The organism is Streptomyces sp. CB02400 (genome assembly GCF_001905725.1).
In the GTDB taxonomy this organism is placed as follows: Bacteria; Actinomycetota; Actinomycetes; order Streptomycetales; family Streptomycetaceae; genus Streptomyces; species Streptomyces atrovirens.
Window position 1 is genome coordinate 1 of sequence record NZ_LIWB01000018.1, and the last position, 57,671, is coordinate 57,671.

At 70.9% G+C, this 57,671-nt stretch carries 45 protein-coding genes, 1 tRNA gene and 2 pseudogenes; 27 read left to right on the forward strand and 21 right to left on the reverse strand.

The features are described from left to right. The first annotated feature begins 364 nt into the window (after positions 1–364). The 7 genes and pseudogenes from AMK33_RS31885 to glpK all read left to right on the forward strand — a co-directional run bounded on the left by AMK33_RS31885 (position 365) and on the right by glpK (position 7,360). Complete coding sequence (locus AMK33_RS31885; protein ID WP_073936478.1) at positions 365–754, forward strand: hypothetical protein; 390 nt, start codon at positions 365–367, stop codon at positions 752–754. Positions 755–1,216: 462 nt separating this feature from the next. Beyond that, positions 1,217–1,370, forward strand: a pseudogene (locus AMK33_RS45310) (glycoside hydrolase family 43 protein); the annotation flags it as partial. Positions 1,371–1,840: 470 nt separating this feature from the next. Continuing rightward, positions 1,841–2,203: a hypothetical protein gene (locus tag AMK33_RS31900; protein ID WP_143203883.1), complete on the forward strand. Its 363-nt coding sequence runs from the start codon at positions 1,841–1,843 to the stop codon at positions 2,201–2,203. A 96-nt stretch (positions 2,204–2,299) separates the two neighbouring features. Then, positions 2,300–2,761 (forward strand): hypothetical protein, encoded by a 462-nt coding sequence (locus tag AMK33_RS31905; protein ID WP_073936481.1) that lies wholly within the window; start codon positions 2,300–2,302, stop codon positions 2,759–2,761. 5 nt (positions 2,762–2,766) lie between these two features. Then, positions 2,767–3,948, forward strand: a complete 1,182-nt coding sequence (locus AMK33_RS31910) for a hypothetical protein (protein ID WP_143203884.1) — start codon at positions 2,767–2,769, stop codon at positions 3,946–3,948. Between the two features lie 883 nt (positions 3,949–4,831). Beyond that, complete coding sequence (locus AMK33_RS31920) at positions 4,832–5,743, forward strand: MIP/aquaporin family protein (RefSeq protein WP_073936484.1); 912 nt, start codon at positions 4,832–4,834, stop codon at positions 5,741–5,743. Positions 5,744–5,836: 93 nt separating this feature from the next. Then, complete coding sequence (glpK, locus tag AMK33_RS31925) at positions 5,837–7,360, forward strand: glycerol kinase GlpK (protein WP_073936485.1); 1,524 nt, start codon at positions 5,837–5,839, stop codon at positions 7,358–7,360. Positions 7,361–7,475: 115 nt separating this feature from the next. On the opposite strand, the gene AMK33_RS31930 is transcribed toward glpK, so the two are convergent. Further along, positions 7,476–7,667 carry a hypothetical protein gene (locus AMK33_RS31930; protein ID WP_030858776.1) on the reverse strand — a complete coding sequence of 64 codons (192 nt, stop codon included), beginning with the start codon at positions 7,665–7,667 and terminating at the stop codon, positions 7,476–7,478. Positions 7,668–7,849: 182 nt separating this feature from the next. Here AMK33_RS31930 and AMK33_RS31935 point away from each other — a divergent pair, with 182 nt between their 5' ends. Both AMK33_RS31935 and AMK33_RS45315 read left to right on the forward strand, forming a co-directional pair. Continuing rightward, positions 7,850–8,983, forward strand: a complete 1,134-nt coding sequence (locus AMK33_RS31935) for a glutathione-independent formaldehyde dehydrogenase (protein WP_073936486.1) — start codon at positions 7,850–7,852, stop codon at positions 8,981–8,983. Between the two features lie 55 nt (positions 8,984–9,038). After that, positions 9,039–9,164: pseudogene (locus AMK33_RS45315) on the forward strand (hypothetical protein); the annotation flags it as partial. Positions 9,165–9,431: 267 nt separating this feature from the next. Here AMK33_RS45315 and AMK33_RS31945 read toward each other — a convergent pair. Next, positions 9,432–10,154, reverse strand: coding sequence for a uracil-DNA glycosylase (locus AMK33_RS31945; RefSeq protein ID WP_073936487.1), 723 nt, complete (start codon positions 10,152–10,154; stop codon positions 9,432–9,434). Positions 10,155–10,228: 74 nt separating this feature from the next. On the opposite strand from AMK33_RS31945, the gene AMK33_RS31950 reads away from it, so the two are divergent. Further along, the gene (locus tag AMK33_RS31950; protein ID WP_073936488.1) at positions 10,229–10,837 is read left to right on the forward strand and encodes an RNA-binding S4 domain-containing protein; all 609 of its coding nucleotides are present in this window, start codon (positions 10,229–10,231) and stop codon (positions 10,835–10,837) included. A gap of 15 nt (positions 10,838–10,852) precedes the next feature. Here AMK33_RS31950 and AMK33_RS31955 read toward each other — a convergent pair whose 3' ends face one another. Beyond that, positions 10,853–11,539 carry a class I SAM-dependent methyltransferase gene (locus AMK33_RS31955; protein ID WP_235618261.1) on the reverse strand — a complete coding sequence of 229 codons (687 nt, stop codon included), beginning with the start codon at positions 11,537–11,539 and terminating at the stop codon, positions 10,853–10,855. Positions 11,540–11,695: 156 nt separating this feature from the next. Here AMK33_RS31955 and AMK33_RS31960 point away from each other — a divergent pair, with 156 nt between their 5' ends. After that, complete coding sequence (locus AMK33_RS31960; protein ID WP_201263115.1) at positions 11,696–11,959, forward strand: DUF6343 family protein; 264 nt, start codon at positions 11,696–11,698, stop codon at positions 11,957–11,959. A 13-nt stretch (positions 11,960–11,972) separates the two neighbouring features. Here AMK33_RS31960 and AMK33_RS31965 read toward each other — a convergent pair whose 3' ends face one another. From AMK33_RS31965 to rpsA, 4 genes are all read right to left on the reverse strand, one after another. After that, a complete protein-coding gene (locus tag AMK33_RS31965) occupies positions 11,973–12,353 on the reverse strand; it encodes a tetratricopeptide repeat protein (RefSeq protein ID WP_030858785.1) in 381 nt (126 codons plus the stop codon). A 50-nt stretch (positions 12,354–12,403) separates the two neighbouring features. Then, positions 12,404–13,015 carry a dephospho-CoA kinase gene (coaE, locus tag AMK33_RS31970; protein WP_073936491.1) on the reverse strand — a complete coding sequence of 204 codons (612 nt, stop codon included), beginning with the start codon at positions 13,013–13,015 and terminating at the stop codon, positions 12,404–12,406. Positions 13,016–13,033: 18 nt separating this feature from the next. Continuing rightward, a complete protein-coding gene (locus AMK33_RS31975; protein ID WP_073936492.1) occupies positions 13,034–13,972 on the reverse strand; it encodes a PAC2 family protein in 939 nt (312 codons plus the stop codon). Positions 13,973–14,347: 375 nt separating this feature from the next. Beyond that, positions 14,348–15,841 (reverse strand): 30S ribosomal protein S1, encoded by a 1,494-nt coding sequence (gene rpsA, locus AMK33_RS31980; protein ID WP_073936493.1) that lies wholly within the window; start codon positions 15,839–15,841, stop codon positions 14,348–14,350. Positions 15,842–16,145: 304 nt separating this feature from the next. Here rpsA and AMK33_RS31985 point away from each other — a divergent pair, with 304 nt between their 5' ends. Both AMK33_RS31985 and AMK33_RS31990 read left to right on the forward strand, forming a co-directional pair. Beyond that, positions 16,146–17,024, forward strand: coding sequence for a class I SAM-dependent methyltransferase (locus tag AMK33_RS31985; RefSeq protein ID WP_235618262.1), 879 nt, complete (start codon positions 16,146–16,148; stop codon positions 17,022–17,024). 4 nt (positions 17,025–17,028) lie between these two features. Next, complete coding sequence (locus AMK33_RS31990; protein ID WP_073936494.1) at positions 17,029–19,782, forward strand: ATP-dependent RNA helicase; 2,754 nt, start codon at positions 17,029–17,031, stop codon at positions 19,780–19,782. A gap of 24 nt (positions 19,783–19,806) precedes the next feature. On the opposite strand, the gene AMK33_RS31995 is transcribed toward AMK33_RS31990, so the two are convergent. Next, a complete protein-coding gene (locus AMK33_RS31995; RefSeq protein ID WP_073936495.1) occupies positions 19,807–21,588 on the reverse strand; it encodes a lytic transglycosylase domain-containing protein in 1,782 nt (593 codons plus the stop codon). Positions 21,589–21,874: 286 nt separating this feature from the next. On the opposite strand from AMK33_RS31995, the gene AMK33_RS32000 reads away from it, so the two are divergent. Beyond that, on the forward strand, positions 21,875–22,729 hold the full coding sequence (locus AMK33_RS32000; RefSeq protein ID WP_073936496.1) for a DUF4184 family protein: 855 nt from the start codon (positions 21,875–21,877) through the stop codon (positions 22,727–22,729). Here AMK33_RS32000 and AMK33_RS32005 read toward each other — a convergent pair. Together AMK33_RS32005 and polA are read right to left on the reverse strand one after the other, a co-directional pair. Then, entirely contained in the window at positions 22,653–23,087 is a 435-nt protein-coding gene (locus AMK33_RS32005) for a hypothetical protein (RefSeq protein WP_073936497.1), read from the reverse strand. The two genes, AMK33_RS32000 and AMK33_RS32005, sit on opposite strands and share 77 nt — an antisense overlap. Before the next feature lie 345 nt (positions 23,088–23,432). After that, positions 23,433–26,159 (reverse strand): DNA polymerase I, encoded by a 2,727-nt coding sequence (gene polA / locus AMK33_RS32010; RefSeq protein WP_073936498.1) that lies wholly within the window; start codon positions 26,157–26,159, stop codon positions 23,433–23,435. A gap of 273 nt (positions 26,160–26,432) precedes the next feature. On the opposite strand from polA, the gene AMK33_RS32020 reads away from it, so the two are divergent. The 8 genes from AMK33_RS32020 to AMK33_RS32055 all read left to right on the forward strand — a co-directional run bounded on the left by AMK33_RS32020 (position 26,433) and on the right by AMK33_RS32055 (position 36,063). Beyond that, positions 26,433–28,712, forward strand: coding sequence for an FdhF/YdeP family oxidoreductase (locus tag AMK33_RS32020; protein ID WP_073936638.1), 2,280 nt, complete (start codon positions 26,433–26,435; stop codon positions 28,710–28,712). A 51-nt stretch (positions 28,713–28,763) separates the two neighbouring features. Next, positions 28,764–29,246 (forward strand): PaaI family thioesterase, encoded by a 483-nt coding sequence (locus AMK33_RS32025; RefSeq protein WP_073936500.1) that lies wholly within the window; start codon positions 28,764–28,766, stop codon positions 29,244–29,246. A gap of 76 nt (positions 29,247–29,322) precedes the next feature. Further along, positions 29,323–29,745 (forward strand): hypothetical protein, encoded by a 423-nt coding sequence (locus AMK33_RS32030; protein WP_073936501.1) that lies wholly within the window; start codon positions 29,323–29,325, stop codon positions 29,743–29,745. 627 nt (positions 29,746–30,372) lie between these two features. Next, positions 30,373–31,608 (forward strand): branched-chain amino acid ABC transporter substrate-binding protein, encoded by a 1,236-nt coding sequence (locus tag AMK33_RS32035; RefSeq protein WP_073936502.1) that lies wholly within the window; start codon positions 30,373–30,375, stop codon positions 31,606–31,608. A gap of 117 nt (positions 31,609–31,725) precedes the next feature. Continuing rightward, positions 31,726–32,655, forward strand: coding sequence for a branched-chain amino acid ABC transporter permease (locus AMK33_RS32040; RefSeq protein WP_073936503.1), 930 nt, complete (start codon positions 31,726–31,728; stop codon positions 32,653–32,655). Positions 32,656–32,660: 5 nt separating this feature from the next. Beyond that, positions 32,661–34,484, forward strand: coding sequence for a branched-chain amino acid ABC transporter permease (locus AMK33_RS32045; RefSeq protein ID WP_079195051.1), 1,824 nt, complete (start codon positions 32,661–32,663; stop codon positions 34,482–34,484). 5 nt (positions 34,485–34,489) lie between these two features. After that, positions 34,490–35,350, forward strand: coding sequence for an ABC transporter ATP-binding protein (locus AMK33_RS32050; protein ID WP_201263116.1), 861 nt, complete (start codon positions 34,490–34,492; stop codon positions 35,348–35,350). After that, positions 35,347–36,063, forward strand: a complete 717-nt coding sequence (locus AMK33_RS32055) for an ABC transporter ATP-binding protein (protein ID WP_073936505.1) — start codon at positions 35,347–35,349, stop codon at positions 36,061–36,063. Before AMK33_RS32050 ends, AMK33_RS32055 begins: the two co-directional genes overlap by 4 nt. Positions 36,064–36,131: 68 nt before the next feature. On the opposite strand, the gene AMK33_RS32060 is transcribed toward AMK33_RS32055, so the two are convergent. Continuing rightward, positions 36,132–36,788, reverse strand: coding sequence for an ANTAR domain-containing response regulator (locus tag AMK33_RS32060; RefSeq protein WP_073936506.1), 657 nt, complete (start codon positions 36,786–36,788; stop codon positions 36,132–36,134). A gap of 105 nt (positions 36,789–36,893) precedes the next feature. Here AMK33_RS32060 and AMK33_RS32065 point away from each other — a divergent pair. Further along, positions 36,894–36,966, forward strand: a tRNA-Leu gene (locus AMK33_RS32065). A 104-nt stretch (positions 36,967–37,070) separates the two neighbouring features. Here the strand turns inward: AMK33_RS32065 and pyk are convergent. Together pyk and AMK33_RS32075 are read right to left on the reverse strand one after the other, a co-directional pair. Beyond that, positions 37,071–38,507 carry a pyruvate kinase gene (gene pyk, locus AMK33_RS32070; RefSeq protein WP_073936507.1) on the reverse strand — a complete coding sequence of 479 codons (1,437 nt, stop codon included), beginning with the start codon at positions 38,505–38,507 and terminating at the stop codon, positions 37,071–37,073. 148 nt (positions 38,508–38,655) lie between these two features. Beyond that, positions 38,656–39,333 (reverse strand): SIMPL domain-containing protein, encoded by a 678-nt coding sequence (locus AMK33_RS32075; protein WP_073936508.1) that lies wholly within the window; start codon positions 39,331–39,333, stop codon positions 38,656–38,658. A gap of 153 nt (positions 39,334–39,486) precedes the next feature. Between AMK33_RS32075 and AMK33_RS32080 the strand changes: the two genes are divergently transcribed. Next, positions 39,487–41,292, forward strand: a complete 1,806-nt coding sequence (locus AMK33_RS32080) for a 5'-nucleotidase C-terminal domain-containing protein (RefSeq protein ID WP_073936509.1) — start codon at positions 39,487–39,489, stop codon at positions 41,290–41,292. Between the two features lie 26 nt (positions 41,293–41,318). Here the strand turns inward: AMK33_RS32080 and AMK33_RS32085 are convergent, their stop codons facing one another. The 4 genes from AMK33_RS32085 to AMK33_RS32100 form a co-directional block, all read right to left on the reverse strand. Further along, positions 41,319–42,710 (reverse strand): lysine N(6)-hydroxylase/L-ornithine N(5)-oxygenase family protein, encoded by a 1,392-nt coding sequence (locus AMK33_RS32085; protein WP_073936510.1) that lies wholly within the window; start codon positions 42,708–42,710, stop codon positions 41,319–41,321. Between the two features lie 132 nt (positions 42,711–42,842). Next, complete coding sequence (gene pepN / locus AMK33_RS32090; RefSeq protein ID WP_073936511.1) at positions 42,843–45,428, reverse strand: aminopeptidase N; 2,586 nt, start codon at positions 45,426–45,428, stop codon at positions 42,843–42,845. Positions 45,429–45,476: 48 nt separating this feature from the next. After that, entirely contained in the window at positions 45,477–46,019 is a 543-nt protein-coding gene (locus tag AMK33_RS32095) for a response regulator (RefSeq protein WP_073936512.1), read from the reverse strand. A gap of 111 nt (positions 46,020–46,130) precedes the next feature. Next, positions 46,131–46,508, reverse strand: a complete 378-nt coding sequence (locus tag AMK33_RS32100; RefSeq protein WP_073936513.1) for a chorismate mutase — start codon at positions 46,506–46,508, stop codon at positions 46,131–46,133. An 81-nt stretch (positions 46,509–46,589) separates the two neighbouring features. Here AMK33_RS32100 and AMK33_RS32105 point away from each other — a divergent pair, with 81 nt between their 5' ends. Beyond that, entirely contained in the window at positions 46,590–47,486 is an 897-nt protein-coding gene (locus AMK33_RS32105; RefSeq protein ID WP_073936514.1) for a hypothetical protein, read from the forward strand. Positions 47,487–47,561: 75 nt separating this feature from the next. Here the strand turns inward: AMK33_RS32105 and AMK33_RS32110 are convergent, their stop codons facing one another. Beyond that, complete coding sequence (locus AMK33_RS32110; RefSeq protein WP_073936515.1) at positions 47,562–48,287, reverse strand: vWA domain-containing protein; 726 nt, start codon at positions 48,285–48,287, stop codon at positions 47,562–47,564. A 145-nt stretch (positions 48,288–48,432) separates the two neighbouring features. Here AMK33_RS32110 and AMK33_RS32115 point away from each other — a divergent pair, with 145 nt between their 5' ends. Together AMK33_RS32115 and AMK33_RS32120 are read left to right on the forward strand one after the other, a co-directional pair. After that, positions 48,433–49,359, forward strand: coding sequence for a rhomboid family intramembrane serine protease (locus AMK33_RS32115; RefSeq protein WP_073936516.1), 927 nt, complete (start codon positions 48,433–48,435; stop codon positions 49,357–49,359). Then, on the forward strand, positions 49,356–50,273 hold the full coding sequence (locus AMK33_RS32120) for a chitosanase (protein WP_073936517.1): 918 nt from the start codon (positions 49,356–49,358) through the stop codon (positions 50,271–50,273). The genes AMK33_RS32115 and AMK33_RS32120 overlap by 4 nt, the downstream gene beginning before the upstream one ends. A 121-nt stretch (positions 50,274–50,394) precedes the next feature. Here AMK33_RS32120 and AMK33_RS32125 read toward each other — a convergent pair whose 3' ends face one another. From AMK33_RS32125 to AMK33_RS32135, 3 genes are all read right to left on the reverse strand, one after another. Continuing rightward, complete coding sequence (locus AMK33_RS32125; RefSeq protein ID WP_073936518.1) at positions 50,395–51,858, reverse strand: glutamate synthase subunit beta; 1,464 nt, start codon at positions 51,856–51,858, stop codon at positions 50,395–50,397. Beyond that, on the reverse strand, positions 51,851–56,452 hold the full coding sequence (gene gltB, locus AMK33_RS32130) for a glutamate synthase large subunit (protein ID WP_073936519.1): 4,602 nt from the start codon (positions 56,450–56,452) through the stop codon (positions 51,851–51,853). Before gltB ends, AMK33_RS32125 begins: the two co-directional genes overlap by 8 nt. A 372-nt stretch (positions 56,453–56,824) precedes the next feature. Then, on the reverse strand, positions 56,825–57,556 hold the full coding sequence (locus AMK33_RS32135) for a VIT1/CCC1 transporter family protein (RefSeq protein WP_073936520.1): 732 nt from the start codon (positions 57,554–57,556) through the stop codon (positions 56,825–56,827). Positions 57,557–57,671: the final 115 nt, after the last annotated feature.

Below are 57,671 nucleotides of genomic sequence, written 5' to 3' on the forward strand. Positions count from 1 at the left end.
ACCACTCCAGCGGACGTGACCCGCAGGTGCCGAGCCCGTTCCGAGCCGTGGGCCACCGACCCGGAAGCGCACCCCACGTCAGTGAGCGTTTTCCAACCCGCCGCACGGGCAGACAGTTGACTGACGGACAGACAGGTGAAGCCAACTGTCCAGCCCACGCGGCAGGTTGGAAAACGCTCCATGAGTTTCTGATCAATAGTGGCCCCCTTCGGGCTCTCTGATCCCCAGTACCAGCCGAGCGTCGCATGACCTCGATACAGGAAACCGCACCTGAGTAACGTCCAGAGCCCAGGGGGTCGTGATCCGCTCAGACCCCCTGGGCTCGCCCCTTCGCCCCATCGACGACAAATCGCGGATACAAGAAATGAACACCTCGGACAGCGAGTTCGTGCGGCACAGCATCTGGGAACATGTCCCGGAGGCTCGTCCCTTCGTGACTGGGCTCGAAGAGGAGGAATGGGAAGCCACGAACGGCGAGTGCTCCGATCCCGGCATGTATTCCATGCCGAGTTATGGATTTGTGCACCCGGTGTTCCGACCCGCGCTGGAAGAATCGGCGAGGGAGACCATCGCCCGTTCTGCCCGTCTGATAGAGGCACTCCTGGGATCGGGGCGTCCCCGGGTCATCGAACTCGTCAGCATCCGCGTCACGGATCAACTGCTGGGATTTCCCGAGCTCTGGGAGCGGTTCGCGAGCTGTGCGGGCCCCCGTATGCGGTTCGAGGCAGATCTACGGCGCGAGTACTACCGCTGACAGCCAGGCCTGTGGCTGCGAGGTCTGCTGACCGCCGGACCGTACGCCGTCGCGGTCGGCATGCCGGCCCTGAGCCTGCCCGCTGTGGGCGTCGAGAACACGCCGACGCCGGACCCCGGCACAGCGGCCGGCGCATTCTTCCGCCTCGTCCTGTCCACACTGTTTCTCGCCTCCACGGCCGGGGGTAGTCGAGGTGAAGCGGCGCTCACCCGGTCTCCACCACCGGCGGCCACCCGGCTGGGCAGAGGTGCTCCTGAACGTCGACCGGCTCCAGCCGGCGGCCCTGGGACCTCTGCTCGCTCGGGTGGAGACCGACTATCCGGTGGCGGACGGGTCCATCGCATGGGCACGTGACCACGTGGCCGCCGGACCTCGGCGGTCACTGGAGGGAGACACCAGCGCGCCCGGCAGAAGGACGTCGAGGCTGCCCCTCAGCCCCGGGCACCCCACGCGGCCGACCCCTTGATCCCCGCCTTCCACTCCGGTCCCGGCCTCTGCCGACTTCCCCGGTGTACCGCTCTTCCACAGCCGCGACCTGGTGCACCGGGCACAGATCGGCAACGTCCTGGACCGGCTGGAGCGATTGCTCCTGCCGGCCTCCATGCCGCCTTCCGGAGAGACGGCGGATCGCGACACGGGCGCGGCCAGGGTGCCGGCCGTGCACGACAAGGCAGTGCTGGACAACCTCGGTCGGCTCGATGACCGGCTGCCGCTCGCCCTGGCGGTCGCGGGCACCCTGCTCTGTCTGCGTGCGGGCCGACGACCGCGGTCGCGTGCGTGCGGGCCGGCCGCGACACGTTGACCGAGACGGCGGATTTCCGATGAACCCGTCCGGGCCGGCTGGGAACCTTACGGCTCGGTGTCTCTGCCGTATCCGAGGCGTTCGGCGCGCGATGACCTCCGCCCGGGAATCAGGGATTACAAGGGCCTGGTGGTGCTCAGCGTCACACCGCAGGAGCGGCAAGTCGATTTCGGGCCCGGATTCCGCGACGGGGTGATGTGCCATTCCGAATCGGCATGTGCCGAAGGTGTCGAATTCCGCTGGGATACCCTCGGCGGAACAGTTCTCGTCGGGGAGATCAGAGCGTGAACACAGCCACGCCGCGTGGCCCTGGAGGCTGCTCGGTCTTCGGTGTCGCGGTGACCGCAGCCGTCCTCACCACCATGTGCTGGGGACTCACCGCGCTGCTGTCCGAGAACTTCGGGAACGACTGCCTCTTCCACTTCGGTGACACCGGACCACGGGCCGAGCACTGTTACCTGGTCAACGACCGGGCGGAGGCATGGCTCCCCTGGTTGGTGTCCGCCGCGTGGACGGGTGCGGTGCTGGTGCTCTGCCTGCCGCGCCGGTTCCTTCCGGGGCGGCGCACCACCGCCGGCGTCACCGTCGCCTGCCTGATCGTCGCCGCGGCACTCGGGGGGCACGCCCTGGCTGTCTCCGGCCCATGAGGGGCCACCGGAACGATCTGGCACGGTTGCACACCGACGGCCGTACCCAGGACTTCGACGTCCGGGGCTCCTACTCGTACTCGATCGGGGGGTGAGATGAGCACCCGTGCCATCCGGCGCACGGCTGCGGGCCTGCCCCTGGGCCTGCTGCCGCTGCTGGTGGTCGCCGCCCGCGGTGGGGAACCGGAGAAGCACTTCCCCGGCGCCTTCCCGGGCACGCACACCGATGTGAGCGCGGATCAGGCGTTCCGTGACCACGATCTCCGGGTGCCGGCGTCGGCGGAGGCCGTCGGGTACTGGGCGTGGTCCGAGGACGACACCTACCCGTTGGCCGCCGTGCCGCGGAGGCCCTGTTCCGCGGTGCCCGATTTCGTCTCCGGCAGCGGGCTGCGCCCGGCCTCCCCCGACGAGGGGGGCGTCTCCGGCGTCCGGGTCTTCGCCAAAGACCACGGGTGGGCCGGCGACGAACCGGACCCGCGGTACCTGCGGGACCGGGGCCACGCGGGTGTCATCAGCCACCGGACCGGCACGGAATGCGCGGTGTATCCGCACACATGACCGGCATGCGGATACTCGTGGACGCGGTGGTGGTCGTGTCGGTCGTCTCGGCCCTCGCGATCACCCCGCGTGTCCTGGCCCGCCGCCCCGATCCGGTCCGGGCGGCGGGCCGTCGCGTCCTCTCGCCGGCCGTGTGGCTGGCGCTGGTGACCGGTCTGGTCTACGTCAACCAGGTGCTGTTCACGGTGTACGTGCTGCGTGTGCACGACGGGGACCCGTCGTTCATCGCGCGGTATCTCCCGGCCGGCTGGTTCGACCTGGCGTCGTCGAACCCCGCCCTGCGCACCTTGGCCGAGCACTTCCCGGCGCCCGGCCTCCTCGCACCGAGCCTGCTGCGGGTCCAGGCCTTCCTGGAACTTCCCTTCGTCCTGCTGGCCTTCGCAACGGTGGTGCGGTGGCTCGACACCGACCTGTACCGCCGGATCGCGCGCTCGGCCCTGCTGCCGTCGGCCTCGGTGTCGTACACGGCCGTGTTCTGCCTGGTCGAGTGGGACCTGCGCAACCCGTACACGGTCGACGATGTGCTGATCCGCGCGGTGTCGGCTGTCGTGACCCCCCTGTTCCTCGCGCGGACGGCCGCGCGCGACACGGCGACGACCCGGGTGCCGGCCTCGGTACCGGGGCTGCTGGTGTTCATCGGTTCGCTGGGGGCGCTGGGCGCTCTGGTACTGGTCGTCTATGACACGGCGCTGCTGTACAGCCTGGGCCGCCTGGACGACCGTCTGCCGCTCGCCCTGACCGCATTGGCCGCCCTGGTGGTGCTGCGCGCGGCCGCCGTCCGGGTGTCCGACCGGTCCGGCCCGACGCTGTCCTTCGTGGTGCACGCGCTGCGCCACTGGCTGCTGCTGTTCTTCGTACCGGCCCTGGCGATCCGCTACGGCCTGCTGTTCGGCACACCCCGACCGGCCCTGGCGGCAGGCGTCGTGACAGCCGCGGTGGCCTGCGTACGCGCGGCCCGCGAGGCGTCGGCCGGTGCCGGCCGACGGCCCCGTGCGGTGGCCGGTCTGACGGCCCGCGCCGGCTGCGCGGTCCTCGCGGGAACCGCCGGCGCCACCGTGGCCCTCCGGCTCACCCCAGCGTCGTACGCGGAAGTCGCCTTGCTGTCGGCCATGGGTGCCTTCCTGGTCACGGGTGTCGTGATGTGCGGCGTTCTCGACCATTTCCAGAAGGGTGCCGACAACGGCTGAACTGTGGTTTCCGGTGCTGTGGGACGACGAGCAGGCACCACGGGTCGTGACGCGCGGGACATGATGACGAACCTTCGGACAGCCCGTTCACCCCCTCGTACGAATCCGAACAAGGAGGAATACAACCCCTACCGCTACAAGGCCTTGGGCGGCCACAAGATCTGGGGCAGCGCCACAATCAAACGGAACGGCAACGAGATGAGCATGAACGTCACGGTTCACGCACTGGACCAGTACGACTTCGACGCGGGTGCGGCGGACGAAGAAGGACGGCTGCGGATCCGCCGGGCTTCCCGCCTCGCAGCAGCGGCCGTGGCCGTGCTCGTACTGGCGGGGTGCGGTCATCCGACCGGGTCGGCGGACGCTGCCGGGGCCCCGGAATCCCGGTCCGGGGGGGGATCGGTGAGCCCGGCATCCGGCAGGACGTCCGGTGGCAGACGAGTGAGGACTTCGTGACCGCCGTTACGCAAGGGCGCTGCTCCGCCACGTTCTACGCCGACTTCAAGCGGAAGTCGATCGTCTTCGACGCGGTCAACCCGGAGAAGAAGGCAGTGTAGAGCCGTCGGGACTCCTCCTGGGGTCCCCTTCCCTCCTCGGGGCGGAGGGGACCGTCCTCGTTTCCGACCGGACGGACCGCGTCAAAGACCGGTGACGGGTGGCAGCGGGAGCTTCAGTGGCGGCCGGGGTTGCCCGGACCGGGTCCGGGAAGACCGAGTCGTTCCTGGTGCCGGTCCTCGACCACTGCCGTCGGGAGAAGGCGCGCGGGCGGCGCGTTGCTCCATTGGAAGGAAACGCCCTGCTCAGGGCGCCCTCTCACGGCGATACGCATACGCTGCCGGTAAAGGGAGGGGAAGGCCTGTGCCATTCCTGCCGAGGAGAGCCGATGGCTGAACGCGTCGAGGCTGAAAGCAGTCCACGTCGTCGAGGTTATAGAGAAGGCCTCGGCGGCGAGATGCTCGCCGAATTCCTGGGGACGTTCGTCCTGCTCCTGCTGGGCGCCGGGTCGGTGGCCGTCGCCGTCGTCGGTCTGCCCGGCTCGGGGCGGCAATTCGTGGAATTCGGTCCGGCCAACTGGCTCATCATCGCGTGGGGCTGGGGCCTCGCCGTGGTGTTCGGTGTCTACGTGGCCGGCGGTGTCAGCGGCGCCCACATCAACCCCGCGGTGACGCTGGCCTTCGCCGTGCGCGGGGACCTCCCCTGGCGGAAGGTCCTGCCGTACTGGCTGGCGCAGGTGGTGGGAGCCTTCGCCGCCGCCGCGCTCGTCTACGCGTGCTACCGGTGGGCCATCGACGCGGCCGACGCCAAGGCCGGAGTCCCGCGGGACGAGTCGCTGGCGACCTACTCCATCTTCGCGACGTTCCCGGCCGAATACTTCGGGAATTCCTGGTGGGGCCCGCTGCTCGACCAGATCGTGGGAACGGGGATTCTGCTGCTGCTCGTCTGCGCCGTCATCGACACCCGCAATACGGCTCCGGCGGCGAATCTCCACCCGTTCATCATCGGTCTGGTGGTCGTCGCGATCGGCCTGACCTTCGGCACCAACGCCGGGTACGCGATCAATCCCGCGCGTGATTTCGGCCCCCGGCTGTTCACCTTCTTCGCGGGCTGGGGCGACATCGCCCTGCCCGGCACATTCGGATGGTTCAGCGGCTACTGGTGGATCCCCGTCGTCGGCCCGCTGATCGGCGGAATCGTCGGTGTCGGCGTGTACGACCTGCTCATCAAACCGGTGATCACCGCCAGGACGAGGGCGCTGGAGGAGCAGGAGAAAGGCCCGGCCACCGAGGAACCGTAGGTCCCCGGACCCTGCCGTCGGGACCCTGCCGTCGGGACTCTGCCGTCGGGACTCTGCCGTCGGGACCCTGTCGTCAACCAGGAGGTGTCAGCGATGCCCGAATTCGTCGGCGCGGTGGACCAGGGGACCACCAGCACCCGCTTCATGATCTTCGACCACGCGGGGAACGAGGTGGCCAGGCACCAGCTCGAACACCAGCAGATCCTGCCCCGGTCCGGCTGGGTCGAGCACGACCCGGTGGAGATCTGGGAACGCACCAACACGGTGATCCAGAACGCCCTGCGCGACGGCGGTCTGACCGCCACCGACCTGCGGGCCATCGGCATCACCAACCAGCGCGAGACGACCGTGGTCTGGGACCCGCGCACCGGCCGCCCGTACTACAACGCCATCGTCTGGCAGGACACCCGCACCGACCGCATCGCCGCCGCTCTCGAGCGTGACGGCCACGGCGACACCATCCGCCACAAGGCCGGTCTGCCGCCGGCCACCTACTTCTCCGGCGGCAAGATCAAGTGGCTGCTGGAGAACGTGGACGGGCTGCGCGAGGCCGCCGAGGCGGGCCACGCCCTGTTCGGCAACACCGACGCCTGGGTGCTGTGGAACCTCACCGGCGGGCCCAACGGCGGTGTGCACGCCACGGACGTGACCAACGCCAGCCGCACCATGCTGATGAACCTCGAGACCCTGGACTGGGACGACGAGCTGCTCGACATCTTCGGCGTCCCGCGCCCGATGCTGCCGGACATCCACGCCTCGTCCGACCCCGAGGCGTTCGGCCAGGCCCGCACCTCCCGGCCGCTGGGCGCCGCCGTCCCGATCACCGGTGTGCTCGGCGACCAGCACGCGGCGACCGTGGGCCAGGTCTGCTTCTCCCCCGGCGAGGCCAAGAACACCTACGGCACCGGCAACTTCCTCGTGCTCAACACGGGTACGGAGCTGGTGCGTTCGCACAGCGGGCTGCTGACGACGGTGGCGTACCGGTTCGCGGGAAGCCCCGCGGTCTACGCCCTGGAGGGCTCCATCGCCGTAACCGGCGCGGCCGTGCAGTGGCTGCGCGACCAGTTGAAGATCATCGGGAGTGCCCCGGACAGCGAGCAGCTGGCGCGTTCGGTGGAGGACAACGGCGGGATGTACTTCGTCCCGGCGTTCTCCGGTCTCTTCGCCCCCTACTGGCGCTCCGACGCACGCGGCGCCATGGTGGGGCTGGCCCGGTACAACACCGGCGGTCACATCGCGCGGGCCACGCTGGAGGCCATCTGCTACCAGAGCCGCGACGTGGTCGAGGCCATGGAGCGGGACTCCGGTGTGCGCATGGACGTGCTCAAGGTCGACGGCGGCGTCACCGCGAACGATCTGTGCATGCAGATCCAGGCCGATGTGCTGGGCGTGCCGGTCAGCCGTCCCGTGGTGGCCGAGACCACCGCGCTGGGCGCCGCCTACGCCGCCGGGCTCGCAGTGGGCTTCTGGCGCGACACCGACGAGCTGCGCACCCACTGGCAGGAGTCGAAGCGCTGGACCCCGCAGTGGAGCGAGGAGCGGCGCCAGGAGGGCTACCAGGACTGGAAGCGGGCGGTGGAGCGGACCCTGGACTGGGTCAAGGTCAGTGACGACTGACACCGGCCGGGTTCCGTACCGGCCGGTGGGTTCCGTACCGGCCGGTGCCGTACGCCTGCGGGCTCCGTACCGGCCAGCGGGTGACGTACCGGCCGGTAGGTGACGGGCGCCGCGGTCAGCGGTCGGCGATGTCCTCGCGGAGGCCGTCGGAGAACTCCCACCACGACAGCGGAAGCCAGTCGCCGTTCACGAACCCGTCGACCGTGGCGCCACGGCCACGGACCGTCACCGTCGTGCCCGGGGGATAGGTGGTGCCGGACAGCCCGGGCACCGCGACGAGCAGGGTCCCCAGCCGCTGCGCTGCCATGGCGGCCTCTTTCCGTTCTCGGTTACGGCATGCGTCGTCCGCGGATCGTCGGACGATATGCGTCCGGATATTACCGGCTTGCCCCGTCGGCCAGACCGGAGAACCATGAGAAATCGGTCACGCGGAACCATCGGGAGAGGCACGCCACCGGACCCGTACCCCACCGAGTGGAGGTCGTAGCCATGAAGGCCGTCGTGTACAAGGGACCGTTCGAGGTCGCCGTCGAAGAAGTCGACAACCCCGCCGTCCAACATCCGAACGACGTGATCGTCAAGGTCACCTCGACCGCGATCTGCGGTTCCGACCTGCACATGTACGAGGGTCGTACCGCCGCCGAGCCCGGCATCACCTTCGGTCACGAGAACATGGGCATCATCACGGAGGTCGGCCCGGGGGTCACCTCGCTCAAGGAGGGCGACCGTGTGGTCATGCCCTTCAACGTCGCCTGCGGATTCTGCCGGAACTGCGCCGAGGGATTCACCGGATACTGTCTGACCGTCAATCCCGGTTTCCCCGGCGGCGCTTACGGCTATGTCGCGATGGGACCGTGGAAGGGCGGCCAGGCGGAATACCTGCGCGTTCCCTACGCCGACTTCAACTGCCTGAAACTGCCGCCGGGAAAGGAGCACGAGAACGACTTCGTGCTGCTCGCCGACATCTTCCCCACCGGCTACCACGGCTGTGAACTCGCCCAGGTCCGCCCCGGCGAGAGCGTCACCGTGTACGGCGCCGGACCGGTCGGTCTCATGGCCGCCTACTCGGCACTGCTGCGCGGCGCGAAGAAGGTCTTCGTCGTGGACCGGGTCCCCGAGCGGCTGCAGAAGGCCGAGGAGATCGGCGCGGTCCCGATCAACTTCGCCGAGGGCGACCCGGTGGAGCAGATCCACGAGCAGACCGAGGGCATGGGCACCGACAAGGGCGTCGACGCGGTCGGCTACCAGGCCACGGCGGGCGGCACGGACCGCGAGGAACCGGCGACCGTCCTGAACTCGCTCATCCGCACGGTGCGCGCCACCGGAATGCTCGGCGTTCCCGGGCTCTACGTCCCGTCCGACCCCGGAGCCCCGGACGAGCAGTCCAAGCAGGGCATGCTCCTCGTCGCGGTCGGCAAGCTCTTCGAGAAGGGCCTGCGGCTGGGCACGGGGCAGTGCAACGTGAAGCGCTACAACCGGCAGCTGCGCGACATGATCATCGAGGGCAGGGCGAAGCCCAGTTTCGTCGTCTCCCACGAACTGCCCCTGGACCAGGCGCCGTCGGCCTACGACAAGTTCGACAAGCGCATCGAGGGCTACACGAAGGTGGTGCTGCGCCCGTAGCCCCGGCGCCGCGGGAGCAATGCGGATGCGGGGGCGGTCCGGGCGGTGGGCCGGGATGTGGTCGGCGTGCCGCTGCCGGAGGGCGGGGAGCTGGACCAGCTCCACCTCGCCCGAGTGGCGCGGGCGCGGGATCGACGACCGGTTCGTCGCCCTGGCCGAGGAGCGCGGCCCCGGAGGGCTCACGCTGTGGACCTTCCGGGTCAACACGCCCGCGCACCGCTTCTACGAGCGGCACGGCTTCACGGCCGTGGAGCGGACGGACGCATATCCGGGAACGAGGAGCGGAAGCCGGACGTGCGGTACGTGTGACGGCCGTGAGGTGTCAGGCGCGGGGCCGGGCGTACCGGCCCGTCGCCACCACCAGCGCGTCGTCGCCGGCCGTGGTCGTACGGTTCGGTCTCCGGGTACCGGCTCGTCGGAGCACCGTACCGGCGTCGGCCGGGACCGCTCATCCCCTTCCCCGCGTACTCAGTCCCGCCGCCCCGGCCGCCGTGCGCAGTACGTCGCGGAGCATCTCGGGGGTGAGGCGGCCGGTGAAGGTGTTGCGCTGGCTGACGTGGAAGCAGCCGAAGAGGTGGAGACCGGGGCCGTCGGGGGCGTCCAGGGTGACATGGGCGCCGTGCGCGAAGGCGGGCCGGGGCCGGGGCACGGTCCAGCCGGCCTCGGCGAACGCGGGCAGCGCGGCCTGCCAGCCGAAGGCCCCCAGCACGAGCGCGGCCCGTACCGTCGGCCGCAGCAGGCGCAGCTCCCGCACCAGCCAGGGCCGGCAGGTGTCCCGCTCCTCGGGGGTGGGCTTGTTGGCGGGCGGGGCGCAGTGCACGGGCGAGGTGACGCGCACGCCGTACAGCTCCAGGCCGTCCCCGGCGTGGGTGGAGCCCGGCTGCGAGGCGAGCCCCACGTCGTACAGCGCCTGGTACAGCACGTCCCCGGAACGGTCCCCGGTGAACATCCGCCCGGTGCGGTTGCCGCCGTGCGCGGCGGGCGCCAGGCCGACGATCAGCAGCCGGGCGTCCGCCGGCCCGAATCCGGGCACCGGCCTCCCCCAGTACGTCCAGTCCGCGAACGCGGCCCGCTTGGTCCGGGCGACCTCCTCCCGCCAGTCGACCAGCCGGGGGCAGGCACGGCAGCCGGCGATGCGCTGGTCGAGCCGGTCGAGGCCACGGGGGTCCATGGCTCCACCGTAGGTGTTCGGGGCGGACGAAAACCCCGCACCGCCGGCCGGGACCAAGGGTTAAGGTCGGGACCATGGCTTCTGAGAGTGCCGAGGACCCCAAGGTCGCCGCCGCCGTGGCCGCCGCCGAGGCGGCCGGCCCGCCGAGTGGTGAGTCCGTACGGATCGACAGCTGGATCTGGTCGGTGCGGCTGGTCAAGACGCGGTCCCTCGGCGCCGCCGCCTGCAAGGGCGGGCACGTCCGGGTGAACGGCGAACGCGTGAAGCCCTCCCACTCCCTCCGTGTCGGTGACGAGGTACGGCTGCGGGCCGAGACCCGGGAGCGGATCGTCGTCGTCAAGCGGCTGATCCGCAAGCGGGTGGGCGCCCCGGTGGCCGTCCAGTGCTACATCGACAACTCCCCGCCGCCCCCGCCCCGCGAGGCCGTCGCCCCCGCCGGCATCCGCGACCGCGGCACGGGCCGCCCCACCAAGCGCGACCGCCGAGAGCTGGAACGGCTACGCGGCCTGGGCGGCCCCACCCCGTTCGGCGGACACGCGGGACCGGGCGGACCGGGCAGCAGCGGTGACCCGGACGCCGCGTCCGGCGGAACCGACAGGCGGCGTGGCGGATCCGCCGGACGTGAGACGGCCGGTGGACGCAAAACCCGTGGCAAGGGGGCCGGGGGTGCGGGTCGGTCGTGAGCGTGGGGCGCGTGATCAGGTGTCGGTCATCGGCACCGTCCGCACCCACATCCTGTCCTCCGTCAGGTACCGGTCCACCTTCAGGCCCGTCTCCGCCAGTGCCTCCTCGAACTGCTCCCTCGTCAGGGGGCGGGCGCGGAATGTCTGGGTCCAGGTCGCGTCCGGGAACACGTACTCCGCGTGGACCGAGTCGACGCCGTCGCCCACCGGCTCCGCCGACACGATCCGCACGGTGAAGCCGGCCGGGTCGACCCGCTCACGCGGCACATTGGTGTGGTAGTCCTCGCCCTCCCGCTGGATCAGCACGCACCCGCCCTTCGCCAGGTGCCGCACGCAGGTGCGCAGCAGACCCCGCCGCACCTCCACGTCCCCCGCGTGCACCAGGAACGACGCGAGCAGCACCACGTCGAACGTCTCACCGAGGTCGAGCCGCTCTATGGGACCGCATATCGTCCGCGCCCCGCGCACCCGCTCCAGCATCTCCGCGGACTCGTCCACCGCCGTGACCTCGAAGCCGCGCTCCAGCAGCGCGTGGGTCATCCGCCCGACGCCGCTGCCCAGCTCCAGGATCCGCGCCCCCGCCGGCACCGCGGCGGCGATGACGTCCGGCTCGTCCCCGACGGGCAGCCGCGCGTACAGCTCCACCGCGCAGCCGTCCGGGGTGATCGCCCCGGGCCCCGTCCCCTCATGGCCCTCACGCATTTTCAGTTCCATGCCCGTCAAACGGCCGGCGTCCGCACGCCCGTTCCCCCTCCTCGCCGGTTCACCCGACCGAGTGACACGTGGTCCTGGAGGCGGTTCGGGGAACCCGGAACACGCGGGAGCGGCCCGAACGGCGCGGACGGGGTGGTGATCGGGATGCGTACGGGCAGTGAGCCGGTGACCGCCCGCAGTGCTCTGCGGATGCGGTTCTGGCTGAGCGTGTGGGGCGTGGTCTGGACGGTGTCCGGGACGGTGGCGTTCGCGCTCGCGGGGCATCCGGGCTGGTCGCTCGCCTGCGGGCTGCTGTGGCTGGTCGTCACGGTCGACCTGGTCGTCGTCCTGCGGCACATCCGCCAGGGCCCGCATTACCAGCCGGGGCGCGACGTACCCCCGTACCAGCCGCCGGGGAACCGCCCGTAGCGCCGGCCGTCACTCACTCGTCGAAGCGGGCCGCCTTCAGGTACTCCGGGTTCGGGTCCAGCGCGGCCGCCAGCCGGAAGTGGCGCTTGGCCGGGTGCGGGCGGCCCTGCCGCTGGTAGGTGCGGGCGAGCGCGAAGTGGGCGAAGGCGTTGTCCGGCTCGCGCTCCAGCACGAGGGAGAACTCCAGCTCGGCGGGGCGGAGCTGGGCCGCCGCGAAGAAGGCACGGGCGCGCAGCAGCCGCGCGGCGGTGTTCTCCGGGTGGACGTCTATGACGCCGTCGAGCAGCTTCACCGCGCCCCTCGGGTCCCGGGAGGCGAGCAGGTGCTCGGCGGCACGGAAGTCGATGACATGCGTTTCCGGCGTACGTCCGGTCGAACCGCTGGTCTCGGGCACGGCGGAATCCTTCCCTCGCTGAACGGGTTCAACGCCCCGTCCGGCACCCGCTATTCCGGGTGGGAGGTCCGCGCCCGGTGGACGAGGTCGGCCCACACGTCCTTGACGCGCCGGTGCAGTTCGTCGAGGGGGACGTCGTTGTCGATGACGATGTCGGCGATCTCCCGGCGCTGCTCGCGGGTCGCCTGGGCGGCCATCCGCGCGCGCGCGTCCTCCGCCGTCATGCCGCGCCGGCCGACGAGCCGGTCGAGCTGGGTCTCCGGACTCGCGTCGACGACGATCACGAGGTCGTAGAGGGGGGCCAGGCCGTTCTCCGTGAGGAGGGGGACGTCGTGGATCACGACGGCGTCCTCGGCGGCGGCCTCCTCCAGCTCGCGGGAGCGGGCGCCCACCAGGGGGTGGACGATCGAGTTGAGGACGGCCAGCCTCTCCGGGTCGGCGAAGACGACAGAGCCCAGCTTGGGCCGGTCGAGCCTGCCGTCCTCGGTGAGGACCTCCGTGCCGAAGGCGTCCACGACCGCCGCGAGACCGGGCGTCCCCGGTTCGACGACCTCACGCGCGATCCGGTCCGCGTCGATCAGCACGGCCCCGCACTCGACGAGCAGCCGTGACACCTCGCTCTTGCCGGCACCGATCCCGCCGGTCAGGCCCACTTTCAGCATGGGGGACAGCCTAGGGCGTCAGCCGTCGCCCTCGCGCTCCGCCAGGAAGCGTTCGAACTCGCGGCCGATCTCGTCCGCCGACGGGATGTCCACCGGCTCGGCGAGCATGTTGCCCCGGCTCTCCGCGCCCGCCGCCGCGTCGTACTGGTGCTCGAGGCCCTGGACGAGGGCGGTGAGCTCGTCGTCGCCCTCCCGGATCTGGCGTTCGATCTCCGTCTGGGTGCGGTGGGCGTCGGTGCGCAGCGCGTGCGCGACACCGGGCAGGACCAGTCCCGTCGCGGCCGTGATCGCCTCCAGGGCGGTCAATGCCGCGTCCGGGTACGGGGAACGGGCGATGTAGTGCGGCACGTGCGCGGCGACGCCCAGGACGTCGTGCCCGGCCTGCATGAGCCGGTACTCGACGAGCGCCTCGGCGCTGCCCGGCACCTGTGCCTCGTCGAAGACGCTGCCGGCCACCGGGACGAGGTCGGCGCGGTTGCCGTGCGGGGTGAGGCCGACGGGCCGGGTGTGCGGGACGCCCATGGGGATGCCGTGGAAGTTCACCGACAGGCGCACGCCGAGCCGCTCCACGATCTGCTGGACGGCGGCGGCGAAGCGCTCCCACTCCACGTCCGGCTCCGGACCGGAGAGCAGCAGGAAGGGCGCTCCCGTGGCGTCCTGGACGAGGCGCACCTCGATGGCGGGCACCTCGTAGTCGCTCCACCGGTCGCGGGTGAAGGTCAGCAGCGGGCGGCGGGCGCGGTAGTCGACGAGCCGGTCGTGGTCGAACCGGGCGACGACCTGGTGGGGCAGCGAGTCGAGCAGCCGGTCGACGATCTGGTCCCCGGTCTCCCCCGCGTCGATGTATCCGTCGAAGTGGTAGAGCATGACAAGTCCGGCCGACTCCTGGGCCAGCGCCATGTCGACGACACCGAGCCCCTTCGGCTCCCACGCGTACAAACCCTGCGGATCAAGCACAGTGACCGCTCCTCCTCATGTCCGTACACCACAACATGGCACGCACCACTGACATTCCCCGGCGGGAACAACTCCCCAGGAAGCGCGGGGACCTTCTCCTCGGGGGCGCGGACAACTCCCCCAGGGCCACAGGCGGGAATCTCGTCATCAGGGCCGCGGGCAACTCCCCAGGGGCGCGGGGCTGTATCGATATGCGGCTCCGCCGCGTGGGCGCGACAAGCCCCCACCGGCCGACAGCCGACCCACAGCCCCTCAGGGGCGCGGGGAACTGCGCGAGACCCCCCACCGGGCCGCAGCCCAAAACACAGCACTGAGGGGCCGTACCTCAAAAAAGGTACGGCCCCTCAGTCAACGGCTAAGCGTCAGTGGAGAGCGTCAGCTCTGCCCACCCGCCAGCTTCTCCCGCAGCGCGGCCAGCGCCTCGTCCGAAGCCAGCGCACCGGACTGGTCGCCACCCTCGGAGGAGTACGAACCGCCACCGGACGCGACCGGAGCGGCGGCCTCGCCACCCTCGGCAGCGGCCTTCTCGTCCGCCTCGCGGGACTTGATGACCTGCGCCTGGTGCTGCTCGAAGCGCTGCTGCGCCTCGGCGTACTGGGTCTCCCACGCCTCGCGCTGGGTCTCGTAGCCCTCGAGCCAGTCGTTGGTCTCGGGGTCGAAGCCCTCGGGGTAGATGTAGTTGCCCTGGTCGTCGTAGGACGCGGCCATGCCGTACAGGGTCGGGTCGAACTCGACCGCCGACGGGTCGGCACCGAAGGCCTCGTTGGCCTGCTTCAGCGAGAGGCTGATGCGACGGCGCTCGAGGTCGATGTCGATGACCTTGACGAAGATCTCGTCGTTGACCTGGACGACCTGCTCCGGGATCTCCACGTGGCGCTCGGCCAGCTCGGAGATGTGGACCAGACCCTCGATGCCCTCGTCCACGCGGACGAACGCGCCGAACGGAACCAGCTTCGTGACCTTGCCGGGCACGACCTGGCCGATCTGGTGGGTGCGGGCGAACTGCTGCCACGGGTCTTCCTGGGTCGCCTTCAGCGACAGGGAGACGCGCTCGCGGTCCATGTCGACGTCGAGGACCTCGACCGTGACCTCCTGGCCGACCTCGACGACCTCGGAGGGGTGGTCGATGTGCTTCCAGGACAGCTCGGAGACGTGGACCAGACCGTCGACGCCACCCAGGTCCACGAAGGCACCGAAGTTGACGATCGAGGAGACGACGCCGGAACGGACCTGACCCTTCTGGAGGGTGGTGAGGAACGTCTGGCGGACCTCGGACTGGGTCTGCTCCAGCCAGGCACGGCGGGACAGGACCACGTTGTTGCGGTTCTTGTCCAGCTCGATGATCTTCGCCTCGAGCTCCTTGCCCACGTAGGGCTGGAGGTCGCGGACGCGGCGCATCTCGACCAGGGAGGCCGGAAGGAAGCCGCGGAGGCCGATGTCGAGGATGAGACCACCCTTGACGACCTCGATGACGGTACCGGTGACGATGCCGTCCTCTTCCTTGATCTTCTCGATGGTGCCCCAGGCACGCTCGTACTGGGCGCGCTTCTTCGAGAGGATCAGGCGGCCTTCCTTGTCCTCCTTCTGGAGGACGAGGGCCTCGATCTCGTCACCGACGGCGACGACCTCGTTGGGGTCGACGTCGTGCTTGATCGAGAGCTCGCGGCTCGGGATGACACCTTCGGTCTTGTAACCGATGTCGAGCAGGACCTCGTCCCGGTCGACCTTCACGATGACGCCGTCGACGATGTCGCCGTCGTTGAAGTACTTGATCGTCTCGTCGATCGCGGCGAGGAACGCTTCCTCGTTACCGATGTCGTTGACCGCAACCTGCGGGGTGGTGGCGGTGGTCTCGGTGCTGCTCGTCATGTGGGAAAGGGCTCCGGTACGGACATTGAAGTCGTAGGTACTGCTACGCCGGAGCCCGTTTCGCTCTGCAGAAGCCGGACAGCCAAGGAAGCGCATCACCGTCTGTGCGGTGATGACACCTCGAGAACCGAGGGGACATACAACAGATGCGAGCGCAGCCTGCTACGTCTGAGGTGCGCAGGCTCGCAGCGCAACTTGTAGCATACGGGGGCTGCCGGGCATGGTCAATGCGCGAAGCCGCCCACCCGGGGCGGATCGCCGCATAACCGGCACAATTACGGTCTCCCGAGGCCACGCAGGGGTGATGAGACCCCTTCTGCGACACGCCGGGGACCGGCTGGTTGGACGGAAGAGTACGACGAGGGAGCCGATCATCCAAGAGCCCGAAGCGCCCGAACCGGAGGCGACCCGGCGGCAGGCCGGTGTCACGGAGAGCTCCCGCGCCAACCGGGGATGGTGGGACCGCAACGCGGACGAGTACCAGATCGAGCACGGCACGTTCCTCGGCGACGACCGCTTCGTGTGGGGGCCCGAGGGTCTGGACGAGGTGGAGGCGGAGCTGCTCGGCCCGCCGGAGGAGCTGAAGGGGCGGGACGTCCTGGAACTGGGCGCCGGCGCGGCGCAGTGCTCGCGCTGGCTGGCCGCGCAGGGGGCGCGGCCGGTGGCGCTGGACATCTCGCACCGGCAGTTGCAGCACGCGCTGCGGATCGGCGGGCCGGTCCCGCTGGTGTGCGCCGACGCGGGGGCGCTGCCGTTCGCGGACGGCTCCTTCGACCTGGCCTGCTCGGCGTACGGGGCACTGCCCTTCGTCGCCGATCCGCGGCTGGTGCTGCGCGAGGTGCGGCGGGTGCTGCGGCCCGGCGGCCGGCTGGTCTTCTCGGTCACGCACCCGATCCGCTGGGCGTTCCCGGACGAGCCGGGACCGGAGGGGCTGAGCGTGTCCGCGTCGTACTTCGACCGCACGCCCTACGTCGAGCAGGACGAGGGGGGCCGCGCGGTGTACGTGGAGCACCACAGGACGCTCGGGGACCGCGTCCGTGACGTCGTCGCCTCGGGGTTCCGGCTGGTGGACCTGGTGGAGCCGGAGTGGCCGGCCTGGAACACCTCCGAGTGGGGCGGCTGGTCGCCGCTGCGCGGGAACCTGATCCCGGGGACGGCGATCTTCGTGTGCGTACGGGACTGAGTGCGTGATCCGTTACGACGCCCTGGACGCCCTTCCCGTACGCGAGGCCCTGCCGGGGCTGACCGACGCGCTCGACGCGCACGGCACCGCCGTCCTGGTGGCGCCGCCCGGTACCGGTAAGACGACGCTGGTGCCGCTGGCGCTGGCGGGGCTGCTCGGGAACGGGCCCGCGCGGCGGGTGGTGGTCGCCGAGCCGCGGCGGATCGCGGCCCGCGCGGCGGCACGGCGGATGGCGTGGCTGCTGGGTGAGCGGGTCGGCGGGTCGGTCGGTTTCACCGTGCGCGGGGAGCGGGCGGTGGGGCGGCACACGCGCGTGGAGGTCGTCACGACCGGTGTGCTCCTTCAGCGCCTCCAGCGCGACCAGGAGCTGTCCGGGGTGGACGTGGTGGTGCTCGACGAGTGCCACGAGCGGCATCTGGACGCGGACACGGCGGCGGCGTTCCTGTGGGACGTGCGCGAGGCGCTGCGCCCGGAGCTGCGGCTGGTGGCCGCGTCGGCGACGACGGACGCGGAGGGCTGGGCACGACTGCTGGGGGACGCGCCGGTGGTTCAAGCGCGCGGTGCCGCGTTCCCGGTGGACGTGGTGTGGGCGCCGCCCGCGCGTGCGGTACGGCCGCCGCACGGGATGCGGGTCGATCCGGCGCTGCTGACGCATGTGGCGTCGGTGGTGCGGCGGGCGCTGGCGGAGCGGGACGGGGACGTGCTGGCGTTCCTGCCGGGGGTCGGCGAGATCGCCCGGGTGGCCGGGCAGCTCGGGGGCCTCGGGGACGTCGACGTGCTCCAGGTGCACGGGCGGGCGCCGGCCGCCGTGCAGGACGCGGTGCTGTCCGTCGGGGAACGGCGCCGGGTGGTGCTGGCGACCTCGGTCGCGGAGTCGTCGCTGACGGTTCCCGGGGTGCGGGTGGTCGTGGACTCCGGGCTGGCGCGCGAGCCGCGCGTGGACCACGCGCGGGGGCTCAGCGCGCTGACGACGGTACGGGCCTCCCGCGCGGCGGGGCTCCAGCGGGCGGGGCGGGCCGGGCGTGAGGCGCCGGGGGCGGTGTACCGGTGCTGGGCGGAGGCGGAGGACGCGCGGCTGCCGCGGTTCCCCTCCCCCGAGATCAAAGTGGCCGACCTGACGGCGTTCGCGCTCCAGGCGGCCTGCTGGGGCGACCCGGACGCCTCGGGGCTGGCACTGCTGGATCCCCCGCCGGCCGGGGCGATGGCGGCGGCCCGCTCCGTCCTGACGGCGATCGGCGCGGTGGGCCCCGACGGGCGGGCCGGCGAACGCGGGGCACGGCTGGCCCGCCTGGGCCTGCACCCGCGCCTGGGCCGCGCCCTGCTGGACGCGGCACCGGCGGTGGGCCCGGGCCTCGCGGCCGAAGTGGTCGCCCTGATCAGCGAGGAGCCGCCGCGCGAGTACGGCGACGACCTCACCGCCGCGCTGCGGACCGTCCGCCGCGGGGGTGACGCGTACGCCGCGCGGTGGCGCAAGGAGGTCAGCCGCCTCCGCGGGCTCGTGTCCGAGCCCACGCGGCCCTCCCCGCCGACACCGGCGGACCGGTCCGGCACCCGTGCCGCCACCGTCCGGCCCCCGGGGCAGGCGGCAGGGGGCGGCGCCCCGCCCACCGCGCAGACGGCCGACGGGAACGGCACTCGGGCCGTCGGCGCACCGGACACGCCCGTCTCGGGCACCCCGCGGGGGCCGGGCGGTGGGAACGCCGGGACGGTGGCGTCGCGGGCGGCTGAGAGCTCTCGGCCCTCGTGGGGGGACGGAGCCGGCTTCCGGCCTGTGGTCGGGGGCGGGGAGGACCTGCGGGTCGGGCTTGTTGTCGCGCTGGCCTTTCCCGAGCGGGTGGCCCGCACGGAGGGTGGTTCGTATCTGATGGTGGGTGGGACGCGGGCCGAGGTGGGGGCTGGGTCGCGGTTGCGGGGGGCCGAGTGGGTCGCCGTCGCCGTGGCCGATCGGCCTGTGGGGCGGGGGCACGCGCGCGTGCAGCTCGGGGGCGTTGTCGACGAGGGGGTCGCGCGGGTCGCGGCGGGGGCGTTGCTGGAGTACCGGGAAGAAGTGGGCTGGGGCGACGGGGACGTCGTCGCGCGGCGGGTCGAGCGGCTCGGGGCGGTGGAGGTGGCCGTGCGGGCGTATGCCGACGCCGACCCCTCGCTCGTACAGGACGCGCTGCTGGACGGGCTGCGGCGGGAGGGGTTCGGGCTGCTGCGGTGGCCGGCCGGGGCCGTCGTACTGCGGCAGCGGCTGGCGTTCCTGCACGGGCGGCTCGGCGCGCCGTGGCCCGATGTCTCCGACGAGGCGCTGCACGCGCGCGTGGCGGAGTGGCTGGAGCCGGAACTGAGCCGGGCCCGGCGACGGGCCGATCTCGCGCGGATCGACGCCGGGCAGGCACTCGCGCGGCTGCTGCCCTGGGCCTCCGGGGAGGCCGTGCGGCTCGACGAGCTCGCCCCCGAGCGGATCACCGTACCCAGTGGGTCCGGAATCCGGATCGACTACTCCGATCCGGAGCAGCCGGTGCTCGCGGTCAAACTCCAGGAGATGTTCGGGCTCCAGGAGTCGCCGCGGGTGGCCGGGGTGCCGCTGCTGGTGCACCTGCTGTCCCCGGCCGGGCGGCCCGCCGCCGTGACCGCCGACCTCGCCTCGTTCTGGCGGGACGGCTACAAGGGCGTACGGGCCGAACTGCGCGGGCGCTACCCCAAGCACCCCTGGCCGGAGGATCCGGCCACCGCCGAGCCGACCCGGCACACCAACGCGCGGCTCAGGCGGTGATCCGTTCGTTCCGTTCCGGTTCCGTCAGGTGGTGGGGCTCGCCGACGGGCTGTCCGACGGGGCCGGAGTCTCCGTCTCGGCCGGATTCTCCGTCTCGGCCGGGGGCTCCGTCTCGGTCGGCGGCGCCGCCACGGTCAGCTCGATCGTGACGGTCGCTCCGCCCGGGGTGGTGACGCGGAGCAGGAACGTGCCCTCGGTGTCGTCCGCGTAGAGCTGAGGCAGCTTCAGCAGGCCGTCCGCGTCCGTCGGCAGACCGCTCAGGGTGCGTACGGCCTTGCCGTCGGCGTCCTTGAAGTAGGGGCCCTTGTCGTTCTCGGTCGGGTCCTCGGCCGACTTGATGAGCGTCGCGGTGGCGGCGACCTTGTCGGCGACGGCACCCTTGTACGTGGCCTTCAGCTCGACCGCGTCCGCGAACTCGCCGCCCGGCGTGCAGGTCAGCTCCTTCGTACTGGTGCGGACGAGGGTGTCGGCGGCGCGCTCGGTGACCGTCGCCCGGTAGGCGACGCCCTTGACCGTCCGGCCGACCACGGTGGCCTGGACGATGACGGAACCGGTCTTCTCGCCCGCCTGGAGCGCGGGGGCCACGGCGACGCCCGAGCTGTCGGTGACGACGGTGGCCACGCTCTCGCCGCCGGTGAAGGTGGTGTCGGTGTCACTGATGACGGTGAAGCGGATCCGCACCTTGGCCACGGCCTTGCCGGCGTCCGTCTCCGCGCGGGCGCTCATCCGCTCGGTGAACGCGTCGCCCGCCATCGCGGTGAACTGCGCGGTACCGGCGTTCTCCAGGTGGTCCACCGTGTCGGTGGGGGTGGGCGGGGTGGTGGGTGGAGTGGTGGGCGGGGTGGTGGTGGGCGGCGGCGTGTTCGGGGTGCCGGAGTCGGCCGGCTTCTCCGGCTTCGGGCTGGGCTTCGGCGACGGCGACGTGCTCGGCGGCGTGCTCGGCGCCGTCGGGGAAGGACGCACCGTGCCGGTGCTGTCGCTGCGGTCCCTGGGCAGCGTGCCGGTGCCGTCGGGGATCTCGTGCGTGCCCCTGCGGTAGTACTCCAGCCACGACATGACGGTGTTCAGGTACTCCGTCGACTGGTTGTAGCTGAGGATCGCCCGGTCGAGGTCCCGCTGGTCGGACAGGTCCCAGCCGTTGCGGCACAGGTAGTGGCCGGCGGCGAGGGCGGCGTCGTAGATGTTGTTGGGGTCCTCACGGCCGTCGCCGTTGCCGTCGCGGCCCGCCCACTCCCAGGTGGAGGGGATGAACTGCATGGGGCCGACGGCCTGGTCGTAGGAGCTGTTGCCGTCGTAGGCACCGTTGTCGGTGTCCTTGATGAGGGCGAAGCCGTTGCCGTCGAGCTGGGGGCCGAGGATGGGCGAGAGGGTGGTGCCGTCGGCGTCGACGCGTCCGCCGCGGGCCTGACCGGACTCCACCTTGCCGATGGCGGCGAGGAGTTGCCAGGGCAGGTTGCAGCCGGGCTTCTTCTCGCGCAGTGTCGCCTCGGCCCGCTTGTAGGCGTCGAGGACCGTCGCCGGTATGCCGGCCTCGGTCACGCCGGACGTGTCCGTTCCGGTGCTCGCGGACGGGGCGGGGTTGGGGCTGTTGAGCGGCGGCAGGTCCGTGTAGTACGGCGAGTTGCCGGTCGCGCCGGCGTCGGCGGCCTCCTCGGACGAGGGCGTGGCGTCCGAGGTGGTCTGCCCTCCCTGACCGTCGGTCGTCGCGCCGGGGGCCTGGGACGCGGCCAGGGCCGCCACCGCCGCCGCGGCGACGGCGGTGGTCGTCACTCCCTTGCGCAGCCTCCTGCCGAATTGCGCCGCCATAGAGTGAGCCCCTCCCGTGAACGCCGTGACGTCCGTCAGCCTGTGTTGTGTTCGCCCTGTTGTGACGATCTACCCGCCCCGCTGGTTGCCCTCCTGTGGGCATCCGGCACGACGGCCCTCGCGACCCTACGGCAACTTCCTTTGCGCGGACACCTGTTCATGCCCGATATTCACCGGTTCACCACGTTCCCGTGGGGCGGAGGTCGGTACGGGGCGTCACGCATACTGGGGCCTGCCGATCAAGTGGGTCCGCGGGCCCGGTCAACCACTGTCACGAGGAGCCGCGTTGCCGTTCACGCTGAGCCATGCGGCGGCGGTGCTGCCCGCCGTGCGCACGGACGGGAGGGGGCGGGGCACCCTGGTTCCCGCCGTACTGGTCGCGGGCAGCTTCGCGCCCGACATGACCTATTACGCGGCGAGTGTCCTGTCCGGGGCGATGGAGTTCGGTGACGTCACCCATGCGTTCTGGGGTGTGTTCACGGTCGACGTGCTCATCGCCTGGGCGCTGGTGGGGCTGTGGCTGCTGGTGCGCGAACCGCTGGTGGCGCTGTTGCCGCGGGCCCGGCAGGGACGGGCGGCGGCGCTGCTGCGCTGCGGGGCGCCGCGTGCGCGGACACGGCCGTCGCTGGTGGCGCGCTGGTACGTCTCGGCCGTGGTGGGGGCGTCGACGCATGTGGTCTGGGACGCGTTCACGCATCTCGACCGGTGGGGGATGCGGGTGTTTCCCGTGCTCGGCGAGAAGGTGGCGGGGTCGCCGCTGTACTGGTACCTGCAGTACGGCGGTTCGGCGGTGGCCGCGGTCGTCATCGCGCTGTTCGTGGCGCGGGCGCTGCGGCGGACGGCCCCCGGGGGCGAGCCGGTGGGGGTGCCCGTGCTGTCCGCCGGGGACCGGTGGTGGGCCGTCGCGCTGCTCGGCGGGTGCGCGGTGGTGGCCGCGGTGCAGCGGGCCTCGCGGTGGTGGGCCTACTGGGGCTCGACCGCGAAGCCCTGGGAACTGATTCCGACGGCGTGCTTCGGGGCGGGCGCGGGGCTGGTCCTCGCGCTGCCGCTGTACGCGGCGGCCGTCAGGGTGTGGCGTCCGGCCACGGGGGTCCCTGCGAGCGCCGGTACGCGGCGGCCGGACCGTACGGGCGCACGCTGAGGGTGTCGCTCGCCGCGACGAACACGGTGACGGTGCGGACCGGGCGGGGGCGGGGGCGGGGCAGCAGGGTGAGCACGAGGGTGAGGTAGGCGCGGGCCAGCTCGGCCCACAGCCGCCACGGCGGCTGCTCGCCCACGAGGACCCCGGCGGTGGGGGTGCGGGCGGTTCGCCGGCGGCCGTCGGCGATACGGCGGCCGAGGTCCGCCGTGGCGCTGCGCAGCGCGGTCGCGAGGGTGGCGGGGGTGCGGGCGGTACTTGCGGAGGCCGCGAAGACCGGGACCGGCGGAGACAGCGTGTGTCCGCCGGGGCGCGGGGGTGCGTTGCCTGCCGCTGTGCGGTGAAGCATGCGTATACCCATGCATGGCATGGTGTCCGGCCCTGCGGGCGGGGGCTTTCCCGCAGGGGCCACGCGAGTGAAGGTTTCCGATCCTGGGGGCTGCGCCCCCAACCCCCCTCCGGCCCTGGACGGGCCTCGTCCTCAATCGCCGGACGGGCTGGAAACGCAGACCTCGTCCCCAGGCTCCCCGGACGGGCTGGAAACGCAGACCTCGTCCTCGAACGCCAGGCTGGAAGCTCAGGCCTCGTCCTCGAACGCCAGGCTGGAAGCTCAGGCCTCGTCCTCGAACTCCCCCGGACGGGCTGGGAAAACCAGCCCCTCCGGCGTTTGAGGAGCGGGGGTGCGGGGGCGGAGCCCCCGGAAGGGCTAATGTGCCGCCGACTCCCAGTCCGGGCCCGCGCCCACCGAGACGCCCAGGGGGACCCGGAGCTCGACCGCGGACGCCATTTCGCGGCGGACCAGGTCCTCCACCGCGGTGCGCTCGCCGGGGGCCAGTTCCAGGACGATTTCGTCGTGGACCTGGAGGAGCGTGCGGGAGCGCAGGTCCGCCTCGCGCAGGGCGCGGTCCACGTTCAGCATGGCGATCTTGACGATGTCCGCCGCCGTGCCCTGGATCGGCGCGTTCAGCGCCATGCGCTCCGCCGCCTCGCGGCGCTGGCGGTTGTCGCTGTTGAGGTCGGGCAGGTAGCGGCGGCGGCCGAAGAGCGTCGCCGTGTAGCCGGTCGCCCTCGCCTCGTCGACGACCCGGCGCAGATAGTCCCGTACGCCGCCGAAGCGCTCGAAGTACGCGTCCATCAGGGCGCGTGCCTCCGCCGCCTCGATGTTGAGCTGCTGGGAGAGGCCGAAGGCCGACAGCCCGTACGCCAGCCCGTACGACATCGCCTTGATCTTGCGGCGCATCTCCGCGTCCACGGCGGACTGCTCGACGGAGAACACCTGGGCCGCCGCCGTGGTGTGCAGGTCCTCGCCCGAGGTGAACGCCTCGATCAGGCCGGCGTCCTCGGAGAGGTGGGCCATCACGCGCAGCTCGATCTGGCTGTAGTCGGCGGTGAGGAGCGACTCGAAGCCCTCGCCGACGACGAAGCCGCGGCGGATCGCGCGGCCCTCGTCCGTGCGGACCGGGATGTTCTGGAGGTTGGGGTCCGTCGAGGACAGCCGGCCCGTCGCGGCGACCGTCTGGTTGAACGTGGTGTGGATACGGCCGTCCGCGGCGATCGTCTTGATCAGGCCCTCGACGGTGACGCGCAGCTTCGCCTGCTCACGGTGGCGGAGCATGATCACCGGCAGTTCGTTGTCGGTCTGCGTGGCGAGCCAGGCCAGGGCGTCGGCGTCCGTGGTGTAGCCGGTCTTCGTCTTCTTCGTCTTCGGCAGGGCCAGCTCGCCGAAGAGGACCTCCTGGAGCTGCTTGGGCGAGCCCAGGTTGAACTCGTGCCCCGCCGCCGCGTGCGCCTCCTTCACCGCCTGCTGCACGGCGCCCGCGAACATCTGCTCCATCGCCTGGAGGTGGTCCCGGTCGGCCGCGATGCCGTGCCGCTCCATGCGGGCGAGCAGCGCGGACGTGGGCAGCTCCATGTCGCGGAGCAGGTCGGCCGCGCCCACTTCTTCGAGGCGGCTCTCGAAGGCCCCGCCCAGGTCGAGGATGGCGCGGGCCTGCACCATCAGTGCCTCGGCCTCCGCTCCGTCGTCCGCGCCGAAGGCGAGCTGGCCGTCGGGTGCGGCGGCGGGCGCCAGCTCGCGGTGCAGGTACTCCAGGGACAGCGCGTCCAGGTCGAAGGAGCGACGGCCCGGCTTCACCAGGTACGCGGCGAGCGCGGTGTCCATGGTGACGCCCTCGATGGTCCAGCCGTGCTCGGCGAAGACCCGCATCGCGCCCTTGGCGTTGTGGAACACCTTGGGGCGGGCCGGGTCGGCGAGCCAGGCCGTGAGCGCCCGCTCGTCGGCCTCGTCCAGCTCGGACGGGTCGAACCAGGCGGCCGGTCCGGCGGCCGTGGCCAGCGCGACCTCGGCGACCGAGCCGGTGCCGAGGGCCCAGGTGTCGACCGTGGCGACGCCGAGCGGGCCGGTGCCGTGCTCGGTGAGCCAGGCGGTCAGCCCGCCGGTGCCCAGCACCGTGCCGTCCAGCTCCACGCCCTCCGCGACGACCGGGGTGGCCTCGGCCTCCTCCGCGCCCGGGTCGACGGCGAACAGCCGCTCGCGCAGCGACGGGTTCCTGATCTCCAGGGTGTCCAGGATCATCGCCACGGCCTTGCGGTCGTAGGCGGTCCGCGCCAGGTCGAGGACGCCCTTGGGCAGCTCGACGGCGCGCTCCAGCTCGGTGAGGCGGCGGTTGAGCTTGACCGCCTCCAGGTGGTCGCGCAGGTTCTGCCCGGCCTTGCCCTTGACCTCCTCGGCACGCTCGACCAGCTCGGCGAAGGAGCCGAACTGGTTGATCCACTTCGCGGCCGTCTTCTCGCCGACGCCGGGGATGCCGGGCAGGTTGTCCGACGGGTCGCCGCGCAGCGCCGCGAAGTCGGGGTACTGGGCGGGGGTCAGGCCGTACTTCTCGACGACCTTCTCCGGGGTGAACCGGGTCAGCTCGGAGACGCCCTTCGTCGGGTACAGCACCGTGGTGCGCTCGGAGACGAGCTGGAAGGAGTCACGGTCGCCGGTGACGATCAGCACCTCGAAGCCCTCGGCCTCGGCCTGGGTGGCGAGGGTGGCGATGATGTCGTCCGCCTCGAAGCCCTCGACGGCGAAGCGGTCGGCGTGCATCGCGTCGAGGAGCTCGCCGATGAGCTCGACCTGGCCCTTGAACTCGTCCGGCGTCTTGGAGCGGTTCGCCTTGTACTCGGTGAACTCCTCCGAGCGCCATGTCTTGCGGGAGACGTCGAAGGCTACGGCGAAGTGGGTGGGGGACTCGTCACGGAGGGTGTTGGCCAGCATCGACGCGAAGCCGTAGATCGCGTTGGTCGGCTGGCCCGTCGCGGTGGTGAAGTTTTCCGCGGGCAGCGCGAAGTACGCGCGGTACGCGAGGGAGTGCCCGTCCATGAGCATCAGGCGGGGGCGGGGGCCGGTGGGGGGCTGGTCGGTCTTCTTCGATGCTGTGTCTGCCACGTGTCCGATCCTGCCACGTGGCACTGACAGCGGGGGGCGGGTGTGTGTCATGGGGTTGATTCGCCCCCTCCGCCCCTTCCCGTCCCGTTCCTGGGGGCTGTGCCCCCAGACCCCCTTCGGCCCTGAACGGGCCTTGTCCTCAAACGCCGGACGGGCTGACTTCCAGCCCCTCCGGCGTTTGAGGAGCGGGGGTCCGGGGGCAGCGCCCCCGGGGTGGGGGCGTGGCAGGATCGGGGGTCTACCTCATGCGTGTATGTGGAACAGGAGTGCGCGATGGCAGCGAAGCCGCCCAAGGGGGATCCGGTTCAGGACGCGCCGCAGGTCGACGAGCCGAAGCATGCTGCCGCGGGACTGCCGGCGATCGGGCACACCCTGCGGATGGCCCAGCGGCAGATGGGTGTGAAGCGGACGGCGCTGACGTTGCTCAGCGTGAATCAGAAGGACGGCTTCGACTGCCCGGGGTGCGCCTGGCCGGAGCCGGAGCACCGGCACCGCGCGGAGTTCTGTGAGAACGGGGCGAAGGCGGTGGCCGAGGAGGCCACCCTGCGCCGGGTCACACCGGAGTTCTTCGCCGCGCACTCCGTCGCCGACCTGTCCGGCCGCAGCGGTTACTGGCTGGGGCAGCAGGGGCGGCTGACGCACCCCGTGTACCTGCCCGAGGGCGGTGAGCACTACGAGCCGGTCACCTGGGAGCGGGCCTTCGACATCGTCGCCGAGGAGATCGCCGCCCTCTCCTCCCCGGACGAGGCCGTCTTCTACACCTCCGGGCGCACCAGCAACGAGGCCGCCTTCCTCTACCAGCTCTTCGCCCGCCGGCTCGGCACCAACAACCTGCCCGACTGCTCCAACATGTGCCACGAGTCGTCCGGCTCGGCCCTGTCGGAGACGATCGGTGTCGGCAAGGGCAGCGTCCTGCTGGAGGACCTCCACAAGGCCGACCTGATCATCGTCGCCGGCCAGAACCCCGGCACCAACCATCCGCGCATGCTGTCCGCCCTGGAGAAGGCCAAGGCGAACGGTGCTCGGATCGTCAGCGTCAATCCGCTGCCCGAGGCGGGGCTGGAGCGCTTCAAGAACCCGCAGACCCCCAAGGGGCTCACCACCGGCGCCGCCCTGACCGACCTGTTCCTGCAGATCCGCATCGGCGGCGACCAGGCCCTGTTCCGCCTCCTCAACAAGCTGATCCTGGACACGCCCGGCGCGGTCGACGAGGAGTTCGTGCGCGAACACACGCACGGCTACGAGGAGTTCGCCGAGGCCGCGCGCGCCGCCGACTGGGACGGGACGCTCACCGCGACCGGCCTCACGCGCGGGGACATCGAGCGGTGTCTGCGGATGGTCCTCGAATCGAAGCGCGTCATCGTGTGCTGGGCGATGGGGCTCACCCAGCACAAGCACTCGGTGCCGATCATCCGCGAGGTCGTCAACTTCCTCCTGCTGCGCGGCAACATCGGCCGCCCGGGGGCGGGCGTGTGCCCGGTGCGCGGTCACTCCAATGTGCAGGGCGACCGCACCATGGGCATCTTCGAGCGGCCCGCGCCCGCGTTCCTGGACGCCCTGGAGAAGGAGTTCGGCTTCGCGCCGCCGCGCGAGCACGGCTTCGACGTCGTACGGGCCATCCGGGCGCTGCGCGACGGGAAGGCGAAGGTCTTCTTCGCCATGGGCGGCAACTTCGTCTCCGCCTCCCCCGACACGGAGGTCACCGAGGCCGCGATGCGCCGGGCGCGGCTGACGGTGCACGTGTCGACCAAGCTGAACCGCTCGCACACCGTCACGGGCGCGCGCGCCCTGATCCTGCCGACGCTCGGCCGCACCGAGCGCGATGTCCAGGGCGGCGGCGAGCAGTTCGTGACGGTCGAGGACTCCATGGGCATGGTGCACGCCTCGCGCGGGCGTCTGGAACCGGCGAGCGGGCGGCTGCTGTCGGAGCCGGCCATCGTGTGCCGGCTGGCCCGCCGTGTGCTCGGCGATGACGACACGGTGCCGTGGGAGGAGTTCGAGAAGGACTACGCGACGATCCGCGACCGCATCGCGCGGGTGATCCCCGGCTTCGAGGACTTCAACGCGCGCGTGGCGCGTCCCGGGGGCTTCGCGCTCCCGCACGCCCCGCGCGACGAGCGCCGCTTCCCCACCGCCACCGGCAAGGCCAACTTCACCGCCGCGCCGGTGGAGTTCCCCGAGCTGCCCAAGGGCCGGCTGCTGCTGCAGACGCTGCGCTCGCACGACCAGTACAACACCACGATCTACGGTCTCGACGACCGCTACCGGGGGATCAGGAACGGCCGCCGCGTGGTGCTGGTCAACCCGGAGGACGCGCGGGAGCTGCGGCTGGTGGACGGCAGTTACGTCGATCTGGTCGGCGAGTGGAAGGACGGTGTGGAGCGCAGGGCGCCCGGGTTCCGCGTCGTGCACTACCCGACGGCGCGGGGGTGTGCGGCGGCGTACTACCCGGAGACCAACGTCCTGGTGCCGCTGGACGCCACCGCGGACACCAGCAACACCCCGGCCAGCAAGTCGGTCGTGGTGCGTCTGGAACAATCGGCGACCGACTGAGCGTTCGCTCAGCAGACAGCCGTACCGACGCACGACGAAGGAGCCGGGCCCATGGGAGAGCAGCAGCAGGTGAAGTTCCCGCAGGAGGTCATCGACGAGTACGCCGCGCTCGGTGTGGACCTGCCGGCGCTGTTCTCGGCGGGTCACCTGGGCACGCGCATGGGCGTGCAGATCCTGGAGGCGTCGGCGGAGCGGGTCGTCGGGACGATGCCGGTGGAGGGCAACACCCAGCCGTACGGGCTGCTGCACGGCGGCGCGTCCGCCGTACTGGCCGAGACGCTGGGGTCGGTGGGGTCGATGCTGCACGGCGGCAGCTCCAAGATCGCCGTCGGGGTCGACCTCAACTGCACGCATCACCGCGGCGTCCGCTCCGGCCTGGTCACCGGGGTCGCCACTCCGGTGCACCGGGGGCGGTCCACGGCGACGTACGAGATCGTCATCACCGACGAGGCGGACAAGCGGGTGTGCACCGCGCGGCTGACCTGCCTGCTGCGGGACGTCCGGCCCGGCGACGGGGAACAGGCGGCGGGCTGACGGCCGCCGGGGATGCGGAGGGCGTCCGCTCCGCATCCCCGTTGCCGCGGGGCGGTGGCCGCCCTACGGTGCGGGCATGGGACGGGGAGGCACCACTCGGACGTATCTCCTGGCGGCGCTCGCGGCGGGCCTCGTGGTGACCGGCTGCGGCGCGTCCGGTTCCGGCCACGCGTCCGGCGGGCAGACGGACACCGCGTCCGACAGGCGGACCGGCTCCGCCCCGCCGTCGCCGCGCGCCACCTCCGACGAGGAGCTGTGCGCGAAGCTCGTCGGGTACTGGTCCCGCAAGGCCCTCGAAGGCGACACCTACGGCGACTACCAGTCCATGGGGCTGTCCGGCGGGCAGTACGACATCCTGCGCGCGGCCGTGGCCGCCGCCCGTCCCGTCGAGAAGCGTCAAGGCCCTCGAGCCGCACACGAGTTGATGGCCCGTAAGGTGCGCGAGGGGTGCGTCGACCGGTACCGCGGCGGCAAACCGACGGGCGGACCGTGGCAATGACCCCCATCCCTCCCGGCGGTTGGTGAAACCGCAGGCCAACACCCTTGAACCGGCAATCCGGAACTTCGGATTCACCGTTCGGTCCGGCACGGAATCCCGGCTTTAGGTGGCCATTACACGGAATTCCCCCTCCGCCCCTTTACCTCACTCGGGGCTTTCCGTCACCCCCTCCGCGGCGGAATGAGAGAAAGCGCCGGAAACGCCGGACCCTCTTTCCTGGACGTAACTCTGTGTAATACGCGCGCAATGCGGCCACCCGCTCCGACCCCATGGGACGCGGGGTGCGCCACCCCTCCCTCCAGGCTTCGCGAGTCGCCTCCAGCAACAACTTCAGGTAATTACCAAAACCTCCGATACACCTGAACACACCGCGCCGGGTCCTGCGGTTTCTCACCATCCGGACAGGGCAAAACGGCGAGAATTCCGCCGTTCCCCCCAGCCAGTACCGCTCTGCAATACGTCGTGTCATAACAAGAGAGTCACAGCCTTGGCCAGACCCTCCTCCACGTTCCCCCCACCCGCTTAGAGTCACCGCCAGTCACCGCGCCAGCCCGATTGTCACGTCGGCCCAGCGCTCGACTCGGCCATTTCCATCAGGGAGCGGCCGTCAGGGGAAAGGACTGGATCGTGCGTCAACGTTCGCTCATCGCCCTCACCGCGGCACTCGCGGCGGGATCGCTCACCCTCACCGCATGCGGGTCGCGCGACGACGACAGCAGCAACGGCAGTGGCGGCGGCGACAAGACCACTGTCGTGATCGGCATCGACGCCCCGCTGACCGGCGACCTCTCGGCCCTCGGCCTCGGCATGCGCAACTCCGCCGAGCTCGCCGTGAAGACGGCCAACAAGGAGGAGTACGTCAAGGGCATCGAGTTCGAGCTCGAACCCCTCGACGACCAGGCGCAGCCCTCCGTGGGCCAGCAGAACGCCCAGAAGTTCATCAGCGACAAGGACGTCCTCGGCGTCGTCGGCCCGCTGAACTCCAGCGTCTCCCAGCAGATGCAGAAGCCGTTCAACGACGCCGGCCTGGTCCAGGTCTCCCCGGCCAACACCGGCACCGAGCTGACCCAGGGCGACGGCTGGAAGACCGGCGACTCGGTCCGCCAGTTCGACACCTTCTTCCGCACCGCCACCACGGACGAGATCCAGGGTGCCTTCGCCGCCGAGTACCTCTACACCAAGGCCGGCAAGAAGAAGGTCTACCTGATCGACGACCAGAAGACCTACGGCGCCGGCCTCGCCGCGTCCTTCAAGACCAACTTCACCAAGCTCGGCGGCAAGATCGTCGGCAGCGACCACATCAACCCCGAGGACCGCGACTTCAACGCCGTCGTCGCCAAGATCAAGTCGACCGGCGCCGAGGCCCTCTACTACGGCGGCGAGTACCCGGCCGCCGCCCCGCTGAGCCAGCAGCTCAAGGACAGCGGCCAGAGCATCCCGCTGATGGGCGGCGACGGCATCTACTCCGCCGAGTTCCCGAAGCTCAACAAGAAGGCCGAGGGCGACCTCGCCACCTCCGTGGGCAAGCCCGTCGAGCAGCTCCCCTCCGCCAAGGAGTTCATCGCGAACTACAAGGCCGAGAACTTCGAGGACGCGTACGAGGCGTACGGCGGCCTCACCTACGACGCCACCTGGTCGATCATCGAGGCCGTCAAGCTGGCGGTCGACGGCAACGACGGCAAGGTCCCCACGGACGGCCGCAAGGCGGTCCTGGACGCCATGAGCAAGGTCAAGTTCGACGGCGTCACCGGCACCATCTCCTTCGACGAGTTCGGTGACACCACGAACACCCTGATGACCGCCTACAAGGTCAAGAGCAACGCCTGGTCGCCCGAGTACAGCGCCTCCCCCAAGGTCGACTGAGCGAGGGGACACACAGCGGAGGAGACACCCCGCACACATTGACCCCAGGCCGCGCGGGAGCGCCCACCAGCGCTCCCGCGCGGCGCCGTATCCGAACCACTCCACGGAGGCCCTGCGGTGAACGAACTGCCGCAACAGCTGGCCAATGGACTCATCCTCGGCGCGATGTACGGACTCATCGCGATCGGCTACACGATGGTCTACGGCATCGTCCAGCTCATCAACTTCGCCCACGGCGAGATCTTCATGGTCGGGGGCTTCGGGGCCCTCACCGTGTTCCTCATACTCCCCGACGGCTTCGCCCTCGGCGCAGCCATCCCGCTCATGATCCTCGGCGGCGTCATCGTCTCGGTCGCCTTCGCCACCGCCGCCGAACGCTTCGCCTACCGGCCCCTGCGCGGCGCCCCACGGCTGGCACCACTGATCACCGCGATCGGTCTGTCCATCGTCCTCCAGCAGATCGTGTGGATGTGGTACCCGGAGGCCAAGAAGGACCGTTCCTTCCCGCGGTTCCAGGGCGAGCCCATCGACTTCCTCGGCGCCACCATCCAGCGCGGTGACCTCTTCGTCATCATCGCCGCCCCGCTGTGCATGCTCGCCCTCGGTCTCTTCGTGTCGAAGACCCGCTCCGGCCGCGGCATGCAGGCCACCGCGCAGGACCCCGACACCGCCAAGCTGATGGGCGTCAACACCGACCGCATCATCGTGATGGCGTTCGCCATCGGTGCCGCGTTCGCCGCGATCGCCGCCGTCGCCTACGGCCTCAAGAACGGCCAAGTCGGCTTCCGCATGGGCTTCCTGATGGGCCTCAAGGCCTTCACCGCCGCCGTCCTCGGCGGCATCGGCAACATCTACGGCGCCATGCTCGGCGGCATCGTCCTCGGCGTCGCCGAGGCCCTCGCCACCGGCTACATCGCCAACGTCCCCGGCATGGACCTCTTCGGCGGCGGCGCCTGGAAGGACGTATGGGCGTTCGCCCTGCTCATCCTCGTCCTGCTCTTCCGGCCACAAGGCCTGCTCGGCGAACGCGTCGCGGATCGGGCGTGATACCCATGACCACCAGAACTCCCACCACCGACGCCACCGCCAAGGCGGCCACCGCACCGGCCCCCCCGATCGTCCCGCTGCCGCCCGCCGCGGCACGCGCCGTCACCGTCGCCGGCTCCGCCGTCGCGTTCGTCGGCACCTTCCTCGCCTGGACCTGGACCGACGAGTTCCCCGGCAACCTCACCGTCACCGGCTACCCCGGCGGCCTGCAGGTCCTCACCCTCGTCGGCGCCCTCCTCACCCTGCTGTTCGTCCTCTCCGGCTACGGCGTCCGCGGACTGGGCTGGCTCACCCCCGGCGGCACCAACAGCCCCGTCCTGCTGACCGCCCTCGGTGTCCTCGGCACCACCGGCTACGCCATGGGCGCCATCAGCCAGGAACTCGGCGGACTCGTCAACCTCGAGCCCGGCGCCTGGGTCTCCGGCATCGGTGCCCTCGTCGCCGTCATCGGCGCCCTCGGCCTCCCGGCCGACCAGCCGTACGACGCCGACGAGCCGCACCCGGGCCTGTGGGGCCGGATCCGCCACTCCCTCACCGCCCCCGAGCCCGCCCGCGCCAAGGACCTGCCCTCCTGGGCCGAGATCCTCATCATCGCCGCCGGCTTCGGCATCGGCCTGTACGTGTTCGCGTACGGCATCGGCACCGAGTACTCCGAGCTGTTCGTCGGCTTCCTGATCATGGCCGCGTTCGGCTTCACCGCGGTCACCCGCGCGGGACTCCTCAGGCGGCTCTCGGCGCTCACCGCCAAGCACCGCAACGTCACCCTCGCCGCCGCGTTCGTCGCCGCGATCTGCTTCCCCTTCACCCAGAGCAACGACCAGTTCGCCCTCATCGGCGCGAACATCCTGATCTTCGCCACCGTCGCCCTGGGCCTCAACGTCGTCGTCGGCCTCGCCGGCCTCCTCGACCTCGGATACGTCGCCTTCCTCGGCGTCGGCGCCTACGCCGCCGCCCTGGTCTCCGGCTCCCCGCAGTCGAGCATCGGCGTGCACTTCCCGTTCTGGGCGGCCGTCCTCACCGGCGCCCTCGCCTCGCTGATCTTCGGCGTGGTGATCGGCGCACCGACCCTGCGACTGCGCGGCGACTACCTCGCCATCGTGACGCTCGGCTTCGGTGAGATCTTCCGCATCACCATGAACAACCTCAACGGCAACAGCGGACCCGACGTCACCAACGGCTCCAACGGCATCCCGAACATCCCCGACCTCAAGGTCCTCGGGTTCGACCTCGGAGTACCGCACGACGTCCTCGGTCACGAGCTCACCCGCTCCGGCAACTACTACCTGCTGATGCTGCTGTTCACGGCCGTCGTCGTCATGGTCTTCCGCCGCTCCGCGGAATCCCGCATCGGCCGCGCCTGGGTCGCCATCCGCGAGGACGAGACCGCCGCCACCGCCATGGGCATCAACGGCTTCCGCCTCAAGCTCCTCGCCTTCGCCCTCGGCGCCTGTCTGGCCGGCCTCGCCGGCACCGTCCAGGCCCACGTGTCCTACAGCGTCACCCCCGAGCAGTACCAGTTCGCCGGCTCCGTGCCGCCCAACTCGGCCTTCCTGCTCGCCGCCGTCATCCTCGGTGGCATGGGCACCATCAGCGGCCCCCTCATCGGCGCCGCGCTGCTCTACCTGATCCCGGCCAAGCTCCAGTTCATGGCGGAGTACCAGCTGCTCCTCTTCGGCGCCGCGCTCATGCTCCTCATGCGCTTCCGCCCCGAAGGACTGGTCGCCGACCGCAGGAAGCAGCTCGAGTTCCACGACACCGGACAGCTCGACGTACCGGACGACAAGCCGCTCCCCGACGGCGCGACCGGCGTCGCGAAGGCAGGGGCGTGACCGCCATGACCACCACCGCACCCACCACCACGACCGTCCTCGACGCCACCGACGTCACCATGCGCTTCGGTGGTCTCACCGCCGTGCGCTCCGTCGACCTCACCGTCAACAGCGGCGAGATCGTCGGCCTCATCGGACCCAACGGCGCCGGCAAGACCACCTTCTTCAACTGCCTCACCGGCCTGTACGTCCCCACCGAGGGCAAGGTCTCCTACAAGGGCACCGTCCTGCCGCCCAAACCGCACCTGGTCACCCAGGCCGGCATCGCACGCACCTTCCAGAACATCCGGCTCTTCGCCAACATGACCGTTCTGGAGAACGTGCTGGTCGGCCGGCACACCCGCACCAAGGAGGGCCTCTGGTCCGCGCTGCTGCGGCTGCCCGGCTTCAAGAGGGCCGAGGAGGCCTCCCGCGAACGGGCCATGGAACTCCTGGAGTTCACCGGTCTCGCCGCCAAGGCCGACCACCTCGCCCGCAACCTGCCCTACGGTGAACAGCGCAAGCTCGAAATCGCCCGCGCCCTCGCCAGCGAACCCGGCCTGCTCCTCCTCGACGAGCCCACCGCGGGCATGAACCCGCAGGAGACCCGCGCCGCCGAAGAGCTCATCTTCGCCATCCGCGACAAGGGCATCGCCGTCCTCGTCATCGAGCACGACATCCGGTTCATCATGAACCTCTGCGACCGGGTCGCCGTCCTCGTCCAGGGCGAGAAGATCGTCGAAGGACCCGCCGAAGTGGTCCAGGCCGACGAACGCGTCATCGCCGCCTACCTCGGCACCCCCTTCGAAGGCGCCCCCGGCCAGGAGGAAGCCGCCGAGGTCGCAGCCGCCGAGGCGCACAGCACCACAGAAGGGGACGACAAGTGACCGCACTGCTGGAGGTCGAGGACCTCAGGGTCGCCTACGGCAAGATCGAGGCCGTCAAGGGCATCTCGTTCAAGGTCGACGCGGGCGAGGTCGTCACCCTCATCGGCACCAACGGCGCCGGCAAGACCACCACGCTCCGGACCCTGTCCGGGCTGCTCCAGCCGGTCTCCGGCCAGGTCAGGTTCGACGGTCAGTCGCTGAAGAAGATCCCGGCACACAAGATCGTGTCGCTGGGGCTCGCCCACTCCCCCGAGGGCCGGCACATCTTCCCCCGCATGACCATCGAGGACAACCTCCGCCTCGGTGCCTACCTCCGCAACGACAAGGAGGGCATCGAGAAGGACATCAAGCGCGCCTACGACCTCTTCCCCATCCTCGGGGAACGCAGCAAGCAGGCCGCGGGCACCCTCTCCGGCGGCGAGCAGCAGATGCTCGCCATGGGCAGGGCGCTGATGTCCCGGCCCAAGCTGCTCATGCTCGACGAACCCTCCATGGGTCTCTCACCGATCATGATGCAGAAGATCATGGCGACCATCGCCGAACTCAAGTCCCAGGGCACCACCATCCTGCTCATCGAGCAGAACGCCCAGGCCGCGCTCTCCCTCGCGGACCACGCCCATGTCATGGAGGTCGGGAAGATCGTCCTCTCCGGCACCGGACAGGACCTCCTCCACGACGAGTCGGTCCGCAAGGCCTACCTCGGCGAGGACTGAGGCACACGACGAGAGGCCCGCGCCCCCGCCGAGCGGGGAGCGCGGGCCTCTCGTCGTGTCGCGGGCCCTCAGCCCTTCGACGCCTTCTTCTCCTCGGCGTCGTCGATGACCGCCTGCGCCACCTGCTGCATCGACATCCGCCGGTCCATCGACGTCTTCTGGATCCACCGGAACGCCGCCGGCTCGGTCAGCCCGTACTGCGTCTGCAGCACCGACTTCGCCCGGTCCACCAGCTTCCGCGTCTCCAGCCGCAGGCTCAGGTCGGCGACCTCGCGCTCCAGCTCCTTCAGCTCCGTGAACCGCGACACCGCCATCTCGATCGCGGGCACCACGTCGCTCTTGCTGAACGGCTTCACCAGGTACGCCATCGCGCCCGCGTCCCGCGCCCGCTCCACCAGGTCACGCTGGGAGAACGCGGTCAGCATCAGCACCGGGGCGATGCTCTCCTCGGCGATCTTCTCCGCCGCGGAGATGCCGTCCAGCTTCGGCATCTTCACATCGAGGATCACCAGGTCGGGCCGGTGCTCGCGCGCCAGCTCCACGGCCTGCTCACCGTCACCGGCCTCGCCGACGACGGAGTACCCCTCCTCCTCCAGCATCTCTTTGAGGTCGAGCCGGATCAGGGCCTCGTCCTCGGCGATCACGACACGGGTCGTCATCGGAGGCACGTGCGACTTGTCGTCATCGGGCGCGTCTACGGGCTGGGGCGACTCGGGGGCGCTCACGTGGGCTCCTTGGTGCGGGGCAGGCCGGTACTGCTGACAAGAGCGTACCCAGCTGCGATAAGGTGGGGGCACGGCGGGTGACCGTCGACCTTTGTTTTACAGGGCGCCCCGGTAGCCCAGCGGTAGAGGCAATGGTCTCAAACACCATCCAGCGTCGGTTCGAATCCGACCCGGGGTACTTTTCCTTGATATCCAAGGTCACCATTTGAGAGCGGATGTCCACCTTTCCGGTGAACATCCGCTTCTTTCCGCCCGTCCCGCTTGCGCGCCCCGGCCGCCCGGTCACTTGGGGCTGTCGTCCTCGCCGATGCGGTGGACGCGGACCATGTTCGTCGAGCCGGAGACCCCCGGCGGGGAGCCCGCCGTGATCACCACCGTGTCGCCCTTCGCGCAGCGGGCGTACTTCAGGAGCAGCTCGTCCACCTGGTCGACCATCGCGTCCGTCGTGTCCACGTGGGGGCCGAGGAAGGTCTCCACGCCCCAGGTGAGGCTGAGCTGGGAGCGGGTGGCCGGGTCGGGGGTGAAGGCGAGCAGCGGGATGGGGCTGCGGTAGCGGGAGAGACGGCGGGCGGTGTCGCCGGACTGGGTGAAGGCGACCAGGAAGCGGGCGCCCAGGAAGTCGCCCGTCTCCGCCGCCGCGCGGGCGACCGCGCCGCCCTGGGTGCGGGGCTTGTTCCGTTCGGTGAGGGGCGGGAGGCCCTTGGCGAGGACGTCCTCCTCGGCGGCTTCCACGATACGGGCCATGGTGCGCACGGTCTCGACGGCGTGTTTGCCGACGCTGGTCTCGCCGGAGAGCATGACGGCGTCGGTGCCGTCGATGACGGCGTTGGCGACGTCGGAGGCCTCCGCGCGGGTGGGACGGGCGTTGTCGATCATCGAGTCGAGCATCTGGGTGGCGACGATGACCGGCTTGGCGTTGCGCTTGGCGAGCTTGATCGCGCGCTTCTGGACGATCGGCACCTGTTCGAGGGGCATCTCGACGCCGAGGTCGCCGCGGGCGACCATGATGCCGTCGAAGGCGGCGACGATGTCGTCGATGTTCTCGACGGCCTGCGGCTTCTCGACCTTGGCGATGACGGGGAGGCGGCGGCCCTCCTCGTCCATGATCCGGTGGACGTCCTTGATGTCGCGCCCGCTGCGGACGAAGGACAGGGCGATCACGTCGAAGCCGGTGCGCAGCGCCCAGCGCAGGTCGTCCTCGTCCTTCTTGGAGAGCGCGGGGACGGAGACGGCGACGCCGGGGAGGTTGAGGCCCTTGTGGTCGGAGACCACACCTCCCTCGATGACGGTGGTGCGGACGCGGGGGCCGTCGACGGCGGTGACTTCGAGGGTGACCCTGCCGTCGTCCACGAGGATGCGTTCGCCGGCGGTGACGTCGGTGGCGAGGCCGGCGTAGGTGGTGCCGCAGATGTCGCGGTCGCCTTCGGTGCCCTCTTCGACGGTGATGGTGAAGGTGTCCCCGCGTTCAAGGAGTACGGGGCCTTCGACGAAGTGGCCGAGGCGGATTTTCGGGCCTTGAAGGTCGGCGAGGAGGCCGACGCTGCGGCCGGTCTCGTCGGCGGCTTTCCGCACCCGTCGGTAGCGCTCCTCGTGCTCGGCGTGCTCGCCGTGGCTGAGGTTGAGTCGGGCGACGTCCATTCCGGCGTCGACCAGGGCTTTGATCTGGTCGTAGCCGTCGGTGGCAGGGCCCAGGGTGCAGACGATCTTCGCTCGGCGCATGTTTCGAGCCTAGGGCTTACCGGCCGGTAGCGACTTGGTGGCGTGTGACGACTCAACGGCCAGTGAATGAAGGGTTGTTGACAAGTGTTGAATTGTGCACCGGGTCGCTCCGATGAGCATGCGCGCCCCTGGTTCTCGAATGCCGGTCCTACAGGCGGGGCGGCTGGAGCGTGAAGCGGGCGCCGACCTCGGCGTGGACGTGCTGCCGCTGGGGTTCGAGGTCGAGGGGCGGGGGCGGGGCGTCCTCGGTGGCCGCGGCGAACGCCATGGAGCGCGTCCGGGGGAAGGGTTCGGGCCCCGCCCCGGTGTCGGTGAGTTCGATGAGGGCGGCGAGGGTGGTGCCGAGCGCCTCGGCGTACTCGCGGGCGCGCCGGACGGCGTCGTGCACCGCCAGTCGCCGCGCCTCGCGGTGGGCGGGGGAACCCGGGCGGAGGCTCCACCAGGGGCCGTCGACACGGGTGAGGTCGAGGTCGGCCAGACGGGTGACGAGCGCGCCGAGGGCGGTGAAGTCGCCCAGGTCGGCGGTGAGCCGGACGGCGCCGTGGTGGGCGCGGACGCGCTCGCCCCGGCCGTGGGGGCTGAGTTCCGGGGTGACGGTGAGGGCGCCGGTCTCCAGGTGCTCGACGGCGTCGCCGTAGGACTTGAGCAGGCCGTGGGCTTCCGTGGTGCGGCGGGTGAGGTCGTCGAGGGTGGTGCGCCGGTCGCGGCCCCGCGCGGTGAGGGTGACGGCGATGCGGGCGAGGTCGGGGGCGGTTTCGAGGTGGGCCTCGCCGCGGACGGCGAGATGGGGTGCGCCGGGTGTGCCGTACGGGTGAGGGGTGGCCATACGTCCCACTGTGTCACCGGTCGTACGGGTGCGGGGAGGGCGCGGGACACCGGATCGCAACCTGTGGGGTCTGTTCCGCGTGGGCGTGTTCAGGTCAGAATCATCGGGCGAATCTACGCGCGTTGTTCCGTTGTTGTCCGAGGAGAGCCTGACATGCCGTTGAACCGCCGGAAGTTCTTGAAGAGGTCCGCCGTGACGGGGGCGGGGGTGGCGCTGGCGGGTACGACGGCGGTCCCCGCGGCCGAGGCTGCCGGGGCGGGACGGGGGAGGAAGCCGGTGAAGCGGTACGCGCTGACCGTGATGGGCACGACCGACCTGCACGGCCACGTCTTCAACTGGGACTACTTCAAGGACGCCGAGTACACGGACGCGGCCGGCAACGCGCAGGGCCTGGCGCGGGTGTCGACGCTGGTGGACCAGGTGCGCGAGGAGAAGGGCCGGCGCAACACGCTGCTGCTGGACGCGGGCGACACCATCCAGGGCACCCCGCTGACGTACTACTTCGCGAAGGTGGACCCGATCACCGCCGAGGGCGGTCCGGTGCATCCGATGGCGCAGGCGATGAACGCCATCGGGTACGACGCGGTGGCGCTCGGCAATCACGAGTTCAACTACGGCATCGAGACGCTGCGGAAGTTCGAGGAGCAGTGCGACTTCCCGCTGCTCGGCGCCAACGCGCTGGACGCGAAGACGCTGAAGCCGGCCTTCCCGCCGTACTTCATCAAGAAGTTCCACGTGAAGGGCGCTCCCCCGGTGAGGGTGGCGGTCCTCGGGCTGACCAACCCCGGTATCGCGATCTGGGACAAGGCGTACGTCCAGGGGAAGTTGACGTTCCCGGGGCTGGAGGAGCAGGCGGCGAAGTGGGTGCCGAAGCTGCGGTCGATGGGCGCGGACGTGGTGGTGGTGTCGGCGCACTCGGGGTCCTCGGGCACGTCGTCGTACGGTGACCAGTTGCCGTACGTGGAGAACGCCGCGGCGAACGTGGCGCGGCAGGTGCCGGGGATCGACGCGATCCTGGTGGGACACGCGCACAAGGAGATCGCGGAGCTGCGGGTCACCAATGACGAGACGGGCAGGGACGTCGTGCTGTCGGAGCCGCTGTGCTACGCGGAGCGGCTGACGCTGTTCGACTTCGAGCTGGCCTTCGAGCGGGGCCGGTGGCGGGTGGAGTCCGTGAAGGCGTCGCTGCGGGACGCGGCGACGGTGAAGGACGACCCGAGGATCACCCGGCTGCTGCGCGACGAGCACGCGCAGGTCGTGGAGTACGTCAATCAGGTGGTGGGGTCGGCGACCGAGACGCTGACGACGGTGGAGGCCCGCTACAAGGACGCGCCGATCATCGACCTGATCAGCAAGGTGCAGGAGGACGTGGTCAAGGCGGCCCTCGCGGGCACCGAGTACGCGTCGCTGCCGGTGCTGTCGCAGGCGTCGCCGTTCTCGCGGACCTCCGAGATCCCGGCCGGCGAGGTGACGATCCGGGACCTGTCGAGCCTGTACGTGTACGACAACACGCTGGTGGCGAAGCTGATGACGGGCGCGCAGGTGCGGGCGTACCTGGAGTACTCGGCGGAGTACTTCGTGCGGACCGCGGCCGGTGCGGCAGTGGACGTGGAGAAGCTGACCAACGCGAACGGCCGTCCGGACTACAACTACGACTATGTGTCCGGGGTCCGGTACGAGATCGACATCGCGCAGCCGGCCGGGTCGCGGATCAAGAACGTCACGTACGACGGCGCCGCTCTCGACGACGACCGGCAGTTCGTGTTCGCGGTGAACAACTACCGGGCGAACGGCGGCGGCGCGTTCCCGCACGTGGCGTCGGCGAAGGAGCTGTGGTCGGAGTCGACGGAGATCCGGACCCGGATCGCGGAGTGGGCGACGGCGAAGGGTGTGCTGGACCCGAAGGACTTCGCGTCGGTGGACTGGAGGCTGACGCGGGACGGTACGCCGGTGTTCTGATCCCCGTTCCTCCGTACGGGTGATGGTCAGGTCCCGTCCGCCAGTGGGGTGAGCCGTACGGCTCGCCGGGCGGGCGGGACCTGCGGCGTTCCGGGGTGGAGGCCGAAGGTGGTGAAGGCGGTGCGGGCGGGCTGGGGGTAGGCCTGGCGGCCGGTGAGGTGGTTGAGGATCGTGGCGCTGCGCCAGGCGGCGAGTCCGAGGTCGGGAGCGCCGACGCCGTGGGTGTGGAGTTCGGCGTTCTGGACGTAGACGCTGCCGGTGACGGCGGGGTCCAGGTCGAGGCGGAAGTGGGTGTCGACGCGGGGCCGGCCGGCGTGGTCGCGGCGCAGGTGGGGGTCGAGGGGCGCGAGGAGGTGGTCGAGGGGGCGCGGGCGGTGGCCGGTGGCGAGGACGACGGCGTCGGTGGTGAGGCGGGTGCGGGTGTGCTGCACGGTGTGTTCGAGGTGGAGCTCGATGCGGGCGGGGCCGAGGCGCCCGGCGGTGCGGACGTGGACGGCTGGGGTGAGGACGGTGTCGGGCCAGCCGCCGTGGAGGGTGCGCCGGTAGAGCTCGTCGTGGACGGCGGCGACGGTGCCGGCGTCGATGGCCTTGTGGAGCTGCCACTGGGCGGGGACGAGCCGGTCGCGGACGGGTTCGGGCAGGGCGTGGAAGTAGCGGGTGTGGTCGGGGGTGAAGTGCTCCAGGCCGAGTCTGGAGTACTCCATGGGGGCGAACGCCCCGGTGCGGCCGATCCAGTGGAGGCGCTCCTGCCCGACGGGCCGGTGGCGCAGCAGGTCGAGGAAGATCTCCGCGCCCGACTGTCCGGTGCCGACGACGGTGATGTGGCCGGCGGCGAGGAGGGTGTCGCGGTGGGTGAGGTAGTCGTCGGAGTGGATCACGGGGACGCCGGGAGCGTCGGCGAGGGGCCGCAGCGGCTCGGGCACCCGGGGCTCGGTGCCGACGCCGAGGACGAGGTGGCGGGCGTGGACCCGACCCGCCGAGGCGGCCCGCCCGTCCGGGTCGAGCCGGGTGAAGTCGACCTCGAACAGGGCGCGTTCGGGGCTCCAGCGGACGGTGTCGACGTGGTGGCCGAAGCGGAGCGCGGGGAGGCGGTCGGCGACCCAGCGGCAGTAGGCGTCGTACTCGGTGCGGCGGATGTGGAAGTGCTCGGCGAAGTAGAACGGGTAGAGGCGTTCGCTGGCCCTGAGGTGGTTGAGGAAGGTCCAGGGGCTGGTGGGGTCGGCGAGGGTGACGAGGTCGGCGAGGAAGGGCACCTGGACGGTGGCGTCGTCGAGGAGGAGACCGGGATGCCAGGTGAAGCGGGGGTTCTGGTCGTAGAAGGCGGTGCTCAGTGCGGGGAGGGGGTGGGCGAGGGCGGCGAGGGAGAGGTTGAAGGGGCCGATGCCGACGCCGACGAGGTCGCGGGGCGGGGTGCTCATGGACTGTCCTCCGGGGCGCGGGGCGCGGGAGGGTCCAGCTTGGACGGGAGTGGGCGGCGGCGCCCGAAAAGCCCGGTGAACACCCCTCGAAGGGGGTAAGTCCGCCTTCGAGGGGTGTTCTTGGGCGCCGGGTTACTTCTGCTGGACGCGCAGGGCGCGGGCCAGGTCGTCGAGCTGGTCGGCGAGCTTGCGGCGCAGGGCGGGGATCGGGTCGGCCTTGCGCAGGCACTTCTCGCCGAGCTTCAGGGTCTCGGCGTCGACCGCGTGGGCGGGGAAGGCCCAGCGTCCGGCGGCCTCGGCGATGGCGGGTCCCCGGCGGGCGGCGACGGCGACGGCGGCCTTGAAGTAGCGGGACACGTAGGGCCGTACGAGATCGGCCTGTTCGGGCTGCCAGAAACCCTGGGCGGTGGCGGTGAACAGGTAGTTGGACAGGTCGTCGGAGCCGAACATGGCGTCCCAGGCACGGGCCTTGGCGTCCTCGTCGGGCAGGGCGGCGCGGCAGCGGGCGGCGCCCTCCTGGCCGGTGGCGCTGGGGTCGCGGGCGAGTTCGGCGGCGATGGCGGCCTCGTCGGTGGCGCCGAGCACGGCGAGCCGGGCGAGGACCCGCCAGCGCAGCTCGGGGTCGAGTTCGGGACCGCCGGGGACGGTGCCGTCGGCGAGCCAGGCGGCGATGGTGTCGGGGTGGGCGGCGGTGTCGATGCGGTGCCGCACGGCGATCAGACGCAGACCGGGGTGGTCGCCGTCCTCGGTGCGCCGGATGAGGTCGCGGCACAGCTCGGTGAGGGTGGCCAGCGCGGCCGGCCGCCGGTCGGGGGTGAGGTAGCGGCCGGCGATGTGGACGGAGGCGAAGGCGAGGACGCCCTGGACGAGGGCGAGGTCGGTCTCGCGCGGGAGGTGGGCGCGGGCGATGTCCAGGAAGTCACCGGCGGGCAGGTCGCCGTCGCGGACGGCGTCCCTGAGCGCGTTCCACACCACCGCGCGGGTGAGGGGGTCGGGCAGGCCGGACAGCCGGGCGCGCAGGGTGTCCAGGGACTCGGCGTCGAAGCGGATCTTGGCGTAGGTGAGGTCGCCGTCGTTGAGGACGACGAGGGCGGGGCGGGTGCCGCCAGGGCTGAAGGCGACGTTCTTGCGGGCGGGGAGGTCCGCCTCGAAGCGGTCGCGCAGGACGAGCCGGCCGGCGTCGTGGAGGTCGTGGTCGTAGACGCCGATGGCGATGCGGTGCGGGCGCTTGCTGCCGGCCGAGACGAGGGTGCCGGCGTGCTTCATCCCGGGGCGGTCCTTGTCGGGGTCGGGCGCCAGCCGGATCCCGGGGTCTCCCAGGTGCCCGATGTCCAGGTGCCAGTAGACGTTGTCGCCGTTGCCCGGCTCGGGGACGAGGGTGTCGACGCCGGTGGTGCGCAGCCAGGCGTCGGCCCAGGCGTGGACGTCGCGTTCGGTGGCGGAGGCGAGGGACTCGATGAAGTCGGCGAGCGTGGCGTTGGCGAACCTGTGCCGGGCGAAGTGGGTGTTGATGCCGGCGAGGAAGTCCTTCTCGCCGAGCCAGGCGACGAGCTGGCGCAGGGCGGAGGCGCCCTTGGCGTAGGAGATGCCGTCGAAGTTGAGCAGGGCGGAGGCGGTGTCCTCGACGTTGTCGGGGGCGACGGGGTGGGTGGAGGGGCGCTGGTCGGCGTCGTAGCCCCAGGGCTTGCGGGTGACGCCGAACTCGGTCCACGTGTCGGTGAAGCGGGTCGCCTCGGTGAGGGTCTGGTAGCCCATGTACTCGGCGAAGGACTCGTTCAGCCAGATGTCGTCCCACCACGCGAGGGTGACGAGGTCGCCGAACCACATGTGGGCCATCTCGTGGGCGATCACCATGGCGCGGGTCTGGCGCTCGGTGTCGGTGACGGCGGAGCGGTAGACGAACTCGTCGCGGAAGGTGACCAGTCCGGGGTTCTCCATGGCGCCCGCGTTGAACTCGGGCACGAAGGCCTGGTCGTAGGAGTCGAAGGGGTAGGGCTCCTCGAACTTCTCGTGGTAGCGGTCGAAGCAGGCACGGGTGATGTCGAGGAGTTCGTCGGCGTCCGCGTCGAGGTGGGGGGCCAGCGAGCGGCGGCAGTGGATGCCGAAGGGCAGGCCGCGGTGCTCGGTGCGCACGGAGTGCCAGGGGCCGGCGGCGACGGCGACGAGGTAGGTGGAGATCAGCGGGGTGGGGGCGGCCCGCCACACGCCCCCGCCGGTGTGCTCGGTGACGCCGTTGGCGAGGACGGTCCAGTGCTGCGGGGCGGTGACGGTCAGCTCGAAGACGGCCTTGAGGTCGGGCTGGTCGAAGGCGGCGAAGACGCGCTGCACGTCGTCGAGGAAGAGCTGGGTGTAGACGTAGGTCTCGCCGTCGGTGGGGTCGGTGAAGCGGTGCATGCCCTCGCCGGTGCGGGAGTAGCGCATGCTCGCGTCGACGCGCAGCTCGTGCTCGCCGGCGGTGAGGTTCTTCAGCGGCAGCCGGTTGCCGTCGAGGGCGCCGGCGTCCAGGGGCTGTCCGTCGAGGGTGACGGAGCGCAGCTCGGCGGGCTTGAGCTCGACGAAGGTGTCCGCGTCCGTACGGGCGCTGAACCTGATCAGGGTGCGGGAGTCGAACGTCTCGTCCCCGGTGGTCAGATCGAGTTCGATCGTGTAGCGGTGGACGTCGAGGAGCTGTGCTCGGTTCTGCGCTTCGTCGCGCGTCAGTACGGACATGCGGGCCATGCTGCCTGATGCGGTCGCCGAACCACAGGGGCGGATCGGGTACGCACCCTATGTCCGGTCTCGTTCGAGCTCCCCGGTGTGCGCCCCGGCGGGCCCTCCGGGCGGCGTGTGCGCGTGCGGGTGGGGCAGGGCGGGATGTCCGGGAGTGGGGTTGCGTTCCTCGAGCCGGGCGCGCAGGGCGCGGACCTCGCGTTCCAGGGCGAGCCGGCGCTGGTGCGCGTCGTAGAGATGACGGATCTTGGTACGCAACGCCCACGGGTCGACCGGTTTGGTGACGAGATCGGCTACGCCGAGGGCGTACGCGGCGGCGCCGAGCTGCGGGTCGCGGGCGAAGCCGGTGAGCAGGACGACGGGGATGAGCTGGGTCTGTTCCAGGCGCCGCATGTAGCGCACGACGTCGAGTCCGCCGGTGCCGGGCAGATGGACGTCGAGGAGCAGCAGGCCGACGTTTCCGCGCAGCAGCTGTTTGAGGGCCTCGTCGCCACTGGTGGCCCGGCCCAGCAGGTGGCCCAGCGGGGCCAGGGCGCTCTCCAGGGCGTACAGGGTGTCCTCGTGGTCGTCGACGATGAGGATGCGGGCGTTCGGCGGCATGCGGCGCGTCCCTCCTCGCAAGGGACCGGATGACTGTCCGGGGACCGGCGGGTGGTGCTCGCCGGCCGACAAGGAGTGCACAGGGCAGCATGCTCCGCGCGGGCGGTTCTGTCACTCCCCGGGGGAGGACGTCGTGGTGCGGTTCGCTGAGGGCGTGGCGCCGTTGACGGTGTCCTCGGCGATGCGCTCATGGTGGTGGATCACCTCGGCGATGATGAAGTTCAGGAACTTCTCCGCGAAGGCCGGGTCGAGTTTGGCGTTCTCGGCGAGGGCGCGCAGCCGGGCGATCTGGCGGGCCTCCCGGTCCGGGTCGGCGGGCGGCAGCTGGTGCTCGGCCTTGAGGCGGCCGACCTGCTGGGTGCACTTGAAGCGTTCGGCGAGCATGTGGACGACGGCCGCGTCGATGTTGTCGATGCTGTCGCGCAGCCGGGCGAGCTCCTCGCGGACGGCGGGACCGGCGTCGCCGGTGGCGGTGTTGCTGGTGGTCATGGTGGGTCACATTACGGGGCGGGCACCGGCCGGGACGGGCCCGTACAGTGGAACCGGGTTCAGGGCGTCCGGGGGTGAGACGTGGCGAACGGCGGACCGGTCGAGCACGGTTATCCGCATCTGGAGACGGTGCGGGCGGCCGTCACCGCGCTGTACCGGCGGCTGTCGTACGACACGGTCCGCACGTTCTCGGTGAGCGTGGCGCCGGCCGATGTGGCGTTCTGCGACACGGACGATCTCCATCTGGGGGCGCAGCGGGTGGCCCGCGAGCTGGTGCGGCACTACCGGCTGCCGGACGCGCGGCTGATCGTCGGGTTCCGTGAGATGACGCATGCGGCGAACGTGGAACTGGCGGCCGGGCCGGAGTACTTCGTCGAGCTGAACGACCGGTTCCGGACGCATCGGCGGGACATCGGGGCGGCCCTGGCGCACGAGGTGGCGCATGTGTACCTGCACCGGCTGGACCTGTCGTTCCCGGGGACGCGGGAGAACGAGATCCTGACGGACACGGTGGCGACGTACCTGGGGGCGGGGTGGCTGCTGCTGGACGCGTTCCGTCAGGACGGGGCGTCGTCGCAGAAGCTGGGGTATCTCACTCCGGAGGAGTTCGGGTACGTGCTGGCGAAGCGGGCGGTGGTGTTCGGGGAGGATCCGTCGGTGTGGTTCACCAGTGCGCAGGCGTACACGGCGTACACGGAAGGGCTGGCGCTGGCGCGCCGGGATGAGCAGCAGCCTCCGCTTGTTTCCGCCGGGTGGGTCGGCAGGCGGCGGTACGCGCGGGACCGGCGGCATGCGGAGGATCACCGCGTGTCCGCGGGGCGGCCGGACGTTCCGTACAGCTTCACTCCGGCCGAGCACGGCTCCCTGCGGGTGGCGTTTCCGTGTCCTACGTGCCATCAGCGGATTCGTGTGCCGGTACGGGGGCGCGTGCGGGCGCGGTGTGGGCTGTGCCGCACGGTGTTGGAGTGTGATACCTAGCGGTATCGGGGCTCAGTTTCCGGGTGCGGGTGCGTGGGGGTTGATCGCGCAGTTCCCCGCGCCCCTGTGGGGGCGCTACACCTCACGCGTGATCCCTTGCACCCGCGCTGCCGCCAGCCATTTGGGGAACTCGCCCACCAGACGGTCATAGAGATCTGCGTCCGAGACCTTCGTAGGGTTCTCGCCCGCGTGAAAGAAGCCCGCGTTGTCCACCACGCGCTTCGTCGGGACCGCCAGGTCGTCCAGTTTGCGCAGGTAGTCGAACTGTTTGCTGGTCGGGTTGCCGAAACCGACGAACTGCCAGAACAAGGGGAGACGGGCGGCCTTGCAGAGGTACTTCTCCGCGGCGAGTTTGTTGATGGGGCCGCCGTCGGTCTGGAAGATCACCAGGGCGGGGGCCGTGGAGCCGCTGTCCAGGTAGTGGTCGATGACCGCGTCCATCGCCAGGTGGTAGCTGGTCTTGCCCATGTGGCCGAGGCCGGACACGATCCGTTCGATCCGGCCCCGGTGGTCGGCGAGGGCGATGTCGGTGACGGCGTCGACGTCGGTGGAGAAGAAGACGACCGGCACGGTGCCGTCGTCGTCGAGGTGCGCCGACAGGCCGAGCACCCGGTCGGCGAGCGCCTGCACGCTGCCGTCCTGGTAGTACGGCTTCATCGAGCCGGAGTAGTCGACCACCAGGTAGACCGCGGCGCGCAGCCCGTCCAGACCGTGCTTGGTGAGGGACACCCCGGCGGTCTTGTAGAGGCTGACCAGCGCGGGCGCCGTCTCCTCGATCTTGCTGAGACTGATCGCGGCCATACGACTCCCCCTAGTCACGGAACTGGCCCCGAGGGTACGGCACGTCACCACCCCGTCATTCGCTCATTCCACTGGTGTTCGATATTTTGTTCGCCGCCGTCCCCACCGGCTCACTTCCGTCCCGTCCCTCCCGAGGAGCCGGCCCGTGGATTCCGAGTCCACCGTCACCACCTGCTACCGCCATCCCAAGGTGGAGTGCCACGTCCGCTGCACCCGCTGCGAGCGGTACATCTGCCCGGACTGCATGCGTGAGGCGGCCGTGGGCCACCAGTGCCCCGAGTGCGTGAAGGAGGGCGCGCGGTCGATGCGGCAGGCCCGCACCCTGGTGGGCGGCCGGGTCTCGGCGGTGCCCGTCGTGACGTACGTGCTGATCGTCCTCAACGTGCTGGTGTACCTGGCGGAGCTGGCGCGGCCCGAGGTCGTGGACCGGTTCGCGATGGTGGGCGCGGGGCTGGTCGGGCCGGACGGCGGACACTATCTGTGGGTCGATCCGTACCCCGCGGGCTTCAGCCCGGAGGGGCTGGTGGGCGGGGAGTGGTACCGGCTGCTGACCGGCGCGTTCCTGCACATGCCGGCCACCGAGGGCACGTTCGGGATCGCCCACATCGTGATGAACATGCTGGCGCTGTGGAATCTGGGCCGGCTGGTCGAGCCGATGCTGGGCCGGGTGCACTACCTCGCCCTGTATCTGCTGTCGGCGCTGGGCGGCTCGGTGCTGGTGCTGCTGATCGCGCCCGGGGACGCCGTGGTCGGCGCGTCCGGCGCGATCTTCGGGGTGGGGGCCGCGTACTACGTGATGGCCCGGCGCGTCGGGGCCGACATGGGCCAGGTCAACCGGTTCATCGGGGGGCTGCTGCTGTGGCTGGTGGTCTCCGCGCTCGTCACGTCCTGGGAGGGGCACCTCGGCGGGCTGCTGGCGGGCGGCACGGTGGCGCTGGCGTTCGCCTACGCTCCCAGGGACGGGCGGCGGACGGTGGTGCAGGTGGGTGCGTGCGTGGCGCTCGTGGTGGTGCTGGGGGTGGCCGCGGTGGTCAAGGTGTCCGAACTGACGGGTGGAGGTATCCCCCAGTGAAACGTGCCGGTGCGCTGCTCCTCGCGGCCGTTCCCGTGATCGCCACGGGGGTGTACTTCGTCCTGCCGACGGACTCGGCCGACGCCCCGGTGGCGCCGTCCGCGGCCACCGCCCAGTCGGCCCGTGAGGACGCCAAGGACCGGGCCGAGGAGAAGCGGGACGCCGAGGAGCGGGCCGAGGACGACGCGGTCGTCGCCGGCCTGCCGGCGGGGCTGGCCGCGCCCGGGAAGAAGGAGCTGGCCCAGCGGCTGGTGGCGAGTGCCGAGCACTCCACCACCGACTGGCGCACCACGTACGGGGCCATCGAGGACGGGGGCGACGGCTGCGGCTACACGGCGGGCATCATCGGCTTCTGCACCGGCACCCACGACCTGCTCATGCTGGTCGAGAGCTACACCGAGGACCACCCGGACAACGGGCTGGCGTCCTATCTGCCCGCCCTGCGCGAGGTCGACGGCTCGGACTCCCACGAGGGCCTGGACCCCGGCTTCACGGCCGCCTGGGAGGCGGAGGCCGAGGTGCCCGCCTTCCGGGAGGCGCAGGAGGCGGAGCGCGACCGCATCTACTTCGAGCCGGCGGTCCGGCTCGCCAAGCTGGACGGCCTCGGCACGCTGGGCCAGTTCGTCTACTTCGACGCGATGGTCTTCCACGGCCCCGACACCGACGCGGACGGCTTCTACGCCCTGCGCGAGCGCACGCTGAAGCAGGCGAAGACGCCCGCCGCGGGCGGTTCCGAGAAGGAGTACCTGAACGCCTTCCTCGACATCCGCCGCGAGGCCATGCTGACCCGGTACCCGGACCGCGACACCTCCCGCGTCGACACGGCCCAGCGCCGGTTCCTGCAGGCGGGGAACCTCGGCCTGGACACCCCGCTGGTGTGGGAGATGTACGGGGACCACTACAGGCTTCCCTGAGCGCGCGAAGGCGCCTGCCCGGTCGTCCGGTCGGGGACTGAGGGCAGGCGCCTTCTGTGTTCCGTACGCCGTTGTACGGGACGTCTGTGAGGGACCGTCAGGTCACCTTTCGTACCGCTCGTCAGACCATCAGCGAGCGGTCCGTCGGGCGGATCGGGGCCGGCAGCTCGCTCGCCCCGGTGAGGAAGCGGTCGCAGCCGCGGGCGGCCGAGCGGCCCTCCGCGATCGCCCACACGATGAGCGACTGGCCGCGGCCGGCGTCACCGGCGACGAACACACCGGGCACGTTGGTCTGGAAGTCGGCGTCACGGGCGATGTTACCGCGTTCGTCGAGGTCCAGGCCGAACTGCTCGACCAGGCCGTTGTCCCGGTCGGTGCCGGTGAAGCCCATGGCGAGGGTGACGAGCTGGGCCGGGATCTTGCGCTCGGTGCCCGGCTTCGAGGTGAGCCTGCCGTCGACGAACTCGACCTCGCTCATGTGCAGCCACTGGACGTTGCCGTCCTCGTCGCCCTCGAAGTGGGTGGTGGAGACGGAGTAGATCCGCTCACCGCCCTCCTCGTGGGCGGACGTGACCTTGTAGAGCATCGGGAAGGTCGGCCACGGCTGGGAGACCGGGTTCCGCTCCTCGTTCGGGCGGGGCATGATCTCCAGCTGGGTGACGGAGGCCGCGCCCTGGCGGTGGGCGGTGCCCACGCAGTCGGCGCCGGTGTCACCGCCGCCGATCACCACGACGTGCTTGCCCTCGGCCGAGATCGGCGGGGCGACGTAGTCGCCCTCCTGCACCTTGTTGGCCAGCGGCAGGTACTCCATGGCCTGGTGGATGCCCTTGAGGTCGCGGCCCGGCACCGGCAGGTCGCGGGCGGTCGTCGCGCCGACGGCGAGGACCACGGCGTCGTACCGCTTGCGCAGCGCGGTGGCCGGCATGTCGCGGCCGATCTCGACGCCCGTACGGAATTTGGTGCCCTCCGCGCGCATCTGCTCGATACGGCGGTTGATGTGCCGCTTCTCCATCTTGAACTCGGGGATGCCGTAGCGCAGCAGGCCGCCGATGCGGTCGGCGCGCTCGTACACCGCGACCGTGTGGCCGGCCCGGGTGAGCTGCTGGGCGGCGGCCAGGCCCGCGGGGCCCGAGCCGACGACCGCGACGGTCTTGCCGGAGAGGCGCTCGGGGATCTGCGGGGCGACGTCACCGGTCTCCCACGCCTTGTCGATGATCGAGACCTCGACGTTCTTGATGGTGACCGGCGGCTGGTTGATGCCGAGCACGCACGCCGACTCGCACGGAGCCGGGCACAGGCGGCCGGTGAACTCCGGGAAGTTGTTGGTGGCGTGCAGCCGCTCGGAGGCGGCGCCCCAGTCCTCGCGGTAGGCGTAGTCGTTCCACTCGGGGATGAGGTTCCCCAGCGGACAGCCGTTGTGGCAGAACGGGATGCCGCAGTCCATGCACCGGCTGGCCTGCTTGCTGATGATCGGCAGCAGGGAACCGGGGACGTAGACCTCGTTCCAGTCCTTCTTGCGCTCCTCGACCGGACGGGACCTGGCGACCTCGCGGCCGTGGTTCAGAAAGCCCTTCGGGTCAGCCATTGATCGCCGCCTCCATCATCTTCTCGGTGATCTCGGTCTCGGAGAGACCTGCTCGCTCGGCGGCGTCCTTGGCGGCGAGCACTGCCTTGTACGTGCTGGGGATGATCTTGCTGAAGCGCTCGACGGCGGTGTCCCAGTCGGCGAGCAGCTTCTCGGCGACGGTGGAGCCCGTCTCCTCCTGGTGGCGGCGGACCACGTCGTGCAGCCACTGCTTGTCGGCGTCGTCCAGGGCCCCTACGGCGCCCAGGTTGCCTGCGTTGACGTTGTTCCGGTCGAGGTCGATGACGTAGGCGATGCCGCCGGACATGCCGGCCGCGAAGTTGCGCCCCGTCTCGCCGAGGACGACCGCGTGACCACCGGTCATGTACTCGCAGCCATGGTCGCCCACGCCCTCGGAGACGACCGTCGCGCCGGAGTTGCGGACGCAGAACCGCTCGCCGGTCCGGCCGCGCAGGAACAGCTCGCCGCCGGTCGCGCCGTACGCGATCGTGTTGCCCGCGATGGTCGAGTACTCGGCGAGGTGGTCGGCCGCGCGGTCCGGGCGGACCACGATCCGGCCGCCGGACAGGCCCTTGCCGACGTAGTCGTTGGCGTCGCCCTCCAGGCGCAGCGTGACACCGCGCGGGACGAAGGCGCCGAAGGACTGCCCCGCGGAGCCGGTGAAGGTGATGTCGATGGTGTCGTCGGGCAGGCCCGCGCCGCCGAACTTCTTCGTCACCTCGTGGCCGAGCATGGTGCCGACCGTGCGGTTGATGTTGCGGATGGCGACCTGGGCGCGCACCGGCTGGGCGTCCTCGGCGCCGGACGCGGCGAGGGCGTCGGCGGCGAGCTTGATCAGCTCGTTGTCGAGCGCCTTCTCCAGGCCGTGGTCCTGGGCGACGACCTGGTGGCGGACGGCGCCCTCGGGCAGCTCGGGCACGTGGAACAGCGGGGCCAGCTCCAGGCCCTGCGCCTTCCAGTGGTTCACCGCGCGGGTCACGTCGAGGATCTCGGCGTGGCCGACGGCCTCCTCGATGGAGCGGAAGCCCAGCTCGGCGAGGAGCTCGCGGACCTCCTCGGCGATGAACTGGAAGAAGTTCACGACGTACTCGGCCTTGCCGGAGAACCGGTCCCGCAGGACGGGGTTCTGGGTGGCGATGCCGACCGGGCAGGTGTCCAGGTGGCAGACGCGCATCATGACGCAACCGGAGACGACCAGCGGGGCGGTGGCGAAGCCGAACTCCTCGGCGCCGAGCAGCGCGGCGATGACCACGTCACGGCCGGTCTTGAGCTGGCCGTCGGTCTGCACGACGATCCGGTCGCGCAGGCCGTTGAGCAGCAGGGTCTGCTGGGTCTCGGCGAGGCCGAGCTCCCAGGGACCGCCGGCGTGCTTCAGCGACGTCAGCGGGGAGGCACCGGTGCCGCCGTCGTGACCGGAGATCAGGACGACGTCCGCGTGCGCCTTGGAGACACCCGCGGCGACGGTGCCGACGCCGACCTCGGAGACCAGCTTGACGTGAATGCGCGCCTGGGGGTTGGCGTTCTTCAGGTCGTGGATGAGCTGGGCGAGGTCCTCGATGGAGTAGATGTCGTGGTGCGGCGGCGGGGAGATGAGCCCCACGCCCGGCGTCGAGTGCCGGGTCTTCGCGACCCACGGGTAGACCTTGTGGCCGGGGAGCTGGCCGCCCTCGCCGGGCTTGGCGCCCTGGGCCATCTTGATCTGGATGTCGTCGGAGTTGACCAGGTACTCGGAGGTCACACCGAAGCGGCCGGAGGCGACCTGCTTGATGGAGGAGCGGCGGGCCGGGTCGTACAGCCGCTCCGGGTCCTCGCCGCCCTCACCGGTGTTGGACTTGCCGCCGAGCTGGTTCATGGCGATGGCGAGCGTCTCGTGCGCCTCGCGGGAGATGGAGCCGTACGACATGGCGCCGGTGGAGAACCGCTTGACGATCTCGGAGACCGGCTCGACCTCGTCGACCGGGATCGGCTGCCGGTCGGAGGTGAAGCCGAACAGGCCGCGGAGCGTCATCAGGCGCTCGGACTGCTCGTTCACCCGCTCGGTGTACTTCTTGAAGATGTCGTAGCGGCCGGAGCGCGTGGAGTGCTGGAGGCGGAAGACCGTCTCCGGGTCGAACAGGTGCGGCTCGCCCTCGCGGCGCCACTGGTACTCGCCGCCGATCTCCAGCGCGCGGTGCGCGGGAGCGATGCCGGAGGCGGGGTAGGCCTTGGCGTGGCGGGCGGCGACCTCCTGGGCGACGACGTCGATGCCGACGCCGCCGATCTTGGTGGCGGTGCCGTTGAAGTACTTCTCCACGAAGGCGTCCTCGAGACCGACGGCCTCGAAGACCTGGGCGCCACGGTAGGAGGCGACCGTGGAGATGCCCATCTTGGACATGACCTTCAGGACGCCCTTGCCGAGGGCGTAGATCAGGTTGCGGATGGCCTGCTCGGGCTCGATGCCGGGCAGGAAGGTGCCCGCGCGGACCAGGTCCTCGACGGACTCCATCGCCAGGTACGGGTTGACGGCGGCGGCGCCGTAGCCGATGAGCAGGGCGACGTGGTGGACCTCGCGGACATCGCCGGCCTCGACCAGCAGACCCACCTGGGTGCGCTGCTTGGTGCGGATGAGGTGGTGGTGGACGGCCGCGGTGAGCAGCAGCGACGGGATCGGCGCGTGCTCGGCGTCGGAGTGCCGGTCGGACAGGACGATCAGCCGGGCGCCGTTCTCTATGGCGGCGTCGGCCTCGGCGCAGATGTCCTCGATGCGTTCGGCGAGTGCGTCACCGCCGCCGGACACCCGGTACAGGCCGGAGAGGGTCGCGGCCTTGAAGCCGGGCATGTCGCCGTCGGCGTTGATGTGGATGAGCTTGGCCAGCTCGTCGTTGTCGATCACCGGGAAGGGCAGGACGACGCTGCGGCAGGAGGCCGCGGTCGGCTCCAGCAGGTTGCCCGACGGACCCAGCGGGGAGCGCAGGGAGGTGACCAGTTCCTCGCGGATCGCGTCCAGCGGCGGGTTGGTGACCTGCGCGAAGAGCTGGGTGAAGTAGTCGAAGAGCAGGCGCGGGCGCTCGCTCAGCGCGGCGATCGGCGAGTCGGTGCCCATCGAGCCGATCGGCTCGGCGCCGGCCTTGGCCATCGGCGCGATCAGGACCCGCAGCTCCTCCTCGGTGTAGCCGAAGGTCTGCTGGCGGCGGGTGACCGAGGCGTGGGTGTGCACGATGTGCTCGCGCTCGGGCAGGTCGGGCAGCTCGATCTCGCCGGCCTCGAGCCACTCCGCGTAGGGGTGCTCGGCGGCGAGCCCGTCCTTGATCTCGTCGTCCTCGATGATGCGGTGCTCGGCGGTGTCCACCAGGAACATCCGGCCGGGCTGCAGGCGGCCCTTGCGGACGACCTTCGCCGGGTCGATGTCGAGGACGCCGACCTCGGAGCCGAGGACGACCAGACCGTCGTCGGTGACCCAGTAGCGGCCGGGGCGCAGGCCGTTGCGGTCGAGTACGGCGCCGACCTGGGTGCCGTCGGTGAAGGTGACGCAGGCGGGGCCGTCCCAGGGCTCCATCATCGTGGAGTGGTACTGGTAGAAGGCGCGTCGGGCCGGGTCCATGGAGTCGTGGTTCTCCCACGCCTCCGGGATCATCATCAGCACGGAGTGCGGCAGCGAACGCCCGCCCAGGTGCAGCAGTTCGAGGACCTCGTCGAAGGAGGCGGAGTCCGAGGCGTCGGGCGTACAGACCGGGAAGATCCGCTCGAGGTTCCTGTCCTCGGCACCGAACAGGTCGGAGACGAGCTGGGACTCGCGGGCGCGCATCCAGTTGCGGTTGCCCTTGACGGTGTTGATCTCACCGTTGTGCGCGACGAAGCGGTACGGGTGCGCGAGCGGCCACGACGGGAAGGTGTTCGTGGAGAACCGGGAGTGCACCAGCGCGATCGCGGAGCCGAAGCGGCGGTCGGACAGGTCCGGGAAGAAGGGCTCGAGCTGGCCGGTGGTCAGCATGCCCTTGTAGACGATGGTCCGCGCGGACAGCGACGGGAAGTAGACGCCCACCTCGCGCTCGGCGCGCTTGCGCAGCACGAACGCCTTGCGGTCGAGGTCGAGGCCCTTGAGCTCACCGGCGGTGACGAAGATCTGCCGGAAGACCGGCATCGTCGAGCGGGCGGTGGCGCCGAGCAGTTCGGGCGCCACCGGCACCTCGCGCCAGCCGAGGACGGTCAGGTCCTCGGCGGCGGCGATCTCCTCGATGCGGGCGACGGCCGCGTCGGCGCCGTCCACCGGCAGGAAGGCGATACCGACCGCGTAGCCGCCGGCCTCGGGCAGTTCGAATCCGGCCACCTCGCGGAAGAAGGTGTCCGGGACCTGGGAGAGGATTCCGGCGCCGTCACCGGAGTCCGGCTCGGAACCGGTGGCACCGCGGTGTTCGAGGTTGCGCAGGACCGTGAGGGCCTGATCCACCAGGGTGTGGGACGCCTCGCCGGTGAGGGTGGCGACGAAGCCGACGCCGCAGGCGTCGTGCTCGTTGCGGGGGTCGTACATACCCTGCGCAGCAGGGCGAGCATCCATGAACGACCAGTTCAGGCGGTCGTTCGTGGAATGCTGGGACGGCTGGCGCGGCGTACGCATCGGCTCTCCCGTCGTCGTCATGTGGCATGTGCAAGGTGCCGAGGGACGACGTTGGCCCTCTGCGTGGTGCGAAATTTGGTGCAGGTTACATGATGGAGCGGTTCTCGGAAACCGGGATAATCCGTTCCAACATGCGGACACCACATGGGTCGCGGTGAGGTTCCGCGCCTGGTGGTGGAAGCTATGGGGACCGGTCGGACAGGTCGATGTCCATCGCGGTCCGATGGCGGGAAAGGGCTTCTTCGCCCGACCCGCGGGGCACGCCGCCGGCCTCTTTGCCCACAGCGCTTACGGCTCATGCCCAGTGGTCATGCGGCCGAAACCAGCAAGTTACGACTACTTATGCGTCCCAACGCATAAGTGCGAGTCGCATCATCCTACGGCCGTTCCGAACAGCGTGCCCAGGGCGTACGTCACACCGGCCGCCGCGCCACCGAGGGCGAGCTGCCGCAGACCGCTGTACCACCAGGTCCGCGCCGTCACCTTGGCCACCACCGCGCCGCACAGGAAGAGCCCGAGCAGCGCCAGCAGCACGGCGGGCCACAGACTGCTCGCGCCGAGCAGATACGGCAGTACGGGCAGCAGGGCGCCCAGCGCGAAGGAGCCGAAGCTGGACACGGCGGCGACGGTGGGCGAGGGCAGGTCGGAGGGGTCGATGCCGAGTTCCTCGCGGGCGTGGATCTCCAGCGCCTGCTCGGGGTCCCTGGAGAGCTGCCGGGCGACCTCGCGGGCCAGCTCGGGCTCGACGCCGCGGGCCTGGTAGAGCGCGGCGAGCTCGGCCTCCTCGTCCTTGGGGTGCTTGCGCAGCTCACGCCGCTCGACGTCGAGCTCGGCCTCGACCAGCTCGCGCTGGGAGGCGACGGAGGTGTACTCGCCGGCCGCCATGGAGAAGGCGCCGGCGGCCAGACCGGCGAGGCCGGTGAGCACGACGGTCTGCTGGCTGACCGCTCCTCCGGCGACACCGGTCATCAGGGCGAGGTTGGAGACCAGTCCGTCCATCGCGCCGAAGACCGCGGGGCGCAGCCAGCCGCCGTTCACGTCCCGGTGCGTGTGGTTGTCGCGGTGCGCCTCGTGCAGCGTCGCCTCGGTCTCGATGATGGCCATGCCTGTGTCCCCCACAGTTCTTCTTTGGACAAGTTCTATTCTTCGACAACACCCAACGTACGCCTCTCCATTCCGTCCCGCCAGCAAGGAAAGGCTGGGCTAACCTGCGGTTTTG

Coding starts and splice junctions, on each gene's coding strand:
- AMK33_RS31885 (WP_073936478.1), top strand. CDS start 365: ATGAACACCTCGGACAGCGAGTTCGTGCGGCACAGCATCTGGGAACAT.
- AMK33_RS31905 (WP_073936481.1), top strand. CDS start 2,300: ATGAGCACCCGTGCCATCCGGCGCACGGCTGCGGGCCTGCCCCTGGGC.
- AMK33_RS31910 (WP_143203884.1), top strand. CDS start 2,767: ATGCGGATACTCGTGGACGCGGTGGTGGTCGTGTCGGTCGTCTCGGCC.
- AMK33_RS31920 (WP_073936484.1), top strand. CDS start 4,832: ATGGCTGAACGCGTCGAGGCTGAAAGCAGTCCACGTCGTCGAGGTTAT.
- glpK (WP_073936485.1), top strand. CDS start 5,837: ATGCCCGAATTCGTCGGCGCGGTGGACCAGGGGACCACCAGCACCCGC.
- AMK33_RS31930 (WP_030858776.1), bottom strand. CDS start 7,667: ATGGCAGCGCAGCGGCTGGGGACCCTGCTCGTCGCGGTGCCCGGGCTG.
- AMK33_RS31935 (WP_073936486.1), top strand. CDS start 7,850: ATGAAGGCCGTCGTGTACAAGGGACCGTTCGAGGTCGCCGTCGAAGAA.
- AMK33_RS31945 (WP_073936487.1), bottom strand. CDS start 10,154: ATGGACCCCCGTGGCCTCGACCGGCTCGACCAGCGCATCGCCGGCTGC.
- AMK33_RS31950 (WP_073936488.1), top strand. CDS start 10,229: ATGGCTTCTGAGAGTGCCGAGGACCCCAAGGTCGCCGCCGCCGTGGCC.
- AMK33_RS31955 (WP_235618261.1), bottom strand. CDS start 11,539: ATGCGTGAGGGCCATGAGGGGACGGGGCCCGGGGCGATCACCCCGGAC.
- AMK33_RS31960 (WP_201263115.1), top strand. CDS start 11,696: ATGCGTACGGGCAGTGAGCCGGTGACCGCCCGCAGTGCTCTGCGGATG.
- coaE (WP_073936491.1), bottom strand. CDS start 13,015: ATGCTGAAAGTGGGCCTGACCGGCGGGATCGGTGCCGGCAAGAGCGAG.
- rpsA (WP_073936493.1), bottom strand. CDS start 15,841: ATGACGAGCAGCACCGAGACCACCGCCACCACCCCGCAGGTTGCGGTC.
- AMK33_RS31985 (WP_235618262.1), top strand. CDS start 16,146: ATGAGACCCCTTCTGCGACACGCCGGGGACCGGCTGGTTGGACGGAAG.
- AMK33_RS31995 (WP_073936495.1), bottom strand. CDS start 21,588: ATGGCGGCGCAATTCGGCAGGAGGCTGCGCAAGGGAGTGACGACCACC.
- AMK33_RS32005 (WP_073936497.1), bottom strand. CDS start 23,087: ATGGGTATACGCATGCTTCACCGCACAGCGGCAGGCAACGCACCCCCG.
- AMK33_RS32020 (WP_073936638.1), top strand. CDS start 26,433: ATGGCAGCGAAGCCGCCCAAGGGGGATCCGGTTCAGGACGCGCCGCAG.
- AMK33_RS32025 (WP_073936500.1), top strand. CDS start 28,764: ATGGGAGAGCAGCAGCAGGTGAAGTTCCCGCAGGAGGTCATCGACGAG.
- AMK33_RS32030 (WP_073936501.1), top strand. CDS start 29,323: ATGGGACGGGGAGGCACCACTCGGACGTATCTCCTGGCGGCGCTCGCG.
- AMK33_RS32045 (WP_079195051.1), top strand. CDS start 32,661: ATGACCACCAGAACTCCCACCACCGACGCCACCGCCAAGGCGGCCACC.
- AMK33_RS32050 (WP_201263116.1), top strand. CDS start 34,490: ATGACCACCACCGCACCCACCACCACGACCGTCCTCGACGCCACCGAC.
- pyk (WP_073936507.1), bottom strand. CDS start 38,507: ATGCGCCGAGCGAAGATCGTCTGCACCCTGGGCCCTGCCACCGACGGC.
- AMK33_RS32075 (WP_073936508.1), bottom strand. CDS start 39,333: ATGGCCACCCCTCACCCGTACGGCACACCCGGCGCACCCCATCTCGCC.
- AMK33_RS32080 (WP_073936509.1), top strand. CDS start 39,487: ATGCCGTTGAACCGCCGGAAGTTCTTGAAGAGGTCCGCCGTGACGGGG.
- AMK33_RS32085 (WP_073936510.1), bottom strand. CDS start 42,710: ATGAGCACCCCGCCCCGCGACCTCGTCGGCGTCGGCATCGGCCCCTTC.
- pepN (WP_073936511.1), bottom strand. CDS start 45,428: ATGGCCCGCATGTCCGTACTGACGCGCGACGAAGCGCAGAACCGAGCA.
- AMK33_RS32095 (WP_073936512.1), bottom strand. CDS start 46,019: ATGCCGCCGAACGCCCGCATCCTCATCGTCGACGACCACGAGGACACC.
- AMK33_RS32100 (WP_073936513.1), bottom strand. CDS start 46,508: ATGACCACCAGCAACACCGCCACCGGCGACGCCGGTCCCGCCGTCCGC.
- AMK33_RS32110 (WP_073936515.1), bottom strand. CDS start 48,287: ATGGCCGCGATCAGTCTCAGCAAGATCGAGGAGACGGCGCCCGCGCTG.
- AMK33_RS32125 (WP_073936518.1), bottom strand. CDS start 51,858: ATGGCTGACCCGAAGGGCTTTCTGAACCACGGCCGCGAGGTCGCCAGG.
- gltB (WP_073936519.1), bottom strand. CDS start 56,452: ATGCGTACGCCGCGCCAGCCGTCCCAGCATTCCACGAACGACCGCCTG.
- AMK33_RS32135 (WP_073936520.1), bottom strand. CDS start 57,556: ATGGCCATCATCGAGACCGAGGCGACGCTGCACGAGGCGCACCGCGAC.